53 protein-coding genes (2 of these 53 cut by a window edge) are annotated in these 57,671 nt (G+C 35.4%); 38 read left to right on the top strand and 15 right to left on the bottom strand.

The features are described from left to right. On the top strand, positions 1-72 hold the 3' portion of the coding sequence (locus tag CER22_RS13370; RefSeq protein ID WP_088064194.1) for an acetyl-CoA C-acyltransferase. It extends 1,020 nt beyond the left edge of the window; the window shows 72 of its 1,092 coding nt (coding positions 1,021-1,092); the start codon falls outside the window, past its left edge; its stop codon occupies positions 70-72. 7 nt (positions 73-79) lie between these two features. Here the strand turns inward: CER22_RS13370 and CER22_RS13365 are convergent, their stop codons facing one another. Further along, positions 80-661, bottom strand: a complete 582-nt coding sequence (locus CER22_RS13365; protein ID WP_088608916.1) for a DUF6434 domain-containing protein — start codon at positions 659-661, stop codon at positions 80-82. A gap of 104 nt (positions 662-765) precedes the next feature. Here CER22_RS13365 and CER22_RS13360 point away from each other — a divergent pair, with 104 nt between their 5' ends. Continuing rightward, positions 766-1,209 carry an NUDIX hydrolase gene (locus tag CER22_RS13360; protein WP_088608915.1) on the top strand — a complete coding sequence of 148 codons (444 nt, stop codon included), beginning with the start codon at positions 766-768 and terminating at the stop codon, positions 1,207-1,209. A gap of 44 nt (positions 1,210-1,253) precedes the next feature. On the opposite strand, the gene CER22_RS13355 is transcribed toward CER22_RS13360, so the two are convergent. Next, positions 1,254-2,456: an alanyl-tRNA editing protein gene (locus tag CER22_RS13355; protein WP_179211915.1), complete on the bottom strand. Its 1,203-nt coding sequence runs from the start codon at positions 2,454-2,456 to the stop codon at positions 1,254-1,256. 134 nt (positions 2,457-2,590) lie between these two features. Between CER22_RS13355 and CER22_RS13350 the strand changes: the two genes are divergently transcribed. Together CER22_RS13350 and CER22_RS13345 are read left to right on the top strand one after the other, a co-directional pair. Then, positions 2,591-2,998, top strand: a complete 408-nt coding sequence (locus CER22_RS13350) for a hypothetical protein (protein ID WP_000965140.1) — start codon at positions 2,591-2,593, stop codon at positions 2,996-2,998. Positions 2,999-3,065: 67 nt separating this feature from the next. Then, positions 3,066-4,304 carry an MDR family MFS transporter gene (locus tag CER22_RS13345; protein WP_088608913.1) on the top strand — a complete coding sequence of 413 codons (1,239 nt, stop codon included), beginning with the start codon at positions 3,066-3,068 and terminating at the stop codon, positions 4,302-4,304. 92 nt (positions 4,305-4,396) lie between these two features. Here CER22_RS13345 and CER22_RS13340 read toward each other — a convergent pair whose 3' ends face one another. Continuing rightward, complete coding sequence (locus CER22_RS13340; protein WP_142293477.1) at positions 4,397-4,783, bottom strand: Hsp20/alpha crystallin family protein; 387 nt, start codon at positions 4,781-4,783, stop codon at positions 4,397-4,399. 124 nt (positions 4,784-4,907) lie between these two features. After that, positions 4,908-5,030 carry a small acid-soluble spore protein P gene (locus tag CER22_RS13335; protein WP_000517650.1) on the bottom strand — a complete coding sequence of 41 codons (123 nt, stop codon included), beginning with the start codon at positions 5,028-5,030 and terminating at the stop codon, positions 4,908-4,910. A gap of 121 nt (positions 5,031-5,151) precedes the next feature. On the opposite strand from CER22_RS13335, the gene CER22_RS13330 reads away from it, so the two are divergent. Together CER22_RS13330 and pdaB are read left to right on the top strand one after the other, a co-directional pair. Further along, positions 5,152-5,415, top strand: a complete 264-nt coding sequence (locus CER22_RS13330; RefSeq protein ID WP_001146295.1) for a hypothetical protein — start codon at positions 5,152-5,154, stop codon at positions 5,413-5,415. A gap of 46 nt (positions 5,416-5,461) precedes the next feature. Beyond that, positions 5,462-6,187, top strand: coding sequence for a polysaccharide deacetylase family sporulation protein PdaB (gene pdaB, locus CER22_RS13325; protein WP_097889942.1), 726 nt, complete (start codon positions 5,462-5,464; stop codon positions 6,185-6,187). Between the two features lie 40 nt (positions 6,188-6,227). On the opposite strand, the gene sspO is transcribed toward pdaB, so the two are convergent. Next, the gene (gene sspO, locus CER22_RS13320) at positions 6,228-6,377 is read right to left on the bottom strand and encodes an acid-soluble spore protein SspO (RefSeq protein ID WP_000518053.1); all 150 of its coding nucleotides are present in this window, start codon (positions 6,375-6,377) and stop codon (positions 6,228-6,230) included. Between the two features lie 291 nt (positions 6,378-6,668). On the opposite strand from sspO, the gene acnA reads away from it, so the two are divergent. Further along, a complete protein-coding gene (acnA, locus tag CER22_RS13315) occupies positions 6,669-9,392 on the top strand; it encodes an aconitate hydratase AcnA (RefSeq protein WP_048544062.1) in 2,724 nt (907 codons plus the stop codon). A 116-nt stretch (positions 9,393-9,508) separates the two neighbouring features. Continuing rightward, positions 9,509-11,158, top strand: coding sequence for an ABC transporter ATP-binding protein (locus CER22_RS13310; protein WP_142293476.1), 1,650 nt, complete (start codon positions 9,509-9,511; stop codon positions 11,156-11,158). Positions 11,159-11,181: 23 nt separating this feature from the next. Here the strand turns inward: CER22_RS13310 and CER22_RS13305 are convergent, their stop codons facing one another. Continuing rightward, entirely contained in the window at positions 11,182-11,439 is a 258-nt protein-coding gene (locus CER22_RS13305) for a hypothetical protein (protein ID WP_046954569.1), read from the bottom strand. A 251-nt stretch (positions 11,440-11,690) separates the two neighbouring features. On the opposite strand from CER22_RS13305, the gene CER22_RS13300 reads away from it, so the two are divergent. The 4 genes from CER22_RS13300 to sspN all read left to right on the top strand — a co-directional run bounded on the left by CER22_RS13300 (position 11,691) and on the right by sspN (position 13,792). Then, the gene (locus CER22_RS13300; protein WP_000269060.1) at positions 11,691-12,266 is read left to right on the top strand and encodes a TlpA family protein disulfide reductase; all 576 of its coding nucleotides are present in this window, start codon (positions 11,691-11,693) and stop codon (positions 12,264-12,266) included. A 115-nt stretch (positions 12,267-12,381) separates the two neighbouring features. Continuing rightward, positions 12,382-13,329: a 3'-5' exonuclease gene (locus tag CER22_RS13295; RefSeq protein WP_088122827.1), complete on the top strand. Its 948-nt coding sequence runs from the start codon at positions 12,382-12,384 to the stop codon at positions 13,327-13,329. A 141-nt stretch (positions 13,330-13,470) separates the two neighbouring features. Then, positions 13,471-13,614, top strand: a complete 144-nt coding sequence (locus CER22_RS13290; RefSeq protein ID WP_001254698.1) for an FbpB family small basic protein — start codon at positions 13,471-13,473, stop codon at positions 13,612-13,614. A 43-nt stretch (positions 13,615-13,657) separates the two neighbouring features. Further along, positions 13,658-13,792: an acid-soluble spore protein SspN gene (gene sspN, locus CER22_RS13285; protein ID WP_000527987.1), complete on the top strand. Its 135-nt coding sequence runs from the start codon at positions 13,658-13,660 to the stop codon at positions 13,790-13,792. Positions 13,793-13,860: 68 nt separating this feature from the next. On the opposite strand, the gene CER22_RS13280 is transcribed toward sspN, so the two are convergent. Continuing rightward, positions 13,861-15,153: a glycosyl hydrolase family 18 protein gene (locus CER22_RS13280; RefSeq protein WP_088608910.1), complete on the bottom strand. Its 1,293-nt coding sequence runs from the start codon at positions 15,151-15,153 to the stop codon at positions 13,861-13,863. A gap of 109 nt (positions 15,154-15,262) precedes the next feature. Here CER22_RS13280 and CER22_RS13275 point away from each other — a divergent pair, with 109 nt between their 5' ends. Next, positions 15,263-15,682: an acyl-CoA thioesterase gene (locus tag CER22_RS13275; RefSeq protein ID WP_000495804.1), complete on the top strand. Its 420-nt coding sequence runs from the start codon at positions 15,263-15,265 to the stop codon at positions 15,680-15,682. A 26-nt stretch (positions 15,683-15,708) separates the two neighbouring features. Here CER22_RS13275 and CER22_RS13270 read toward each other — a convergent pair whose 3' ends face one another. Both CER22_RS13270 and plsY read right to left on the bottom strand, forming a co-directional pair. Then, positions 15,709-15,999, bottom strand: coding sequence for a HesB/YadR/YfhF family protein (locus CER22_RS13270; RefSeq protein WP_001054448.1), 291 nt, complete (start codon positions 15,997-15,999; stop codon positions 15,709-15,711). Positions 16,000-16,107: 108 nt separating this feature from the next. Continuing rightward, positions 16,108-16,704 carry a glycerol-3-phosphate 1-O-acyltransferase PlsY gene (gene plsY, locus CER22_RS13265; RefSeq protein WP_000237189.1) on the bottom strand — a complete coding sequence of 199 codons (597 nt, stop codon included), beginning with the start codon at positions 16,702-16,704 and terminating at the stop codon, positions 16,108-16,110. Between the two features lie 225 nt (positions 16,705-16,929). On the opposite strand from plsY, the gene CER22_RS13260 reads away from it, so the two are divergent. The 8 genes from CER22_RS13260 to CER22_RS13220 all read left to right on the top strand — a co-directional run bounded on the left by CER22_RS13260 (position 16,930) and on the right by CER22_RS13220 (position 27,892). After that, entirely contained in the window at positions 16,930-18,786 is a 1,857-nt protein-coding gene (locus CER22_RS13260) for an anaerobic ribonucleoside triphosphate reductase (protein ID WP_087982126.1), read from the top strand. Beyond that, positions 18,783-19,235 (top strand): anaerobic ribonucleoside-triphosphate reductase activating protein, encoded by a 453-nt coding sequence (gene nrdG / locus CER22_RS13255; RefSeq protein ID WP_000867068.1) that lies wholly within the window; start codon positions 18,783-18,785, stop codon positions 19,233-19,235. The genes CER22_RS13260 and nrdG overlap by 4 nt, the downstream gene beginning before the upstream one ends. Before the next feature lie 18 nt (positions 19,236-19,253). Beyond that, entirely contained in the window at positions 19,254-19,931 is a 678-nt protein-coding gene (locus CER22_RS13250; protein ID WP_001044675.1) for a response regulator transcription factor, read from the top strand. Positions 19,932-20,133: 202 nt separating this feature from the next. Next, complete coding sequence (locus tag CER22_RS13245) at positions 20,134-21,375, top strand: S1C family serine protease (protein WP_046957742.1); 1,242 nt, start codon at positions 20,134-20,136, stop codon at positions 21,373-21,375. Positions 21,376-21,454: 79 nt separating this feature from the next. After that, positions 21,455-21,868, top strand: coding sequence for a CoA-binding protein (locus CER22_RS13240; RefSeq protein WP_048565897.1), 414 nt, complete (start codon positions 21,455-21,457; stop codon positions 21,866-21,868). 374 nt (positions 21,869-22,242) lie between these two features. Beyond that, entirely contained in the window at positions 22,243-24,207 is a 1,965-nt protein-coding gene (parE, locus tag CER22_RS13230) for a DNA topoisomerase IV subunit B (protein ID WP_001062189.1), read from the top strand. A 1-nt stretch (position 24,208) separates the two neighbouring features. Continuing rightward, positions 24,209-26,632, top strand: a complete 2,424-nt coding sequence (parC, locus tag CER22_RS13225; RefSeq protein ID WP_001147486.1) for a DNA topoisomerase IV subunit A — start codon at positions 24,209-24,211, stop codon at positions 26,630-26,632. Positions 26,633-26,860: 228 nt separating this feature from the next. Further along, positions 26,861-27,892 (top strand): oxidoreductase, encoded by a 1,032-nt coding sequence (locus tag CER22_RS13220; RefSeq protein ID WP_088608909.1) that lies wholly within the window; start codon positions 26,861-26,863, stop codon positions 27,890-27,892. A 56-nt stretch (positions 27,893-27,948) separates the two neighbouring features. Here the strand turns inward: CER22_RS13220 and CER22_RS13215 are convergent, their stop codons facing one another. Next, positions 27,949-28,392, bottom strand: coding sequence for a VOC family protein (locus CER22_RS13215; RefSeq protein ID WP_060487384.1), 444 nt, complete (start codon positions 28,390-28,392; stop codon positions 27,949-27,951). A gap of 59 nt (positions 28,393-28,451) precedes the next feature. Between CER22_RS13215 and CER22_RS13210 the strand changes: the two genes are divergently transcribed. Beyond that, the gene (locus CER22_RS13210) at positions 28,452-29,420 is read left to right on the top strand and encodes a helix-turn-helix transcriptional regulator (protein WP_088122823.1); all 969 of its coding nucleotides are present in this window, start codon (positions 28,452-28,454) and stop codon (positions 29,418-29,420) included. 94 nt (positions 29,421-29,514) lie between these two features. Here the strand turns inward: CER22_RS13210 and CER22_RS13205 are convergent, their stop codons facing one another. After that, on the bottom strand, positions 29,515-30,117 hold the full coding sequence (locus CER22_RS13205) for a TetR/AcrR family transcriptional regulator (protein WP_256943717.1): 603 nt from the start codon (positions 30,115-30,117) through the stop codon (positions 29,515-29,517). A 155-nt stretch (positions 30,118-30,272) separates the two neighbouring features. On the opposite strand from CER22_RS13205, the gene CER22_RS13200 reads away from it, so the two are divergent. The 10 genes from CER22_RS13200 (at position 30,273) to CER22_RS13150 (ending at position 43,274) form a co-directional block, all read left to right on the top strand. Next, on the top strand, positions 30,273-31,166 hold the full coding sequence (locus CER22_RS13200) for an ABC transporter ATP-binding protein (protein WP_088608907.1): 894 nt from the start codon (positions 30,273-30,275) through the stop codon (positions 31,164-31,166). Then, positions 31,159-31,965: an ABC transporter permease subunit gene (locus CER22_RS13195; protein ID WP_088608906.1), complete on the top strand. Its 807-nt coding sequence runs from the start codon at positions 31,159-31,161 to the stop codon at positions 31,963-31,965. The genes CER22_RS13200 and CER22_RS13195 overlap by 8 nt, the downstream gene beginning before the upstream one ends. Positions 31,966-32,254: 289 nt before the next feature. Then, positions 32,255-32,788, top strand: coding sequence for a sigma-70 family RNA polymerase sigma factor (locus tag CER22_RS13185; RefSeq protein ID WP_088608905.1), 534 nt, complete (start codon positions 32,255-32,257; stop codon positions 32,786-32,788). A gap of 12 nt (positions 32,789-32,800) precedes the next feature. Then, entirely contained in the window at positions 32,801-33,799 is a 999-nt protein-coding gene (locus CER22_RS13180) for an anti-sigma factor (protein ID WP_088064178.1), read from the top strand. Between the two features lie 17 nt (positions 33,800-33,816). After that, complete coding sequence (locus CER22_RS13175; RefSeq protein ID WP_088608904.1) at positions 33,817-34,854, top strand: LCP family protein; 1,038 nt, start codon at positions 33,817-33,819, stop codon at positions 34,852-34,854. A 205-nt stretch (positions 34,855-35,059) separates the two neighbouring features. Continuing rightward, positions 35,060-36,322 carry a dicarboxylate/amino acid:cation symporter gene (locus CER22_RS13170; RefSeq protein ID WP_088608903.1) on the top strand — a complete coding sequence of 421 codons (1,263 nt, stop codon included), beginning with the start codon at positions 35,060-35,062 and terminating at the stop codon, positions 36,320-36,322. Between the two features lie 348 nt (positions 36,323-36,670). Beyond that, a complete protein-coding gene (locus CER22_RS13165; RefSeq protein WP_142293474.1) occupies positions 36,671-38,383 on the top strand; it encodes a peptide ABC transporter substrate-binding protein in 1,713 nt (570 codons plus the stop codon). A gap of 339 nt (positions 38,384-38,722) precedes the next feature. Continuing rightward, a complete protein-coding gene (locus CER22_RS13160) occupies positions 38,723-40,429 on the top strand; it encodes a peptide ABC transporter substrate-binding protein (protein ID WP_088608902.1) in 1,707 nt (568 codons plus the stop codon). Between the two features lie 305 nt (positions 40,430-40,734). Next, positions 40,735-42,441, top strand: coding sequence for a peptide ABC transporter substrate-binding protein (locus tag CER22_RS13155; RefSeq protein ID WP_088608901.1), 1,707 nt, complete (start codon positions 40,735-40,737; stop codon positions 42,439-42,441). 113 nt (positions 42,442-42,554) lie between these two features. After that, on the top strand, positions 42,555-43,274 hold the full coding sequence (locus CER22_RS13150; RefSeq protein WP_088608900.1) for a class I SAM-dependent methyltransferase: 720 nt from the start codon (positions 42,555-42,557) through the stop codon (positions 43,272-43,274). A 40-nt stretch (positions 43,275-43,314) separates the two neighbouring features. Here CER22_RS13150 and CER22_RS13145 read toward each other — a convergent pair whose 3' ends face one another. Further along, on the bottom strand, positions 43,315-43,698 hold the full coding sequence (locus tag CER22_RS13145) for a hypothetical protein (RefSeq protein ID WP_048544012.1): 384 nt from the start codon (positions 43,696-43,698) through the stop codon (positions 43,315-43,317). A gap of 135 nt (positions 43,699-43,833) precedes the next feature. On the opposite strand from CER22_RS13145, the gene CER22_RS13140 reads away from it, so the two are divergent. From CER22_RS13140 to CER22_RS13115, 5 genes are all read left to right on the top strand, one after another. Continuing rightward, complete coding sequence (locus tag CER22_RS13140; protein ID WP_088608943.1) at positions 43,834-44,169, top strand: hypothetical protein; 336 nt, start codon at positions 43,834-43,836, stop codon at positions 44,167-44,169. Positions 44,170-44,393: 224 nt separating this feature from the next. Next, positions 44,394-44,732: a VOC family protein gene (locus CER22_RS13130; protein WP_088608899.1), complete on the top strand. Its 339-nt coding sequence runs from the start codon at positions 44,394-44,396 to the stop codon at positions 44,730-44,732. 256 nt (positions 44,733-44,988) lie between these two features. After that, positions 44,989-47,088 carry a vWA domain-containing protein gene (locus CER22_RS13125; RefSeq protein ID WP_088608898.1) on the top strand — a complete coding sequence of 700 codons (2,100 nt, stop codon included), beginning with the start codon at positions 44,989-44,991 and terminating at the stop codon, positions 47,086-47,088. A 73-nt stretch (positions 47,089-47,161) separates the two neighbouring features. Then, the gene (locus tag CER22_RS13120) at positions 47,162-50,524 is read left to right on the top strand and encodes a tubulin-like doman-containing protein (protein WP_046957761.1); all 3,363 of its coding nucleotides are present in this window, start codon (positions 47,162-47,164) and stop codon (positions 50,522-50,524) included. Between the two features lie 57 nt (positions 50,525-50,581). Continuing rightward, positions 50,582-50,716, top strand: coding sequence for a hypothetical protein (locus CER22_RS13115; protein ID WP_001116178.1), 135 nt, complete (start codon positions 50,582-50,584; stop codon positions 50,714-50,716). An 86-nt stretch (positions 50,717-50,802) separates the two neighbouring features. Here CER22_RS13115 and CER22_RS13110 read toward each other — a convergent pair whose 3' ends face one another. From CER22_RS13110 to CER22_RS13100, 3 genes are read right to left on the bottom strand one after another with little or no spacing between them, the layout of a single operon-like run. After that, positions 50,803-51,939, bottom strand: a complete 1,137-nt coding sequence (locus CER22_RS13110) for a Ger(x)C family spore germination protein (RefSeq protein ID WP_088608897.1) — start codon at positions 51,937-51,939, stop codon at positions 50,803-50,805. Next, a complete protein-coding gene (locus CER22_RS13105; protein WP_088608896.1) occupies positions 51,940-53,037 on the bottom strand; it encodes an endospore germination permease in 1,098 nt (365 codons plus the stop codon). Then, on the bottom strand, positions 53,034-54,572 hold the full coding sequence (locus CER22_RS13100; RefSeq protein ID WP_088608895.1) for a spore germination protein: 1,539 nt from the start codon (positions 54,570-54,572) through the stop codon (positions 53,034-53,036). The genes CER22_RS13105 and CER22_RS13100 overlap by 4 nt, the downstream gene beginning before the upstream one ends. Before the next feature lie 296 nt (positions 54,573-54,868). Here CER22_RS13100 and fdhF point away from each other — a divergent pair, with 296 nt between their 5' ends. Beyond that, positions 54,869-57,671, top strand: partial view of a formate dehydrogenase subunit alpha gene (gene fdhF, locus CER22_RS13090; RefSeq protein WP_088608894.1) — the 5' portion only. Its footprint extends 137 nt past the window's final position; the window shows 2,803 of its 2,940 coding nt (coding positions 1-2,803); the start codon lies at positions 54,869-54,871; its stop codon lies off the right edge, out of view.

The following is a 57,671-nucleotide window of genomic DNA, read 5'->3' as shown; positions in this document are numbered from 1 at the left end:
TATGGAATTGCGACGTTAGGAATTGGTGGTGGAATAGGGTTAGCGCTATTATTTGAAAAAGTAGAAGACTAGAAAAGAACTAGTTTTCTACTTTTTGAGGAACATAAGCATTGCTACCAGGTTGTGCTTTTATTTCATTCCAAGCAGCGATAGCATCAGCTTTTGATTTCCCTTTGTTATTTGGATCTTCGAAAAAGTCGCGAGTGAAACGATTGTATTCAAACTGCGCGCTAATAGTTGTTTTGTATGTAGGATCTTTTTTTCGTTCGTTTTCTTCATACCAAAACGTTAGCGCGTCTTCATATGTTTTTCCGACATTCTCTTTAAAAAACTTTTGAAGAGCTACTGTAAAGCGGAAGTTTGCTCCGATTTTTTCTTTGAAAAAAGCACGAACTTCTTCGCTGCAGCGGTGATTGTTAGTAATAATCGTTTGAAGAGAAAGTTCTTTATAAGAGAGGGAAGCTTTACTCACCTTTTGACGAGAGCTGTTTTTTAATATTTTACCAGTATGTAAATAATGTGAGATACGCTCGGTTATTTCAATCTTAGAGCCACTAGCTGGCAAACCATGCTCACGACAAAATGTTTGGAGTTCTGCTTTTAACCAATAAAAGTTTTGGAAATCTTCAAGTGATATAGACTTTGTTAAAGGTGGACGCATAGATGTAACAACTTCTTTCTTCCATAATTTTCTTTAATTATAAAACGTATGTTCTTTTTGTGGAAGGATTAATTTGTAAATATAACGGGAAGAGGGGATTACATATGGAAAGTGTAATGCAAGTTCGTGTTACGGGAATTTTAATTGAAGATGAAAAAGTATTGCTAGTAAAGCAAAAAGTTGCTAATCGCAATTGGTCTTTACCTGGGGGAAGGGTAGAGAATGGTGAAACGTTAGAAGAAGCGATGATTCGAGAAATGAGAGAAGAAACAGGATTAGAAGTTAAAATTAAGAAGCTACTCTATGTTTGTGATAAACCAGATACTAGTCCATCTTTATTACATATTACGTTTCTGCTTGAAAGGATTGAAGGTGAAATTACGCTACCTTCTAATGAGTTTGATCATAATCCAATTCAAGATGTGCAAATGGTACCGATTAAAGATTTAAGTCAATATGGTTTTTCGGAAACTTTTATAACTCTTATAAGTGAAGGTTTTGCAAGTGCAGGGAGTTATCAAGGCTTGAAACAAAATATAGGCTTGTAAATATAGTTGAAGGATAGCAGTTAGCTATCCTTCATAAACATGTTTTACACTTCTGACTGTAAAGAAGAAACAAGTTGTTTTAAAAATTCGTCCCCGGTCATAACCGCTTTTCCGCCGCCGCGAGCACTCTTTTTATTTCCGCCACCTTTTCCTTCAATTGTAGGAAGTGCCTCTTTTAAAAGAGCATTCATATCGAGCGTGACTGTTTTTCCGCAAGCAAGGATACATTGTAATTTGTCTTCATTTTCAATAACGAAATATGTAATGGCATACTCTTGTTGTTCTGTAATAATAGCAGAAAGTTTTGCGATTTCTTGCATAGAGCGATTTGTAAATACTTTAGAAATAAGTATGCCAGCATGTATTTCCGTAGGCTGTTGAAGTAGTTCATTTGCCTCTACAAATAATAATTTTTCATTCATTGTTTGTATTGCTTTTTCGTTTTCTTTTTGAGAAGTAAGCAGTTGTGCTACTTTTGCTGGGATATCACTCTCGCTACTGTTTAATTGTTTAGAAACATCTTTCATAATTTGTAGTTGTTGGCTCATTAAATTTAGTGTGCGCCAACCAGTGATAAACGTTAATCGTATGCCACCTTTATTGCGCTCCCAGCCTAGTACTTGAATAGGACCTACTTCACCTGTACGTTTCGGATGCGTTCCGCCACAGCCGTTGTAGTCGAAGTTCTCAATTATAACAACACGTATATTTTCTGTTATAGTCGGTTCTTTACGAAGAGGTAACGTTTTCGCTTCTTCTAAATTCATCCACAGGGTACGGATTGGATGGTTTTCAAAAACGATTTTGTTTGCAATTTGTATTGCCTTTTCAACTATTTCTGCATGAAGATTTTCTGTTTCTAAATCAATTGTTACCGTTTCTTTACCAAGGTGGAATCCAATCGTAGGTATGTTAAAATGGTCCCAAAAAGCAGCAGATAAAATGTGTTGAGCCGCATGTTGCTGCATATGATCAAAACGGCGCTCCCAATTAATTTTACCTTCTACTTCTTCTGTATGTAATTGTTCGGTAATGAAGTGGCGGATTTCGTCATTGACTTCTTCAACATCGAGTACAGCAATTCCATTTAAAGTTCCAGTATCATGGGGCTGCCCGCCACCTGTCGGATAAAATGCTGTTTCATTTAAAACAACGTATAAGTTACCGTCTTTATCATAATCTTGCTTTATGACTTTCGTAGTAAAGTCTTTTTTATAAGCGTCAGTGTAATATAATTTTTGCTCCAATTTTCTTTCCCCTTTCGTGTTCACTAGTTTCATTGTAAAGCAATCGAAATTAGTTTCCTAATATTTCAGAAGAAAGAAACTATTTTTAGAATTTTCTTGCTATAATAAGAAGAAAATGCGGGGGTGGAATGAATATGTTATATGAAAACGGCGTAGATAAACTGCTTAGTTTAAGTAAAAATATTTCTGAATTGTATCGAGAATTAAATGAAATGACCCGGATTTTAACGGATTGTAATCGAGAAAGTGTGAAGTTTGATCGGTTATATGTAAAAGAGGTACTGTGGAAGAAAGAAGATGTAATAGAGAAATATGATCAGCTGCTTGTGCAACTTTGTATAAATGAATGCTTTGATTTAAAAAGTGTCATTACAGGGGAGTATAAGTATACATATGAAGAAGTAGAAAATATCGTTTTACAATTTAATGAGAAGTATAATGTTGCAATTTTAATTAAAGATGTTTGTAAAGAATTACAGTTTACATATGGCATAGATATGGATATAACGAGAACAGCTCGGGTATCAACAGCTCAAGTATAAAAAGGGAAAAGAAAGCAGATCCTTTGCTTTCTTTTTTTTTGTAAGAACAGGGAGAGTAGGTTTAACGATGAAAGGGAAGTTACAAAATATTCATCCGTTAGGAATGACAATTATAATAGGGACTTTATTTGCGAGGTTCGCCACGTCAATGAGTATTCCTTTTTTAGCAATTTATTTAACGACTGTTAAAGGTGTATCAGCTGGAATGACGGGTGCTATTATCGGAACGAGTGCACTTGTTGGAGTGTTTGCTAGTTTTATTGGAGGGAATTTATCGGATCGATTCGGCCGAAACATGATTATAATATGGTCCATGATCGTTTGGGTGTTTGTATTTATAGGTTTTTCATTTGCAAATCATGTTTTAAGTTTCTTTTTATTAAATGCTTTGAATGGATTATGTCGGTCTTTTTTTGAGCCGACGTCAAGAGCATTATTATCAGATTTAACGAAACCAGAGTATCGTTTACTCGTATATAATTTGCGTTACGGTGCAATAAATGTTGGAGTAGCGATTGGCCCACTTGTCGGATTGCAGATTGGAAGTGCAAAATCTACAATTCCTTTTTTAGTAGCAGCTGGAGTATATATTCTATATACAGCTATATTAGCATTCCAATTTAAGAAGTATCCAATTGAAAAAAAGAAAGTAAATACAGAAAAGCCTGTCACAATGTTAAATGCAGTTCGTATATTGCGAAAGGATGTCGTATTTTTAGTTGCTTTAGTCGGTATTATTTTGAGTAATTGTGGCTTTTCACACTTAACGACAACAGTATCTCAATATTTTGCGAATTCACATATATTTCAGGATGGAGTGACATTGTTTTCGTATATGTTAGCTTTAAATGCGATTGTTGTAGTCGTAATTCAATACCCTGTTATTCAAATATGTAAAAAGTATACACCGTTAACATCAATTATGGTTGGAACTTTATTTGTGAGCGGGGGGTTGTTTGGATTTGGAATAGCAGAATCTATGCTAGGTGCTGCTATTTGTACAATTATTTTTACAGTTGGAGAAGTTTTAATGTTTTCCATGACGGATGTATTTATTGATGATATAGCTGTTTCACATTTAAAAGGAACATATTTTGGAGCAATGGGATTTTCAGGGATTGGAGCAGTAATTGGTCCATGGTTTGGAGGAGTGCTTCTCGATTACTACGGGTATCAAAATGGGTTTGTAGTATTTTCAGCACTAGCTATATTTTCAACTGTAGCATTTCCTGTACTTGTAGCTACAAAAGGTTTATTGAAAAAAAGATATGATAGAAATTGTAATTTAGAATTAGATGCGAAATAAAATAAGCCCCAGCAGATGACTGGGGCTTATTTTTGTATTTATCCCGCTATTTGCGGGCAGTAAGAACCCATTGATTAAAGCTTTACTTTATTTTAATTCTCAATTTGAAAAAGAACTTTTTCTTCATGTTTATTAGCAAATTCATTTTTGGAAATATGAATGGCTAAATATCCATTCTCTAAGCAGGCTAGCATCTTTTTATAAATAATAGTAGTGGGTAAAGGGATGATCCGCTGCAAAGAAATATTTTTATGAAGTATGCAAATATTTAGGCCTGTCTCCATCTTTTTAATAACTACATTTTGTTCGGATACATTTGGTACATCTGTTTCCAAAATGTATTCTTGTTCAGTTTCACAAAGGTCAATATGAATTTGATTTGGGAAACTAAAGTTACTACAAGAATCAGAACAAAATTGATCCATCCATTCTTCGAAACCATCAACATGAAAAAGACAATCCTTCTTTTTCTTGCCCATGTAAGACACCCTCCGTAAAATCTCAATTCATACTATGTTATGCATGAATGAAGTAGGGGTGAAGAATAAATGGAAAAATATAAACATTGTATGTGGCAAAGGTAGCTAGTGTGAGCCTTTTGTTTTACATATCATGATGTGCATGATTTTTTTGGCGTGAATGGTTACGGTTTTTTACTTTATGAGATCCGCTTAATGGTTCAGGTTGTCCCTTTTTTTCTTTCGCTTCACGATTGTTTTTTCCCATTGTATGTGACACCTCCTCTTTCTCTTTAGAATGAGAGAAGTTTGCAAATTTATACGAGAATGTTTTTAGAAAAAAAGGTAAAGATAAATGGGACTAACTATTATGGAAAGGGGATTATATAATGCCATATCATAAAGATAAACAACAAGCTTTTCAAGCAGCGCAGCAAGGAGTTACACAAGCAGAAAACGCATTTAATAACATTGTAAAAAATGATCCAAACTACGGTCATGATTTAAAAGAGTTACGCCAAGAGGTTCAGGAAGCGTATGAACAAATTCAAAATGCGTTAGAGGTAGCTTCAGAAACACAACGCCCACAACTTGAGCAATACGAAAATAATCTCCAAAACATTATGCGAAATGTAGATCAATTAGAAAAGTAAATGAGATTGTTGTGTATTCGACAACCTTATTACTTTGACGAACGTTATGCTAAAACAGAAGATTTTTCTATTCGTTTTTTGTTTATTATGCGCAGTACATATATTTCAAGTTGAAAAAGTGGAAGCGAAAATGTTGCTCAGAAAAGAGCTAGAACCAACTGGCTATGTAACGTGGGAAGTACCTAATAATGAAAAGATTATTGCCATTACATTTGATGATGGCCCAGATCCAACTTATACACCGCAAGTTTTACATTTATTACGTCAATATAAAGCAGAAGCAACATTTTTTATGATTGGATTTCGAGTTCAGCGTAATCCATATTTAGTGAAACAAGTGTTAAAAGAGGGACATGAAATTGGAAATCATACGATGAATCATTTATATGCGAGTAATTCATCGGATGAAAAATTAGAAAATGATATTTTAGATGGAAAGAAATTTTTCGAAAAATGGGTGAAAGAACCTTTACTATTCCGTCCACCTGGCGGATATATTAACGATGCTGTATTTAAAACAGCGAAAGAAGCAGGTTATCAAACTGTTCTATGGTCGTGGCATCAAGACCCGCGTGATTGGGCAAATCCAGGGGTTGAATCCATTGTAAATCATGTAGTAAAAAATGCTAAAAGTGGAGATATCGTATTGTTACATGATGGAGGAAATGATCGTAGTCAAACAGTAGCAGCATTAGCAAAAATTTTACCTGAGCTGAAAAAACAAGGATATCGATTTGTAACGGTTTCAGAATTACTACGTTATAAACATTAGAAAAAATCCCAAAAGGAAATGGACCTTTTGGGATTTTTCGTTACTGGTTCTTTTTACGTTTTTTATTATTTTGTCGCTCTGCTGGAGTTAAAGGCTCGTTTGCAAATTCTTCATTATAACCAGCACCTTGTCCTTGTGCAGATGCCGCATTCATTCCTGAAATAGTATGATTTGCTTTTCTTTTACCCATTTTATTTCACCTCTATAACTTTTTTTGTATGTTGAATGATGAGCAGTTCATAGTATGTATGAACTGTAAGTAAAGCACTAATAGAGCACTTTACTTTATGGTAATAGTATTCATAAGGAGCGTGAACACTATTCAAATTTAGAAACATAAAGAAAACTTATGATAATCTATAAGTTTCTTATTATTTACTTATTTAGAAAGTTGTAATAAGATATTATCGTAAGGTATTGAAAAGTTTGTCTACATTTTATATTCAGACAACTTAGTCACGTTTAACAGGGGGGAAACATAATGGTCAAACATAATCCATTTCAATCACGTGCAACTTTTGAATTAGATGGAAAAACGTATCATTATTATGATTTGAAAGCGCTTGAAAACGCAGGGGTTGGCAACGTATCTCAATTACCATATTCCGTGAAAGTTTTACTTGAATCAGTACTTCGTCAAGTAGACGGACGTGTAATTACAGAAGAGCATGTTACAAATTTAGCGAAATGGGGAACGAAAGATGTGCAAGATATCGATGTTCCATTTAAACCATCTCGTGTAATTTTACAAGATTTCACTGGTGTACCAGCTGTTGTAGATTTGGCTTCGCTTCGTAAAGCAATGGCAGATATGGGCGGGGATCCTGATAAAATTAATCCAGAAATTACTGTAGACCTTGTAATTGACCACTCTGTACAGGTTGATAGAGCGGGTACGGCAGACGCGCTTGCATTCAACATGGACTTAGAGTTTAAACGTAATGAAGAACGTTATAAATTTTTAAGCTGGGCACAAAAATCATTTGATAACTATCGCGCAGTGCCACCAGCTACAGGTATTGTACACCAAGTAAACCTTGAATATTTAGCACCAGTTGTTCATGCTGTGAAAAATGCTGAAGGTGACTTAGTTGCATACCCAGATTCATTAGTTGGAACAGACTCACATACAACAATGATTAACGGTATCGGCGTTCTTGGATGGGGCGTTGGTGGTATAGAAGCGGAAGCAGGAATGCTTGGACAGCCTTCATACTTCCCAGTACCTGAAGTAATCGGTGTGAAATTAACTGGTACACTTCCAAGTGGTACTACAGCAACTGACGTTGCATTAAAAGTAACACAAGTATTACGTCAAAAAGGTGTAGTTGGTAAATTCGTTGAGTTCTTCGGTAATGGACTAAAGAGCATGCCTTTAGCTGACCGTGCAACAATTTCAAACATGGCACCAGAATACGGTGCAACTTGTGGATTCTTCCCAATTGACGATATTTCATTAGAATACTTACGTTTAACAGGTAGAGATGAAGAGCAAATTCGCATTGTTGAAGAATACTGTAAAGCAAATGGTTTATTCTATACAGCAGACAGCAAAGATCCAATTTACACTGATCTTGTTGAAATTGATTTAAATACAATCGAATCTAACCTTTCTGGACCGAAACGCCCACAAGATTTAATTCCACTTTCAGATATGAAAGATGCGTTCCATAAAGCTGTTGTAGCACCAGTTGGAACACAAGGACTTGGATTTAATGAGCAAGAGTTCGATAAAGAAGTGAAGGTTACATTAGAAGATAAAGAAGTAACGATGAAAACAGGTGCAATTGCAATCGCTGCAATTACAAGCTGTACAAATACATCAAACCCATACGTATTAATTGGGGCAGGTCTAGTTGCGAAGAAAGCAATTGAAAAAGGGCTTGTAGTACCTGAGTACGTAAAAACATCATTAGCACCAGGATCTAAAGTTGTTACTGAATACTTAGATAAATCAGGTTTAACAACATATTTAGATCAATTAGGTTTCCAAACAGTTGGTTACGGTTGTACGACTTGTATCGGTAACTCTGGTCCGTTAGCAGAGGAATTAGAAGAAGCAATCGCAGCAAACGATTTATTAGTAACATCTGTTTTATCTGGTAACCGTAACTTTGAAGGACGTATTCATCCACTTGTAAAAGCAAACTACTTAGCATCACCACCACTTGTTGTGGCATATGCACTTGCAGGTACTGTTGATATTGACCTGAAAAATGATGCAATCGGTAAAGATGCAAATGGCAATGCTGTTTACTTCAACGACATTTGGCCATCAGCTAAAGAAATTGAAGATGTAGTTCAAAACGTTGTTACATCTGAACTGTTCAAGAAAGAATATGCACAAGTATTTAACAGCAATGAGCGCTGGAATGAAATCCAAACTTCAAATGAAGCTTTATATACTTGGGATAATGATTCAACTTATATTCAAAACCCACCGTTCTTTGAAGGATTATCTAAAGAGCCAGGTGAAGTTGAAACGTTATCAGATTTACGCATAGTTGGTAAATTTGGAGACTCTGTAACGACAGACCATATTTCACCAGCAGGTTCAATTGGTAAGCATACACCAGCAGGACGCTACTTATTAGAAAACGGCGTACAACCTGTTGACTTTAACTCTTACGGTTCTCGTCGTGGTAACCACGAAGTTATGATGCGTGGTACATTCGCGAACATCCGTATTAAAAACCAAATCGCACCAGGAACAGAAGGCGGATACACAACATATTGGCCAACTGGTGAAGTAACATCAATCTATGATGCTGCTATGAAATATAAAGAAGATGGCACAGGCCTTCTAGTTATTGCTGGTAAAGATTACGGTATGGGAAGTTCTCGTGACTGGGCTGCGAAAGGTACAAACTTATTAGGTATTAAAGCGGTAATCGCAGAAAGCTTCGAACGTATTCACCGTAGTAACTTAGTATTAATGGGTGTATTACCACTTCAATTTAAAGATGGCGAAAGCGCTGAAACGTTAGGTCTTGTTGGTAACGAGTCATTTGAAATTCAAATTGACAAAACAGTTAGACCACGCGATCTTGTAAAAGTAGTTGCAACTGATGCAGATGGCAACGAAAAACAATTTGAAGTAGTAGCTCGTTTCGATAGTGAAGTAGAAATTGACTACTACCGTCACGGTGGTATTCTGCAAATGGTTCTTCGTGAGAAAATTGAAGAGTCTAAAGTGTCGAACTAAATAATTGAAATGAACGATAAGGAAGCTAACAACTGTTAGCTTCCTTATTTTATGGAAAGGGATGAAACCATTTGGTTTCATCCCTTTCTTTTTACTATAAAAATGGAGGGAACATCATGAAAGAATATAAAAGAATATTGTTACCGTTACAGAAAGAAAAATTATTAGTAATAGCAGCTGTATGTAGTGGATGCTTTGCTGCTATTTTAAATTTATCTCGTCCACTATTCATGGGATTAATTGTAGATAACCTTATTCAACGAGAGTTAAAGGAGGTGTATCTTTACATTACTTTGTTTGCAGCTAGCCGCTTGTTGATGTGGGTGAACAATCTTTCATTTGATTATGTAAGTTCAAAAGCGAGTCAGCGAATATTACGAGAGAAGCGTATAGATGTATTGCGTCATTTCTTCTCATTACCGTTTGAAGAGAGTGAGAAGATTAAGGGAGGAGAGTTAGAGACATTAGTTGTGTCTGATATTCCGAACTGGGTCAGATTATATGGATCTATATTAATAGAATATATACATGCTATTGCCCAATTTATTGGCGCAATCATAGCACTACAACATATAGATATAAAGTTCATATTGTGGGTAGCTCCGTTTTTATTTTTAAGTGCAACGGTTCCGATGTTGATGGGGAAAAAGGTAAGAAATATCGCCAGCATTGCTCAAAGAAATCAATCAAGTGTTGTAGAGATGGTGTCACAGTTTGTAAAAGGAGCACAAGATTTACGTAGTTTGCAAAAAGAAAAATGGGCCATTCGCTTATTTAAGGGAGTAACGGCACAATCTTATAAAACAGAAGTAAAGAAGACGATGATGCAACATTGCATTGGAGTAGTTGGAACCGTGATTGAAACAGGGGCATATATCGTTGTTCTCATTATAGGCGCGCAGAAAATAATGAAGGGGGAAATGGAAGTTGGTTCAATTGTTGCCGTGTTAGCCACAATTGAAATGCTCTTTTTTCCAGTCCGCTACGTTGGCGATTTATTAATGATGACACAAGTTGCAGTCGCTTCGGCAAATAGAGTTTTTTCCTTTTTAGATAAACGAGTGGCAAATAGTAAGGTAGAAAGAGCGATGGGGATGACGGTAACAAATGTTTCATTTCAGGAGAGTAATGAAGAGAAATGCAGAATTCATAATATTGATTTGCAAATTAATCCTGGTGAACTCGTTATGATTGTAGGAGAAAGTGGTGCAGGAAAGACGACACTTTTAAAATTAATGATAGGGTTGTATAAACCATCTAACGGTAACATTGTTTATTATGGTAATGAGGCTCGTATGACGACAGTGTGGCAAGAACCTCGTTTCTTTCGGACGACAGTAAAAGAGAATATGTATTTCGGGGGAAAGTATCTAGAAAATCAGTTAGAAAAAAATATGGAACTTGTAAATGTGAAACCGATTATTAGTGATTTACCTAGGGGGATTGAAACTGTACTACATAAAAGCGGGGAAGAGTTTTCTGGAGGGGAAAGAAAACGTCTTGCATTATTACGCGCTATTGGTTCAAATCCGAATCTTATTATTTTAGATGAACCGACTGCGGGATTAGATCCGGGCAATCAAGAAACTGTTTGGAATATGATAGAAGGATTAGGAAGAGGGGTCACGAGAATTGTGGCAACACATGATGTAGAGAAAGCGATACTAGCAGATCGTGTTGTTATAATGAGAGAAGGAAGTATTGTTGCATGTGGAAGTCCTGAAAAATTAATAAATAGTCATTCGTTTTTACAGAGATATGAATAAAGATAAGAGCACTGCTCTTATCTTTATTCAGCATCATTTATTTGATACTCGATAGATTCGGAGTGATTCAGATCAACGTTAAAAGTAGCAGTCATAAGGAAAGTTGCAATTCCGAGAATTAAGAAAAGGACGAATGAGACTAGAGAGACGTAGAGACAAATACGCCCTACTTTCTTTTTTTCAAGATCTTTACTAAAGAGTGAAATGATCCATGTAATAATGCCGATTGGGTATAAAAGAAAACTAAGAATATATAATGTTGTTTTTTCGAATGAATTCATAAACAATCCCCCTTTTGTTGAAGGTTATATAACTACGAGAGTAAATAGGTAAGTGGGTCAATAAGAAGATAAAACACCTCATCTGTTTTTCTAATTATATGATAAAAAGGAAAAAACTTCACTTTAAATGAGAATATTCTAATTATTTTGACTGTGAATATTTCCAAGCTTGTCCGTATAAGCTAAAATAAGGTATATAGTATTTGGGTAATTAGGTTAATAAGAAGATAAATACGTTAGGGTGATATAAAATGTGGCGGAAGCTTACGATTATTGTAGTGTTACTTTGTTTAGCGGGATATGCAGCTTATGAACAGTTTGGTAAAAAAGACCAGGCGGTACAAGGGGAGCAAGAAAAAAGTGAAGCTGCTATGAAAGAGATGATTGCAAGTAATGGTATCGAAATAGGGAAGAGTGCGCCAAACTTTGAATTAACGAAGTTAGATGGAACGAATGTAAAGTTATCAGATTTGAAAGGAAAGAAAGTGATTTTAAACTTTTGGGCAACGTGGTGTGGACCTTGCCAGCAAGAAATGCCGGATATGGAGGCTTTCTATAAAGAGCATAAAGAAAATGTAGAAATTTTAGCAATAAATTATACGCCTTCAGAAAAGGGCGGGGGAGTAGAAAAGGTAAGCAATTTTGCAAAAGAAAAAGGAATTACTTTTCCTATTTTATTGGACAAGAACATTGATGTGACAACAGCGTATAAAGTAATTACGATTCCAACTTCGTATTTTATAGATACGAAAGGTGTCATTCAAGATAAGTTTATTGGACCGATGACGCAAAAAGAGATGGAGAAACGGATTGCTAAATTAAAATAATGGTGAAAAGGTAGAGGTGGAAAGTTACCATTTCTGCCTTTTCTTTTTCACGTAGTGATAGCAGCATGTTATGATAAAAGAAATATAAACGTTTAGAGGTAAAGGAGTGTTTGGAGTGGGGAATATATCCTTACCGTTAGATTATGTTGTAATTGATTTTGAAACAACAGGATTTAACCCTTATAATGATAAAATTATTCAAGTAGCAGCAGTGAAATATCGTAATCATGAACTAGTAGATCAATTTGTTTCCTATGTGAATCCAGAGCGTTCAATTCCGGACCGAATAACGAGTTTAACAGGTATTACAAATTATCGTGTTTCAGATGCACCGACGATTGAAGAAGTATTACCTTTATTTTTAGCATTTTTACATACAAATGTTATTGTCGCTCATAATGCATCTTTTGATATGCGTTTTTTAAAAAGTAATGTAAATATGCTTGGGCTGCCTGAACCTCAAAATAAAGTGATTGATACTGTGTTTTTAGCGAAGAAATATATGAAGCACGCACCTAATCATAAACTTGAAACGTTAAAGCGAATGCTTGGCATTCGTTTAAGTTCTCATAATGCATTTGATGATTGTATTACTTGTGCAGCTGTTTATCAAAAATGTGCATCTATTGAAGAAGAAACAAACAGGAAATCGAATACAGAAGTACTTGATGAAACAGTAGTATATGAAGCAGTAAAAAAGATACTTGTACGAAATAAACGTGATATCGAATGGATTCGCTGTATGAATGTAGGAAGCTATTTAGATATAAAAGCTTTTTATCCAGTTATGAGAGTAAAAGTAAAAGGGCGAAAGAAATACGTATTAACAGAGATATTAGAAGATGATGTGAAAGAAATATGTACGAGTTTAAATTGTGAACCCGCGTTAAAAAGTGAAGTTGGTAATACGAGAATTATGCTTAATAGCTTAGAGGATGTCCTGAAATTAGAAAGTTATATTTTAGGACAGTATGATTTCGTACTGCAAGCGCTAAGTGAGTATAAACAAAGTGAAATGAATGCAGATGAAAAGCTAAAAGAATATTTAAATATAATGGTATAAAAAACTCCGTGTACAAGAAGTTGTGCACGGAGTTTTTTTAGGAGTACTAAAACATAAAATTTTCTTACAAATCTGATTAAAGAGTCTTTCATTTGCTCATACTATGTATAGTAAGAATGCGAAGGAGAGAGGGTGAACAGCATGAGAAGAAGTCGCCGTAAATCATTTGACGAACTTGTGAAAGAAAATAAACAACAATTATTAAGTGATCGTGATGCAATCGATCGCATTGAAGAGCGTATTGAAAAACGTTATGAAATGCAACTTTTTAAGCAAGCTGAATAATTCTTAACACTAGTACGATACTAGTGTTAAGGAGGCGATAGTAATGGGTAATCCGAAAAAGAATTCAAAAGACTTTGCACCGAATCATATTGGAACACAATCAAAAAAAGCTGGTGGCAATAAAGGAAAGCAAATGCAAGACCAAACAGGCAAACAACCGATTGTTGATAACGGTTAAAAAAGAGAGAATGTTGTCATTCTTCTTTTTGTGACGGATTTTTAATAATCAAAAAGGGCTGACTTATGTCAGCCCTTTTTCGTAATCGTAAAATTTTCAACGAGTAAACGCCAATTTTGCGGGAATGGTAAGCCAATCTTCCAGTAACTAATACCGCCTATACCTTGTTCTTTCATTAAATTGAATTTGCTTTGAATAGACCGTGAATCTTCAAACCAAACTTCGTGTTGAACACCATTTTCATCAAAATAATTAAAATGAGGAGCTTGAGCTGTGAAATCATAGCGGATGGGGACATTGTATTTACGAGCTAGTGCGACAGCTGCGACAGAGCTAATTGCTTTTGCAGGCGGATTGCCTTGTTTGAACGGAAGTTTCCAATCGAATCCGTATAAGTTTTGCCCCATCATAATTTTTTGGGGAGGCATTTGAGATTTTGCATATTGAAGTACTTCTTTTACAGGACCGATAGGAGAAATAGCCATCGGTGGCCCGCCTTGCCAACCCCAGTCATATGTCATAATGACGACGAAATCAACAATTTGCCCTTGTGCTTTATAATCGTGAGCTTCGAAAAATTTTCCCTTTTGATTTGAACTTGTTTTCGGTACAAGCGTTGTACTCAATGTGTATCCGTTAGGTAAGCGTGTTTTTACATTTCGTAAAAAACGATTATACGCTTCGCGATCTTCAGGTGCTATACTCTCGAAATCAAAATGAATGTCTCGCATACCGTACTTCTCAGCTGTTTGTAAAATGTTAGTAATAAATTTGTTTTGAATCGATGCATCGCGTAAAATAACCGATGTCAGATCGGCACTGAAATTTCCATTTTCAATATTTGTAATAACGAGCATCGGGATGGTTTTGCCTTGCGTTGCAATATTAGCGATTTTAGCTGTTTCAGTTGGTTCTTTTAACGTACCATCTCTTTTTGCCTCGAAACTGAAGTAAGCCAAATATGTTAAAAATGGATTAATGGCACGCGTAGCGTTAACCAAACTTTCTTTTATTGGTATTGTTGAAGGTTGTAAATAAGCGATGGATTCTACTGCGCGTTTTGTCCCTTTTGGTATATATAATTGCTGTCCAACATGGAGAATGGATTTTAAAGATAAGTTATTAACCTTAGCTAAACTAGCGAGAGGTACGTTATATGTTTGAGAGATTCGATATAGGCTATCGCCAGGCTGTACATAATAATTATTCCCTTTCGTATTAACGATCAGTGCCTGACCTACAACGAGTGTTTCAGCTGGATTTAGTCCATTGTCCTTTACTATTTCGTCAGGTGTTGATCCGTACTTTGATGCCAAGCTATATACGCTATCACCGCTACGAACAGTTACAATTTGAATCATATGCTTGCTCCTTTCAGTAAAAGATTCACTGTTTTTATTTTATTTTTGATGTCACTGTATTATGATTAAATGTATGCAAGGTAGCAGAAGTGAAAGAAGGCGAATACATATGTTTGTAGCAGAACATGAAGTTGAAATCCGTTATGCGGAAACAGATCAAATGGGTGTTGTTTACCATTCAAACTATTTGGTGTGGCTTGAACTAGGTCGCACGAAACTTATACAAGATTTAGGATTTTCATATGTTGAAATGGAGAAAGAGGGAATTATTTCTCCTGTGTTAGATTTGCAAATTTCATATCGTAAAGCGATGCGTTACGGAGAAAAAGCAATTGTGAAAACGTGGATTGATACTGTTAGTCCGCTTCGCGTTGTATATGGTTATGAAATATATAACGGTGAAGGTGAACTTTGTATTACTGCAAGTACGACGAATATTTGCGCGAAAAAAGAAGGGTTCAGGCCTGTATCATTTAAAAAGTTATATCCAGAGTGGTATGCGAAATATGAGGAAATTAAGAAAAAATAAAAAAGCGTGGCAGAAGCCACGCTTTTTTATTTTTCATAATTAAATTGCGGGAAATCATCACCGTCGTTAAATGTAACAGCTAAATTATGTCCATCGAAGAACCACTCATCATCGCCTTCAATAAAGAAGTTAATACCTTCTTCTTGAGTTTGAACAGCAGGATGTGCAGGATCATCTTTACGAATACCTAAAGAAAGTCCTTTTTGCACAGTACTGCAACCGCCGTATTGTACGAAAAGGCGGAGTGTTTCACCCGATTGTAAGTTTAATTCGTTTTTATACCATTGTGCTGCTTCTTTTGTTACGGAAAGATTCATGTATAGTTCCTCCAAATTATGTTGCTTTTTCTTTAGTATAAAAAATAACGCAAAAAGACGCTATTAATATGCTTCACGTTTTCTTTTTGCGTTATGTGGGTTACGATCTTATTTTTGCTTTTTTGAAAAGTTTGCTTTCGGTTCAGTTTTATTTATAATTCGTCCGATATTTGCACGGTGTTTATAAATAACCATACCTGCTAATAAACACATCGCAATAATGAAGATTTTATCCCCGCTAACAATGGATGCAATAACAGCAACGACGGCTGTTACCATAGAAGAAAGTGATACGTATCTTGTTGTAAATAAAAGGCTGAAAAAGACAACAGCTAATATTGCAAAAACAACTGGAGAGTAGCATAATAGCACGCCAGCAGAAGTTGCAACAGCTTTACCACCACGGAATTTCGCGAAAATCGGATACACATGTCCAAGAACAGCTGCTAATCCGAACCATAGTGGGTGAACATCTAAACCGAAAATAATCGGTAGACTTGTTGCTAATGTACCTTTTAAAATGTCAGCAATTGTAACGATAAAACCTGCTTTTTTCCCTAGTGTGCGGAATGTATTTGTTCCGCCTAGATTACCGCTTCCGTGCTCGCGAATATCGATTCCGTAGCCGATTTTTCCAACGACTAGTGCGAATGGAATCGAGCCAAGTAAGTAGGCAACGATAAATAAAAGATATGTAATAACCATAAGTTCAGTCTCCTTTATTCAAATGTGTTGATAAAGGGTAAAAAGAGTTTTTCCCGTATATTGTACCATACATTTGTAAAGAGCACATTTCTTTTTTGTAAATGAAAAATTCATTATTTCGTGAAAAAAATTTCACAGGAATGTTACATTTCTCACAGAAACACCAAGACTATATGTAGTAACATTTTAATCAAAAGACAACAACATATTGGTGGAGGGTTATAAATGTTACAACGAAATGTACGTGGAGAAGAATTAATGAGAGTGTTTGAGACGATTGTCCACGGTAGTGAGCAAGATTTAATGCAAGAAAATGCAAATGTAGATGGTCGCTCTCCAATGGGAGTAATGGGAACGTTCGCATCAGAGAGTGCGAAATATTATGCAGTTGAAAATTTATTGTCAGATCAAGTGAAAAAAGCGATAAATCAAAATATATTATATCCACATGACTTAGATTTTTATGCGACAGGAACGACGACTTGTTCGCAAATTCCGTTAGCGCAAATGCTTGCGGACGGTTTTCATACCGGACATGGGCATATGAGACAACCGCAGGATATTAAAAGTGCATTGGCTCTTTCGTCTATTATTTTTCAGGCGAATCAAAATATGCAGCACGGTGGTCAATCATTTGCACTCTTTGATATTGATTTAGCTCCATATGTGAGAAAAACAGTAGCGAGACATAAGAAACGATTACAGTCATATCCGCTTACGAAAGAACAAATAGAAGAATTTGCATGGAAAGAAACAGAAAATGATACGTATCAGGCGTGTGAAGCTTTCGTTCATAATTCAAATAGTATGCACAGTAGGGGCGGGGGACAAGTACCGTTTATTTCTATTAATTATGGAACAGACACATCAAAAGAGGGACGGTTATTAGTTAGACAACTTTTAAAAGCGACACAAGCTGGTCTTGGTAAAGGAGAAACACCAATTTTTCCGATTCAAATTTTTAAAATGAAAAAAGGTGTGAACTTTGAAGAATGTGATCCGAACTATGATTTATTTGAATTAGCGTTAGAGACAACGGCTGAACGATTATTCCCTAACTTTTCATTTTTAGATGCGCCATTTAATGCAGTGCATTATGACGGACGACCGGAAAGTGAAGTATGTTATATGGGATGTCGTACCCGTGTCATGTCTAACATACATGGAGAAGAAACAGCGATTGGAAGAGGCAATTTATCATTTACGTCTATCAACTTAGTGAAATTAGCGTTAATTAGTGGTTCAAAAGAAGCATTTTTTGAAGCGTTAAATTATTACTTAGATTTAGGGATTAAGCAATTATTAGAGAGATTTGAGTATCAATGTACGAAGCGAGCAAGAGATTTTCGATTTTTATATTCACAAGGTGTATGGCGTGGTGGAGAGAAGTTACAGCCTGAAGATTCTGTAGCATCCATTTTAAAGCAAGGGACGTTAAGTCTTGGTTTTATCGGTCTTGCGGAGTGTTTAGTAGCTTTAACAGGAAAGCATCATGGAGAAGATGAAGAATCATGGAAACTCGGATATGAAATCATTTCCTTTATGAGAGATAGAATGGATAAAGCAACGGAAGAACATGAACTGAATTTCTCAGTAATTGCAACTCCTGCAGAAGGGTTATCAGGGAAGTTTGTGAAAAAAGATAGAGAAGAATTTGGTGTGATTAGCGGTATAACGAACCATAATTATTATACGAATTCATTCCATATCCCAGTTTACTATAGCATTCAAGCGATAAATAAAATTCGTTTAGAAGGACCTTTCCATGCTCTATGTAACGGGGGACATATTACGTATATTGAGCTAGACGGAGCAGCTATGCATAACAAACAGGCGTTAAAACAAATTGTACGAGCGATGGCAAATCATGGCGTTGGATACGGTTCAATTAATCATCCTGTTGACCGTTGTAAGTGCTGCAGTTATCACGGAGTTATTGGAAATGAATGCCCAAGTTGCGGAAATGAAGACGAAGCTAATATAGAAAGAATTCGCCGTATAACAGGTTATCTTGTAGGAGATATGTCGAAGTGGAATAGTGCGAAACGTAGTGAAGAGATGGATCGGGTGAAGCATAAATGAAAGTGATGAACATCATTCATGATAGTGTAGTAGATGGGGAAGGGTTGCGGACAGTCGTGTTTTTTGCGGGCTGTCCGCATCGTTGTTTCGGTTGCCATAATCCAAAATCGTGGAATATTTGTAATGGAACTGAAATGACAGTAGAAGAAATTGTGAACGAGATTGCAAGTAATTCATTAACTGATGTAACATTTTCAGGTGGAGATCCATTCTTCCAAGCTGCTGAAGTGAAAAAAGTAGCAAAAGCTGTGAAAGACTTGAAAAAAAATCTATGGATGTATACAGGTTATACGTTAGAAGAGATACAGAGTTCTCAAAATAATGATATGATAGAGTTGTTACATTATGGGGATGTTTTAGTCGATGGAAGGTTTGAAATCGAGAAAAAAGATTTAACACTTCCATTTCGCGGAAGCTCCAATCAACGTATTATTCGATTGAAAGAGTAAAAAGGCGGGATAGATTATATGAATAAAACAGTATTACTTGTTGAAGATGAAAGAAGATTACGTGAAATCGTTAGTGATTATTTTCGTAATGAAGGCTTTGAAGTAATCGAAGCAGAAGACGGAAAAATAGCGTTAGAATTATTTGCAGAGCATGAAATTGATTTAATTATGTTAGATATTATGTTACCAGAAATAGATGGATGGTCTGTTTGTAGACGAATTAGAAAAGAATCAGCAGTACCGATCATTATGTTGACAGCACGTTCAGATGAGGATGATACACTACTAGGGTTCGAATTAGGTGCAGATGAGTATGTAACGAAACCTTTCAGCCCGAAAGTGTTAGTAGCTCGTGCGAAGACGTTATTGAAACGCGCGGATGGTGTGGTAGGAGTAGCGGAAGAAAATGCTATGTCTTTAGCTGGAATAGAAGTGAATCGTCTATCTAGAACCGTTTTAGTAGATGGAGAAGAAATTATATTGACACATAAGGAATTTGAACTTCTTGTTTATTTAATGGAGAACAAAGGAATTGTGTTGTCACGTCAACATTTATTAGATCAGTTATGGGGATATGATTACTACGGTGATGACCGAACGGTTGATACTCATATTAAAAAACTACGAAATAAGCTAGGAGATAAAGCGAAGCATATCGGTACTGTTATTCGAGTGGGTTACAAATTTGAAGAATAACCCTTAAATTACTATGCGCTTTGGCTTTGGGATATAGCAAATTTATACTCTCTTTTGTAGGTGGAATGTACAAAAAATACTTTTCTTGTCTACAATGTTAGATAAGAGTATTTTTTTAATTGGATTTCACGATGAGTTCACAAGAAGGACACAAAACGTGACTATACTGAAAATACGAATTCACCAGAGAGGGGAAGTAAACATGGGATATTACGACGGACCAAATTTAAATGAAGAGCATAGTGAAACGAGAGAAGTGAGAAAATCAGGTAGTAAAAAAGGTTATTTTTTCACAGGTTTAGTCGGAGCTGTAGTTGGGGCTGTCACAATTAGTTTTGCGGCACCATATATGCCATGGGCTCAAAATAATGGAGCGGCTGTATCATCATTCAGTTCGGACTCAAAAGTTGAAGGTACTGTAGTTCCTGTTGTCAATAAAGCAAAAAATGAAACTGATTTACCTGGTATGATTGAAGGCGCGAAAGATGTTGTTGTAGGTGTTATTAATATGCAACAAAGTGTTGATCCATTTGCAATGCAACCGACAGGCCAAGAGCAACAAGCTGGCTCAGGATCAGGTGTTATTTATAAAAAAGCAGGAAATAAAGCGTATATTGTAACGAACAACCATGTAGTAGATGGAGCGAATAAACTTGCTGTAAAACTAAGTGATGGTAAAAAGGTAGATGCAAAACTTGTAGGGAAAGACCCTTGGTTAGATTTAGCGGTTGTAGAAATTGATGGATCTAATGTAAATAAAGTTGCCACTTTAGGTGATTCAAGTAAACTTCGTGCGGGTGAAAAAGCGATTGCAATTGGTAACCCACTAGGGTTTGATGGAAGTGTAACGGAAGGTATTATTAGTAGCAAAGAACGTGAAATTCCAGTAGATATCGATGGCGATAAGCGTGCAGATTGGAATGCTCAAGTTATTCAAACAGATGCAGCAATTAACCCAGGTAATAGTGGTGGTGCGTTGTTTAACCAAAATGGTGAAATAATTGGGATTAATTCAAGTAAAATTGCACAACAAGAAGTTGAAGGAATTGGATTTGCTATTCCAATTAATATTGCAAAGCCAGTTATTGAATCACTTGAAAAAGACGGAGTAGTGAAACGTCCAGCTCTTGGAGTAGGTGTCGTTTCATTAGAAGATGTGCAAGCTTATGCAGTAAATCAATTGAAAGTACCGAAAGAAGTAACAAACGGCGTTGTATTAGGTAAAATTTACCCAATATCACCTGCAGAAAAAGCTGGTTTAGAGCAATATGATATTGTAGTATCATTAGATGATCAAAAAGTAGAAAATTCACTTCAATTCCGTAAATATTTATATGAAAAGAAAAAAGTAGGCGAGAAAGTAGAAGTTACATTCTATCGTAACGGTCAAAAAATGACGAAAACAGCTACTTTAGCAGATAATTCAGCTACAAAGAATCAATAATTGAAATAAAAGAAAGTCTCTTTCATATTGAAAGAGACTTTCTTTATCGGCTATACTAAAGGAATAGGAGGGATAAATTATGACAATTGAAAACCCAACTCGTACGGAAATTGGTGAAGTATTAAAGAAAAGCAAAACGATTGCAGTTGTTGGATTATCGGATAAGCCAGAACGTACATCGTATATGGTTTCAAAAGCAATGCAAGATGCTGGGTATCGCATTATTCCAGTAAACCCAACAGTAGATGAGGTGCTTGGAGAAAAAGCAGTTTCTTCACTAAAGGATATTAAGGAACATGTTGATATTGTAAATGTATTCCGTCGTTCAGAATTTTTAATGGATGTTGCGAAAGAGTTTGTAGAGATTGATGCAGATGTTTTTTGGGCACAATTAGGAGTACAAGATGAAGATACATATAAACTTTTGCAAGAAAAAGGCTATACTGTAATAATGGATCGTTGCATTAAAGTAGAACATGCGATGACAAAATAGTATAGGTTTTAAAGAGAGAAAGATTGATTCAGCCCTCTTTATAAATAAGTAGGGCCGATGAACGAGGTGTTCATCATGAGATTTTTTAAAGGCTGTTTTTGGGGATTGTTACTTGTTATCCCATTTTGGATATTGATCATTTGGATCATGATAAAGGTTTGGAATGTATAATCTTGGCATACATATCCATTTCTCGTTGACAAACGATTATTTTTCTGAAATAGTAGCCTAGAGGAATCCTTGTGAAAAAACAAGGATTTTTCTATTGAAAATGGTATATAAAAGAGATAAGATAACTTGCCAAAACTATAGTCGAGGCGTTATTCTATAATAGAAACATATGTTCTGATTTGATTAGGAAAGGGGCAAGGAGTTTGGCAAAGCATCAGTTCCAATATAATGAAGATGCAATTCAAGTGCTAGAAGGACTTGAAGCCGTTCGAAAACGCCCGGGTATGTACATCGGGAGTACGGATAGCCGTGGATTGCATCATTTAGTATATGAAATAGTAGATAACTCCGTTGATGAAGCGTTAGCGGGATTTGGCGACGAAATTTCTGTCGTAATACATAAAGATAATAGTATTAGCGTTATTGATAAAGGGCGAGGAATGCCTACGGGAATGCATAAACTTGGGAAACCTACACCTGAAGTTATTTTAACTGTACTTCATGCCGGTGGTAAGTTTGGTCAAGGTGGCTATAAAACAAGTGGTGGTTTACACGGTGTTGGGGCATCAGTTGTAAATGCCTTGTCAGAATGGTTAGTAGTGACGATTAAACGTGACGGAAATATTTATGAACAACGCTTTGAAAATGGTGGTATTCCTGCAACGACACTGGAAAAGATCGGGAAGACGAAAGAGTCTGGTACGACAATACATTTTAAACCAGATACAACGATTTTCAGCACAACAAATTACAATTACGAAACATTATGTGAAAGATTACGTGAATCTGCATTCTTATTAAAAGGGATGAAAATCTCAATAAAAGATGAGCGAAATGATTTAGAAGATGTCTTTCATTATGAAACAGGAATCGAAGCTTTCGTTTCATACTTAAATGAAGAAAAAGATTCAATCCATCCGGTTGTATATTTTACTGGTGAACAAAATGGAATTGAGGCAGAGCTAGCTTTTCAATTTAACGATGGCTACTCAGAAAATATTCTTTCGTTTGTAAATAATGTACGTACAAAAGATGGTGGAACACACGAAGCTGGGTTTAAGACAGCAATGACTCGTGTGTTCAATGAGTATGCTCGTAAAGTATCGTTATTAAAAGAAAAAGATAAAAACTTAGAAGGTACAGATATTCGTGAAGGTGTAGCGGCTATCGTTTCTGTACGTGTACCAGAAGAAGTACTTCAGTTTGAAGGGCAAACGAAAGGGAAACTTGGTACAAGTGAAGCTCGTTCTTCAATTGATGCAATTGTATCTGAGCATTTAGCTTACTTTTTAGAAGAAAACCCGGATGTTGCTACACTTCTTGTGAGAAAGGCAGTTAAAGCAGCGCAGGCACGTGAGGCTGCTCGTAAAGCGAGAGAAGAAGCGCGTACTGGTAAAAAGAAAAAGAAATCAGAAGGTACATTAAGTGGTAAGTTAACACCAGCACAATCACGTAACCCGCAAAAAAATGAACTGTACCTAGTAGAGGGTGACTCTGCGGGTGGTTCCGCGAAACAAGGTCGAGACCGACGTTTCCAAGCGGTATTACCGTTACGTGGTAAAGTAATCAATACAGAAAAAGCAAAACTTGCTGATATCTTTAAAAATGAAGAGATTAATACAATTATTTATGCTATTGGCGGTGGTGTAGGCAATGAATTCGCTGTTGAAGATATTAACTACGATAAAATTGTAATTATGACCGATGCTGATACAGATGGTGCGCACATTCAAGTATTGTTACTAACGTTCTTCTACAGATATATGAAACCACTTATCGAAGCTGGCAAAGTATTTATTGCACTTCCTCCTTTATACAAAGTAAGTAAAGGAAAAGGTAAGAGTGAAGTGATTGAGTATGCATGGTCTGATGAAGAATTAGATGGTGTAACAAAAAAGGTCGGTAAAGGCTACATGCTGCAGCGCTATAAAGGACTTGGCGAAATGAATGCAGACCAATTATGGGAAACGACGATGAATCCTGAAACACGTACGTTGATTCGTGTGAAAATTGACGATGCATCAAGAGCGGAGCGCCGAGTTACGACATTGATGGGTGATAAAGTAGAACCTCGCCGTAAATGGATCGAACGAAATGTACAATTTGGTATGCAAGAAGAAGGAAACATTTTAGAAAATGAAATGATTATGGAGACGGAGGTGGAATAACATGCAGGCAGAGAAGTTTCATGACCTCCCGCTTGAAGACGTGTTAGGTGACCGCTTTGCACGTTATAGTAAATATATTATTCAAGATCGCGCGCTTCCAGATGCGCGTGACGGTTTAAAACCGGTGCAAAGACGTATTTTATATTCTATGTATGTAGAAGGAAATGTACATGATAAAGCATTTCGTAAATCAGCTAAAACAGTTGGTAATGTTATTGGTAACTACCATCCACACGGTGATTCCTCTGTATATGAGGCGATGGTACGTTTAAGTCAAACTTGGAAAGTACGTAATGTTTTAGTTGAAATGCATGGTAATAATGGTAGTGTGGATGGCGATCCAGCAGCGGCAATGCGTTATACGGAAGCACGATTATCACCAATCGCATCTGAGTTATTGCGTGATCTCGATAAAGAAACAGTAGAATTCGTGTCAAATTTCGATGATACGAGTGAAGAACCTGTTGTACTTCCAGCGATGTTCCCGAACTTACTAGTGAACGGATCGACAGGAATTTCAGCTGGTTATGCAACAGAAATTCCTCCGCATCACCTTGGGGAAGTAATTGATGCGACGATGATGCGTATTGATAAGCCGAATAGTACTGTTGATGATTTATTAACAGTTATGAAAGGACCAGATTTCCCGACAGGTGGTATTATTCAGGGGATTGATGGTATCAAAAAAGCGTATGAAACAGGAAAAGGTAAAATTATTATTCGCGGAAAAGCTGAAGTTGAAACAATCCGTGGTGGGAAGCAACAAATCGTTATTACAGAAATTCCGTATGAAGTAAATAAAGCGAACCTTGTTAAAAAAATGGATGAATTACGTCTAGATAAAAAACTAGATGGAATTGCTGAAGTACGTGATGAGACAGATCGTACAGGTCTTCGCATCGTTGTAGAGTTAAAAAAAGAAGTAAATGCTGAAGGTATTTTAAATTATTTATATAAGAACACAGATTTACAAATTCCATATAACTTTAATATGGTAGCGATAAATAATCGTCGTCCGACACTTATGACATTACCTAAGATTTTGGATGCATATATTGGGCATCAAAAAGAAGTTGTTACGAGACGCTCACAATATGAATTAAGAAAAGCAGAAAACCGTCAACATATTGTAGAAGGTTTAAAGAAAGCATTATCGATTTTAGATGAAGTGATTGAAACAATCCGTGCTTCTAAGGATAAACGTAATGCAAAAGATAATTTAAGTACGAAATTTGGATTTACAGAAGCGCAATCAGAAGCAATTGTTTCGCTGCAACTATATCGTTTAACGAATACAGATATTACGGCGCTAGAACAAGAAGCAGACGAGCTTAATAAGAAGATTATAGAGTTACAGTCAATTTTACAAAGTGAAAAAAGACTTCTTCAAGTTATTAAAACAGATTTGAAGAGAGTCAAGAAAACATATAGTGATGATCGCCGTGCTATTATTGAAGAACAAATTGAGGAAATTAAAATCGATGTGGAAGTTATGATTCCGCAGGAAGATGTCATCGTTACTGTAACGAAAGAAGGATATGTGAAACGAACAGGTTGGCGTTCACATAATGCATCGAACGGAAAAGACTTCGGTATGAAAGAGGGTGACATCTTACTGGAGCGATTCGATACGAATACGACAGAGACAGTCCTCTTATTTACGAATAAAGGAAACTATATATATCTGCCAGTATATGAAATGCCAGAAATTCGTTGGAAAGATTTAGGTCAACACGTTGCGAATCTCGTTTCACTCGAGCGGGATGAAATGATTATTTGGGCGACCGTCGTACCGAATTTTGAAGAAGAAAAACGATTTATCGTATTTGTTACACGAAATGGTATGATTAAGAAAACAGAATTAAACCAATATAAAGTTCAGCGTTATTCAAGAGCGTTCGTCGCTGTGAATTTGAAAAAAGATGATTATGTTGTAGATATATTTGCAACAGATGGAACGAGTGATATTGTTCTTGCAACCTATGGTGCATATGCACTTATTTTCCATGAAGATGAAGTAAGTCCAGTCGGTGTAAGGGCCGCTGGTGTAAAAGCAATTAACTTAAAAGAAGATGATTATGTCGCTTCTGGTAAACCGTTAAATGGTGACAAAGATCAACTTATTCTTGTTACGCAGCGAGGTGCTGTAAAACGTCTAAAAGCATCAGAAATTGAGAAATCAACGAGGGCGAAGCGAGGCCTTGTTATTTTTAAAGAGTTAAAACGTAATCCATACCGTATTGTCGGTATTGAAATTGTTCGAGATGATGAACTAGTATATATGAAGACTGAGAAACATATTGTAGAAGAAATTGATCCGAAAGCGTATCGAAATAAAGACCGGTATAGTAACGGTAGTTTAGTACTAGATGTTAATGATACTGGTGAAGTTATTGAAACGTGGACAAAAAAACGACCGGAGTAAAAAAGCATCTTGCTATGAATAATGGCAAGATGCTTTTTTCTAGGCAAATTATTATGTAAATAATAATAATCTTGTTATAATAACTGAATGAAATCGTTCTCATAAAGTGGAACTTTAATCAATCGGACTTTTACGAGCAGTTGATTCCTCAACTAATTTCTTTGCTTTCGCTGAATTTTGAGGTAGGAATCTTACTGTCCGTTAAAGCGGGACAGATGGAGGGGCAACATGGAAAAAATAGGTGTAGGCATTGTAGGATTTGGATTTTCTAGTACAACATTTCACATCCCATTATTACAAACGATAGAAGAATATGATATTCGTGCTATTTTATCTTCAAAAGAAGAACTAGTGAAGCAAGCATTACCAAATGCTGAAGTTGTTGGCACAATTGAGGAATTAGTAAATCGTGCTGATATTGACTTAGTGGTCATTACTTCACCGAATACAACTCATTTTCCATATGTAAAAGAAGCAATTTTACATGGTAAGCATGTAGTTGTGGAGAAGCCATTCGTTGTTTCAATTGAAGAAGGCGAAGAACTAATTTCATTAGCAAAACAGCATAATGTGGTGTTAAGCGTGTATCATAATCGCCGTTTTGATAATGATTTCTTAACGATAAAGAAATTGTTAGAAGAAAATAGAGTAGGGAATCTATACGCATATGAAGCACATTTCGATCGTTTTCGCCCGAATGTACGTGATCGCTGGAGAGAAAAGAATTTACCAGGATCAGGTATACTGTATGATTTAGGATCGCATTTAATTGACCAAGCATTATCATTATTTGGGAAACCAGATGCGATAAGTGCAGATGTAATCAAACAACGACCAGGTGCAGAAATTGATGATTACTTCCATGTTATACTTCACTACGGTGTTAAACGTGTCACTTTACATAGTAGCAGTTACGTAAAGCAAGAAGGTCCACACTTTACACTGCATGGAGATAAAGGTTCTATCGTGAAATACGGTATGGATTCACAGGAAGAACAATTAAAAAATGGAATGAAGCCAGGCGATAACGGTTATGGAGTAGATGCTGAAGAGAAATTTGCTACTTTACATACGGAAGAAAAGCTAGAGCGTATTCCAACAGAAGTTGGCTGTTATGACATGTATTATAAAGGTGTAAGAGATAGTATAGTAAATGGTGAGAAAGCACCTGTAACAGCACAAGAAGGCTTAGAAGTTATTCGACTTATTCAATTAGCGATTGAAAGTAGTGAAACCGGTAGAGTCATCACTGTAAAGTAAAAAAGACACGAATTTCGTGTCTTTTTTATTAGGAATATGTGAATATGGATAATTATTTAGTTTAATCGTTTGTCATACATTAACTGGATTTGTATGCCGTAAGGATCTTCAATAATCCCATATGCTTCACTAAATATATTTTTTTCTAGCGGAGAGATTATCTTCACATGCTTATCGGAAATTAAATTATTATAAAACCTTTGTATTTCTTCTAAATTAGCGCTTTGAATGCAAAGTGACATATTATTTCCAACGTTATAACGTTCATTAGGCTTCATTGTATCTTCTGCTATCATTAGCTTTGTATTCCCAATTTGTAAAACAGAGTGAGCAATATAATCTTTATTTTCACTTGTAATTTTAAAAGAACTATCTCTTTTGGCCAGTTCTCCATACGTAACAATCATTAACTGCGTAGCTTCTAAATTACGTGTGTAAAAATTAATTGCCTCCTTTGCTTGCCCATTCATTGAAAGAAAAATAGCTATTTCTAATGTCATAAATATATAACTCCTTTATTAGTTAATAATTATAATATAGACTAAAAAGGTTCCAATACATGACACCTTTTTGGGAGGGAAATATGAAAAAAACGGAACGAATAAATGATATGCTTATTTTCTTAAATAATAAAAGATATTTTAATTTAAAAGATTTAATGGCTAGATATGATATTTCTAAAAGTACCGCGTTGCGAGATATTCAATCATTGGAAGAAATAGGTGTACCAATATATTCTGAACTGGGTAGAAATGGAAGTTATAAAATTATAGAAAATAGTGTGTTATCGCCAATTTATTTTAGTGTGGATGAAATGTATGCGTTATACTTTTCGATTCTTACGCTAAATGGATACAAGACAAAACCATTTAATGTAGAAAGTATTGCGCTTGAAAATAAATTTAAACATGTATTACCTGATAATGTGAGTGAAAATATTTCAATCATGGAAAGAACGCTTTCTTTTGAAGTAACAAATCATAGTAATTTTAGTCCGTTCTTAAAAGAAATTTTACAGGGGATTTTTGCTGAGCGAGTTTATCATTTAACATATTTAAAAAAAGATGAGGAAAAAGTATTGGTCGCCCAATTTATTCGAATAGAATCTAAATTTGGCCAGTGGTATGCTAAAATCTTTAATTTTGAGACAAATAATGTTCAAATAATTAGATGTGATAAAATTCTTTCTATTGAGGAAACAAGCAATACGAATCCAAAAAATCTTGAAGAGTTGTTAAGTTATCTTACAACTTTTCACAGAAAGCCGGATGCAATTGATTTTCGTGTCATTGTTAATCAAAAAGGAAAAGATATTTTTGATAAAGAGAATTATCCTTCCATGAGGATACAAAAAGAAAATGAAAATTATAGTATAACAGGCTATTTTAACAAACAAGAAGTTGAGTTTATTTCAAGTTACTTTCTGAATTTCGGTGAAACAATTATCTCAATTCAGCCAGTTATGCTAAAAGAGTTAATCTATAATAAGGTATTATCTATAAAGCAGCATTTAACTGCTTTAAGATAAAGTTAGTTTTAATCATTTTATTGACATGAAAAAGCCCTTGAGATTTAAATATCCAAAGGGCTTTTTTTGTGATGGTATTTGTTCTTTAGAAACATTATTTTTCTGGGACGGACAGTCCATAAAAGAACATCGTAACGATATCTTGTATATGTTTTTCGCGATCTCCTTCAAGAAGCTGAGCCCCGAAATCATCACCTAGTTTAGTGAACATTTGAATGTATAGTAACATCATTTCTTTAGTAAGGTGAGGGTTAATTTCATTTTTTTGCTGTGCTTGTTCTAGTATTTCTAAATACCAAGGCAGGATTTTTTCGTTTTGATAACTATAAATAAACTCTCGGAGCTCTTCATCTCTTTGCATCATTTGTAGTAACATATCCGGCTGAAATAACCCACCAGTATTCATTTTTCTTACAATCATTTTTTGCATCATCTCATGAAAAGGTAATTTTTCCTCTGCAAGATCTTTATAATATTGAAATTCAGATATGATAAATTCTTGTATAAGCTCTCTAAATAATGCATCTTTACTTCCGAAATGATTATAAATTGTAACTTGAGAAACGTTTGCTTCTTTTGCAATATGTTCTATTTTTACTTCATTAAATCCACGTTCTGAAAATAATACGAAGGCCGCCTCTTTAATGGCGCGTTTTTTCTTTTCTTTCACTTTTTCAAAGCCGTTCAATGTAATCACCTCACTTAAAATATACAAGAAAAAATAATGGAAAACAATATTTTTGAAATATGGACTAATAAATATTTCAAAAAGTTGTTGCGAATATGAAAGATGAGGAGTACAATAATTTTGAAATATCACATATTAAATATTTCAAAAAATGAGGTGGACTTATGATTTCAGTTCAAGATGTTACAAAACAGTTTTCAAATGGAAAAGGTTTGTTTCATATTACATTTGATGTAAAAGAAGGGGAAGTATTTGGTTACTTAGGACCAAATGGTGCTGGGAAATCCACAACAATTCGTAATTTAATGGGATTTATAAAACCGACAGCTGGTAAAGCGACAATTTTTGGATTAGATTGTTGGAATAAAGCGGCGAAAATCCAAAGGAAAGTTGGGTATCTGCCAGGTGAAATTTCTTTTATTGAAGGAATGAACGGATTAGATTTTTTAAAGTTAATGCAAGGAATGCGCGGGTTAAAGGATACGAAAAGACGAGATGAATTAATAGAACGTCTACAATTTGATGTGAAAACACCGATTCGAAAAATGTCTAAAGGAATGAAGCAAAAAGTAGGAATTGTTGCTGCTTTTATGCATGATCCGGAAGTGTTAATTTTAGATGAACCAACATCAGGACTCGATCCACTTATGCAGCAAGTGTTTATCGATTTAATATTAGAAGAAAAGCAAAGAGGGAAAACAATCCTTATGTCATCGCACATTTTTACTGAGATTGAGAGAACTTGTGACAGAGTGGCTATAATTAAAGATGGTCGCCTTGTAACGGTTGAAAATATTCATGATTTACAAAGCTTGAGACGACAGGTAATAGATGTAACCGTATCATCGCAAGAAGAGATTGAATCTCTTACACAATGTAATTTGCAATTTGAAGCGGTGAAAGGTAGAGAAGCATCGATTATTGTGCAAGGAAACTATCAAACTGTTTTACAAACACTTTCAAACTATAATGTAACGGCGCTTCAAACGAGAGCAATGGATTTAGAACATTTATTTATGCATTATTACGATAAGAAAGAAGGGGTAAAGCATGAATAAGCAATTGTTTTTAGCTAGTTTGAAAGAAACACAAAAAAGTATTTTGAGTTATGCAACTGGTGCAGCTCTATATTTATGGTTATTAATTTGGATCTTCCCTTCAATGGTATCAGCGAAAGGGTTAAATGAATTAATAAGTGCTATGCCTGATAGTGTGAAAAAAATTGTTGGAATGGAAAGTCCGATTCAAAACGTAATGGATTTTTTAGCTGGCGAATATTATAGTCTATTGTTTATTATCATATTAACAATTTTTTGTGTAACAGTTGCAACGCATTTAATTGCTCGTCATGTAGATAAAGGAGCGATGGCATACTTGCTAACAACACCTGTATCTAGAGTGCAAATTGCAATCACGCAAGCGGCTATTCTCGTATTAGGGCTACTAATCATAGTAACTGTTACGTATGTAGCGGGTATAGTAGGTGCAGAGTGGTTTCTACAAGATAATAACTTAAATAAAGAATTATTCCTGAAGATAAATATAGTCGGTGGGTTAATATTTTTAGTCGTTAGTGCGTATTCTTTTTTCTTTTCTTGTATATGTAATGACGAAAGAAAGGCACTTAGCTACTCAGCAAGTTTAACTATTTTATTTTTCGTAACGGACATGGTAGGTAAATTAAGCGATAAGTTAGAGTGGATGAGAAATATATCATTATTTACGCTATTTCGTCCGAAAGAAATTGCTGAGGGAACATATAATATATGGCCAGTGAGTATAGGTTTAACTACTGGAGCACTTTGTATTTTCATAGTAGCAATTGTAGTGTTTAGAAAGAGGGATTTACCGTTGTAAAGTAGAAAGTCCACGGATAGAGTGGGCTTTTTTTGATGAGGAGGAAACGAATGGGGTGCAGCTATATATATGATGTAGAAAAGTCATTATTGTTTTATGAGAAAATAATTGTTTTAAAGTTGTCGATCCAAATGGATATGTCCTCAGAGTTACGTATAAAAAAGGTAAACATGAAGAATGTTTACCTTTTTTTATGGAAATATTCAAAAAAATGAACCTTTTTCTAGGCTCATCCGTCTAATACATGTAAAGTTAAATTTGAAGTGAGGATGAAACAGGAGGAGCAATTGTGAAAGTAATCCCTTTATATAAAATGATTGTAAAAGAAGAAACCGATGTTTCCTTAGCGAAAAAAGGTGATCATGAAGCGTTTATGGCGCTTATACATACAGAAAAAATGAAGATGTATCGTATTGCAAAGGCTCTGTTACGTGATGAGACAAATATAGAGGATGCGATACAGGCAACAATTTTAAAAGCCTATGAAAATATAAAAAAATTAAAGAAAGAAGAGTTTTTTCAAACTTGGTTAATTCGAATTTTGATAAATGAGTGTAACAACATTATTAGATCATACAAAAAGATAATGGTAATAGAAGAAAATGATTACAATATGAGTGCTTGTGATCAGTATGAAGATATAGATTTGTGTAATGCGATTCAATCATTACATGAAGAGTTAAGAGCGGTTACGGTGCTTTTTTATTATGAAGATATGAATCAAGAAAGTATAGCGAAGCTTTTAGAAGTGCCAAAAGGAACAGTGAAATCGAGATTGTCACGCGCGAGGGAACAATTGCAAAAGCGATTAAAGATGGAATAGGAGGTGTATAGGGTGGATAACGAAAAATTATTTGATGAGAAAATAAAAAAGAGAATAAAAGAAGAGAATGTTATAGTACCACCAGAGTTAAATGAAAAGATTAATCGTACACTACATAATCTTCCGGTAAAAAAGAAAGGTTACAGAGTTTATATGATGGCTATAAGTGCTGCGGTTCTAACACTGTCCATTGTGTCTATGTCGGAGTTTTCTGATCAAATTTTTGCTCAAAATGGTGGGGTATTTGAATATGTAAAGAAAAAGGCGTTTTCTGATTATGAAAATGAAGAAGAAATAAAATCGAACGTAAACTATCCAGATAAAGAAAAGATTCATGAAAAGATGCTGGATTCCATTGATCATTTTAAAAATATTTCAGGACAATTTGAGGAATATTCTAGTTCGTCAAGAATCGCTACAACATACAAATATGCGATTGATACGGAGCAACAAAGAGGTATCTCTTCGAAAGAAGATAAGCTAACGAAAAAACGAACAATTATATATAACGAGGGCAAGAAAAAAGAATTTGATGATGAGAAGTATACATATAGAGAGACAAAATGGAGCCCGAAGGAAAGAAACTATGAACTATTAAAATTAAATCCTACGGAAAGATTATTGAGAAAATCAGGTGAAAAGAAACGATATGATGACGAATATGTGGGATTTGCGAAGTATAGTATGCAATCAGAATTTGCTGAGCTATTAATCCGATATAAAGATTGGAATTATAAAGAAACGAAGTATCTTGGACTTGATTGCTACAAAATAGAAGGGACAATAAACATAGAAATGCCTGTAAGTACATCTGAAGATTTAAGAGGGAAATTTGAAATGGTTGTAGAGAAAAATACGGGGATTATGCTAAAGTTCCTTAGTTTCCACGAAGGTATGATTCAATATTCGATTACAACTGAATGGATACAAATAAACAAAGGGTTGAAAGAGAATGTATTTCAAAAGGATAGTACTAATTATGAAAAATTGAAAAATATATTAGATGAATAGAAAACGGAGGGAACGATATGGAGAATACCTCTTCTTCAAGAGAAAAGAAAAATAAAAGAAAATATAAAAAGACAACGATAATAAGTGTCTTGTTAGCAGTATTACTATTTGGCGGAGTTGGATATGGTACTTATGTATATATGAAAACTTCTAATCTCGTACAAAAGTCTAGTTTAAATTTAGCGCGTGGTGAAAAATCACATTTACGTGAGGAAACTGTAAAGCCAATTGCAAACAATGTTTCACTTTTAATTATGGGAATTGATGAAAATCAAGAACGACAAAAGGAGTATAATGGTGCTTTCCATACAGATGCACTACTGTTAGCTACTTTTAATAAAGATGATAAGACAGTGAAATTAACGAGCATACCACGTGATACATATACATATGTTCCAGTTGAAAAGAAAAAAGATAAAATAACGCATGCATATGGAAGTGGTTTCGTTAAAAATGGTAAAGATGGAGGACCGCAAGCTTCAGTGGAAGCAGTAGAAAAGTTGTTACAAGTGCCTGTTGATTATTTTGTGAAGTTTAATTTTAATTCATTTACTAAAATTGTTGATGGATTAGATGGAATTGAAGTAAATGTCCCAGTTGAATTTACGGAGCAAAATAGTAAAGATGAGCCTGACGCAATCCATTTGAAAAAAGGACTACAAAAATTAACAGGGGAAGAAGCACTTGCACTGGCAAGAACGCGTCATATTGATAGTGATGCAATGAGAGGTCAGCGCCAACAACTTGTTATTGAAGCGATGTTAAGTAAATTAAAAAGTGTAGGCTCGATTACGAAGCTAGAAAAAATAGTTGAGGCGATTGACGGCGATTTTAAAACAAATTTAGTAATGGATGATATTTTATCTTTTTATAAATACGGTTTAAATGGTTCAGTTGAAAAGATTCAATTAGGCGGAGATGATTTATATTTACCTAACGGTCCAAATGGGCAACGTGTATATTATTATAACCCTAATAAAAAAAATCTACAGAGTTTGAGTAATACGCTTAGAACACATCTAGGATTAAGTGAAAAGCAGATTGAGGAGAATTAAAGCAGGCATAATGTCTGCTTTTTTATTACGTTTAATAGTATGGCATTTAAATTCAAATATTATATACTATTTTCAAATTATTGATAATAGTGTAACATAATTATATGGTTTAAGTTAAATAGCAGGGGGGCTATTACATAAAATACATCATTAGCAATTATTGAAATCGTATGGGAGAAATGAACGAAACAGGGGAGTATTAAAAATGAGAATTGTAAAGAATTTAACATTCCAAGTTATTGTGGCAATTATTTGTGGTATTGCAGTAGGGGCAATTTGGCCTAGTGTTGGACAAGAGATGAAGCCAATTGGTGAAACATTCATCAATATGATTAAAATGGTTATTGCACCGATAATCTTTTTAACGATTGTGCTTGGTATTGCAAGTATGGGAAGTATGAAAAAGGTAGGTCGTGTTGGTGGTAAGGCACTATTATATTTTGAAATTGTTACAACAGCGGCTTTAATTATTGGTATCATCATAGCGAATGTTGTACGTCCCGGAGATGGATTAGATCCTTCGAAACTAAAGGGCGGAGATGTTTCACAATATGTACAAAGCGGGCAAGAAATGAAGTGGATGGATTTCTTTTTACATATTGTACCGTCTAACATGTTTGAAGCATTTGCAAAAGGTGATATTTTACAAGTTCTGTTTTTCTCCATTTTATTCGGTGCAGGGTTAACAATGCTCGGGAAAAATGGACAACCGGTTATTGACTTTTTTGAAAGATTATCAAAAGTATTTTTTAATATTTTATCTATTGTTATGAAGTTAGCGCCGGTTGGAGCATTCGGCGGGATGGCGTTTACAATTGGTAAATATGGTTTAAGCACGCTCATACCACTTGGTAAATTAATGATTTGTGTATATGCAACAATGGCATTATTTGTTTTTATTGTTTTAAATTTTATTTGTAAACTGTACAAATTTAGTTTGTGGAAATATTTAGCTCACATTAAAGAAGAATTACTCATTGTTCTCGGGACATCATCATCAGAATCAGTATTGCCGCGAATGATGACAAAGATGGAAGACTTCGGATGTTCGAAGCCGGTAGTAGGTTTAGTCATTCCGACTGGGTACTCTTTTAATTTAGATGGAACGACAATTTACTTATCTATGGCTACTATATTTTTAGCTCAAGTCTTTCACGTCGATCTTTCACTAGGTCAACAATTAACTATAATAGCTATTTTATTAGTTACATCTAAAGGAGCAGCGGCAGTAACAGGCGGGGGATTTATTGTATTAGCCTCTACTTTGTCAGCAATGAATGTTATTCCATTAGAAGGGTTAGCACTATTACTTGGTGTAGATCGTTTCATGTCAGAGGCACGTGCTATCGTCAATTTAATTGGTAACGGTATTGCGACTGTAGTTGTTGCAAAAAGTGAAAATGAATTTGATGAAGAGAAGTATACGAGAGTAATAGAGGAAATGAAAAAAAAGAAAATGGCCGGATAAAAAAGTCAGCAAAGCTGACTTTTTTATTTTTGTAGAAAAGAGGTTTGTTACGATATACATTATTTATTAACAATAATTTACAAGTGTTTTATAGCGAAGGGATATAAAGACTATTAAATCAATACATAGAATTCAATGAGGTATAGTGTTTTAAAAGATTATGGAATTTTTATGAATATTACTGTAAAAAAATAATTTTTTAAAAATTTTCAATAATAACACTTTACAAAACTCAAAAAATTAGTAGAATAATAGTTAATAAGAATCTTCTGATAAATATATAAAGAAAAACAGAATTATCAGAAGATTCTTAAATGAGAGCGTTAAGAATTAGGGAGGGTACAGAAAGTGAAAAAGAAAAAAATGAAAAAACTAACAGCGGTTGTAGCACCAGTTTTAGCAATGAGTATGGCATTAACAGCATGTTCTACATCAGGTGGAGATAAGAAGACAAGCACAAACTCTAGCTCTGGCGGAGATAGCAAATCAGAAGAAAAATTAGCAGCGAAACAAGTATTAAATCGTACTGAAACAAATGAAATTCCAACGATGGATACTTCTAAAAATACAGATACATTAGGTTCTCAAATTTTGGGGAACACAATGGAAGGTTTATACCGTTTAGATAAAGATAATAAACCAATCCCAGCTGCGGCAGAATCAAGCACGAAGAGTGAGGATGGTAAAAAATATACATTCAAATTACGTAAAGATGCAAAATGGTCAAATGGTGATCCAGTAACAGCAAAAGATTTCGTATTTGCATGGCAACGTTTATTAGATCCAAAAACAGCTGCTGAGTATGCATTTATTGCATTCCCAGTCAAAAATGCAGAAGCGGTTAATAAAGGTGAAAAACCTGTAACGGAACTAGGAGTAAAAGCAGTAGATGACCTTACTTTAGAAGTTGAATTAGAACAAGCAGTACCATACTTCTTAAACTTAGTAGCATTTCCATCGTACTATCCATTAAATGAGAAGTTCGTGAAGGAAAAAGGAGATAAATACGGTTTAGAGTCTGATACAACAGTCTATAATGGACCGTTCGTTCTTACTGATTGGAAGCATGAGCAAGGATGGAAACTAAAGAAAAATGATCAATATTGGGATAAAAAGACTGTAAAACTAGATGAAATCAACTATAGTGTAGTAAAAGAAGTAGCTACAAAAGTAAATTTATATGATACAAATGCAATTGATTTTGCACTTCTATCAGGTGAATTCGTTGATAAGTATAGAAACAATAAAGAAGAGTTTGGGACTTATTCACAAGTAAGTACTTACTTTATTCGTATGAACCAAAAACGTGGTGGACAAGATACACCATTAAAGAGTCAAAAATTACGTGAAGCAATTGCCTACTCTATTGATAAGAAAAATTTAGCAAATGTTATTTTAAATGATGGATCTAAACCTGCGGACTTCTTAGTGCCGAAAGGATTAGCAACTGGACCAGACGGTAAAGATTTCCAAGAAACATTTAAAAACGGTATTAAACCAGATGCGAAAAAAGCAGCTGCTGCATGGGAAGCAGCGAAAAAAGAACTTGGAAAAGATCAAGTTACAATTGAGCTATTAAACTATGATACTGGTAATGCGAAAAAAGTTGGAGAATATGTTAAAGATCAAATCGAGAAGAATTTAAAAGGTGTAACAGTTAATATTAAACTTCAGCCGTTCAAGCAAAAACTAAAATTAGAAACAGAGCAAGATTATGATATTTCATATGGCGGTTGGAATCCAGATTATGCGGATCCAATGACATTCTTAGATATGTTTGAGTCTAAGCATTCTCATAACCAAATGAGCTTCTCTAATCAGAAGTATGATGAAATGATTAAAAAAGCTGGCGGAGAATTAATGGGCGATGCGAAGAAACGTTGGGAAGAGCTAGGACAAGCTGAGAAATTGCTTCTTGAGAAAGATGTAGCAATTGTACCTTTATACCAACGTGGTGATGCATACGTTCAAAAACCAAATACAAAAGGCATCGTTCACCATAACATTAGCCCAGAGTATAGCTTCAAGTGGGCATATATGACTGAAAAAGATGGAAAATAATTTTTAAATAGTGGTTTTATCTTTAAGTGGATATATGCAAGTTCCTTATCTTATTCTTGCATTGAGAATCTCGCTGTCCACAATAGAAGGATAAAATAATAGAGCATTCCAAAGGTAGATTCTTTACTTTTGGAATGCTTTTTATTATGAGATTAAATGTAAAAAATAATGGATATAAGGTTTCTATTGTGAAAGGAATAATTTTTAGAATATTTTAAAAATAACTTTACAAAACCAGAAAAAATAGTAGAATATTAATTAATAAGAATTTTCTGATAACTAATTATTAGGAAATTACTCAAATCTAGTTTCGTACATATAATTGGGGAGGGTACAAAAATGAAGAAAAAGATGAAAAAGTTCACGGCGCTTGTAGCGCCAGTTTTAGCGATGAGTATGGCGTTGACAGCGTGTTCTGGATCAGGTGGGGAGAAGAAAACAACTACGACGTCTAATGGTGGTGGGGAAGAGAACAAATCCGAAATTAAATACGCAGCAAAACAAGTATTAAATCGTACAGAGAATCAAGAAATTCCGACGATGGATACTTCTAAATCTACTGATACGTTAGGGTCACAAATTTTAGGGAACACGATGGAAGGATTATATCGTTTGGATAAAGATAATAAGCCAATCCCAGCTGCTGCAGAATCTAGTACGAAAAGCGAGGATGGCAAAAAATATACATTTAAATTACGGAAAGATGCAAAATGGTCGAATGGTGATCCTGTAACAGCGAAAGATTTCGTATTTGCATGGCAGCGCTTACTCGATAAAAATACAGCGTCAGAATACGCATTTATTGCTTACTATATTAAAAACGCAGAAGCAATTAATAAGGGTGAAAAACCTCTAACAGATTTGGGGGCAAAAGCGGTAGATGATTATACACTAGAAGTAGAATTAGAAAAGCCAGTACCATATTTCTTGAATTTACTAGCATTCCCGTCATACTATCCGTTAAATGAAAAATTCGTAAAAGAAAAAGGCGATAAGTACGGTTTAGAAGCAGATACAACTGTGTATAACGGGCCGTTCGTGATGTCTTCATGGAAACATGAACAAGGATGGCAGCTAAAGAAAAATGATAAGTATTGGGATAAGAAGACTGTGAAATTAGAAGAAATTAACTATAGTGTAGTAAAAGAAGTTGCGACGAAAGTAAACTTATATGATACAGGATCAATTGATTTTACATTACTATCAGGAGAATTTGTAGATAAATATAAATCGAACAAAGATGAGTACGGTGAGTATTCAGAAGCAAGTACATTCTTCTTACGTTTAAATCAAAAGCGTAACGGACAAGATACACCGTTAAAGAGCAAAAAGCTTCGTGAAGCAATCGCATTATCGGTTGATAAAAAAGGGCTGGCAAACGTTATTTTAAATAATGGTTCAAAAGCAACGGATCAATTGGTTCCAAAAGGGCTGGCGACAGGACCAGACGGTAAAGATTTCCAAGATACATTTAAAAATGGTCTGAAATATGATCCGAAAAAAGGTGCAGCAGCATGGGAAGCAGCGAAAAAAGAACTTGGAAAAGATCAAGTTACAATTGAATTACTAAGTTATGATGATGGAACTGCGAAAAAGATTGCTGATTATGTAAAAGATCAAATTGAGAAAAATTTAAAAGGTGTAACGATTAATACAAAAATTCAGCCGTTCAAACAAAAACTAAAATTAGAGACTGCACAAGATTATGAAATTTCTTATGCAGGTTGGAGTCCAGACTATGCGGATCCAATGACATTTATTGATATGTTTGAATCGAAGAGCCCATATAACCAAATGAGTTATTCAAATGCAAAATACGACGAAATGGTACAAAAATCAGGGAATGAATTAATGAGTGATGCGAAGAAACGTTGGGAGACGTTAGGGAAAGCAGAAAAATTATTCCTTGAAGAAGATGCAGGGTTAGTTCCTTTATATCAAACAGGAAGAGCGTATGTAATGAAACCGAATGTAAAAGGAATTGTGAAACATAACATTAGTCCAGAATATAGCTTTAAGTGGGCTTATGTAACGGAAGGGAAATAGGAAAAAAGAGCGTTAAAAAAATATATTATTTATTTTTTTAACGCTCTTTTACTATTCAATTAAATTTAAATAAATAGAGAAGAATAAGAAAAGTGGTACTTACATATAGTAGATGGGGGAGAATTCGTATAGTAGTAATAGATTGTTATTGATTTAAATAAATTAATCATTATGAATATTCTTTAAAAATACTTTACAAATCGCGAAAAATTAGTAGAATGATAATTAGTAATAATTTTCTGATAATTTAAATTTGAAATCTCTCAAAGTTAGTTTCGTACATATAAATTGGGGAGGGTACAAGAATGAAGAAAAAGATGAAAAAGTTTACGGCGGTTGTAGTGCCAGTTTTAGCGATGAGTATGGCGTTAACAGCGTGTTCTGGATCTTCTGGTGGGGAGAAGAAAACGACAACGACATCTAATAATGGTGGAGAAGAGAAGAAATCTGATATTAAATATGCGGCAAAGCAAGTGTTAAATCGTACAGAAACGAATGAAATTCCGACGATGGACACTTCAAAAAGTACGGATACACTTGGGGCACAAATTTTAGGGAATACAATGGAAGGTTTATATCGCCTTGATAAAGATAATAAGCCAATCCCTGCTGTGGCAGAATCAAGCACAAAAAGCGAGGATGGTAAAAAATATACATTTAAATTACGGAAAGATGCAAAATGGTCGAACGGTGATCCTGTAACAGCGAAAGATTTCGTATTTGCATGGCAACGTCTAGTAGATCCAAAAACAGCTGCTGAGTATGCATTTATTGCTTACTATCTTAAAAATGCAGAAACAATTAATCAAGGAAAAGCAGAAGTAGCTACATTAGGTGTAAAAGCGGTAGATGATCATACGCTTGAAGTTGAACTAGAAAGACCAGTACCATATTTCTTGAATTTAATGGCATTTGCGTCATACTATCCATTAAATGAAAAATTCGTAAAAGAAAAAGGAAATAAATTCGGTTTAGAGTCTGATACAACAGTATATAACGGACCTTTTGTTCTTACTGATTGGAAGCATGAGCAAGGTTGGAAATTGAAGAAGAATGAGCAGTATTGGGATAAAAAGACTGTAAAACTAGATGAAATTAACTATAGTGTAGTAAAAGAACCAGCTACTAGAGTGAATTTATATGATACAGGTGCAATTGATTTCGCAATTTTATCAGGAGAATTTGTTGATAAGTATAGAAATAATAAAGAGGAATTTGGAGCATATTCAGAAACAAGTACGTTTTACTTGCGTCTAAATCAAAAGCGTGGTGGGCAAGATACACCGTTAAAGAGCAAAAAGCTACGTGAAGCAATCGCATTATCCATTGATAAGAAAGCTTTAACGAATGTTATTTTAAATGATGGTTCAAAACCAGTGGATTATTTAGTACCAAAAGGTTTAGCGAGTGGACCAGACGGTAAAGATTTCGCAGAAACGTTCAAGAATGGTTTAAAACAAGATTCTAAAAAGGCAGCAGCAGCATGGGAAGAAGCGAAAAAAGAGCTTGGAAAAGATCAAGTAACAATTGAATTGTTAAATTATGATACTGGTAATGCGAAAAAAGTTGGGGAGTATGTAAAAGATCAAGTTGAAAAGAATTTAAAAGGCGTGACAGTAAATATTAAATTGCAACCATTTAAGCAAAAACTAAAATTAGAATCAGACCAAGATTATGATTTTTCATATGGTGGCTGGAATCCAGATTATGCGGATCCAATGACGTACCTTGATATGTTTGAAACGAAAAATTCTCAAAACCAGATGAGCTACTCAAATTCAAAATATGATGATATTATTACTAAAGGTAAGACAGAATGGATGGCTGATGCAAAAAAACGTTGGACAGAGCTAGGGAAGGCAGAGAAATTGTTACTTGAGGAAGATGTAGCACTTGTACCTTTATATCAAAGTGCTAAATCATATGTTATGAAATCGAATGTAAAGGGAATTGTGAAACATAATATTAGTCCGGAATATAGTTTCAAATGGGCGTATGTAGAAGAGAAATAAAAAAGAGAAGAGCATTTTCAAGTTGCGGTATAGCACTTGGAAATGCTTTTTTTATGTGCACGATTTATTGATGGGTGAATATATGTATTATAGAAAATTTAAAGGAGAATTTTATGAAACGAAATACTTACATCGATTTCCTGGCTTATTATGGAATAGGGAGTGCTCATCCTGGTGGTTTTACGTTAACAAAACAATTGTTAGCACAATTACCTTTTAAATATAGAGCGAATGTCCTTGAGATAGGCTGCGGTACGGGGAAAACAGCGGCGTATATGACAAAAGAATGTGGTTATAAAGTAACGGCGGTTGAAAAGAATGAGATTATGATTCAAAAGGCGAAAGATAGATGGTCGTTTGAAGGAATAGATATTCAATTAATTGAAGGAAGTGTAGAGCAATTACCATGTTTGCATGACTCATTTGAGTTCGTACTCGGAGAGTCGATACTCGCTTTTACAGAGAAAGAAAAGGTTATTTCGGAATGCTATCGTGTACTACAGAAAGACGGTAAGCTTGTTGTTATTGAAATGATTATTGATAGGCACATTGATAAGGATGAGGAAGAAAAAATTGCCCAACTATACGGGATGAAAGAACTATTAACTGAGAATGAATGGGTACAATTATTTCAGAAAGCAAATTTTAAAAGAATTACAATTGCTGGCGGTGGTACAATTGCAGAAACAATCTCGGGCTATATAGAAGAGCCAGAATGGAATGTATCCTCGCATATTCCAAATGAATTATATGAGGCATGGGTACAGCATGAAAATGTACGACTTATGTACCAACATATTTTAGGACATCGTATTTTTATATGTGAAAAATAAAGAAAGAGAGTTGACTAAAGCTAGTCAACTCTTTACTATGTTAAATGAAAAATAATGCAGCTAATGTAATTCCGAAGATGAAACCAAATCCGAGTTCAACGCCCCAGCCGCCGCCGCCCCAGCCACCACAACTACCGCAACCACGACCGCCACATCCACAGCCACTGAATCCACCACCACAACCAAATCCGCAACTATCACATCTGCTAAGGCCGCCACAAAGGTCACAGCCACCGTTTGCATATGCGTCATAGTATCCAAATCCTGTATCAAAAGATGAGCGCTGTTGCACTGGTTCAATCCATACAGAGCTGTTTGTCACATCAATTATTTTGCCTAAATGAATGCGACCATCACGATCTTCAATTCGAACGACTTTACCGAAATAACGTTGGCACGTATCGTAACATTTTTGTCTATGCATGTTCTTTCCTCCTTCCCCATTACAGTAATACGATATGTAATGGGGACAAGTGCGGCTTGTACGAATGTCCTATCTATCATAATTGTTATAGGAAAGGGGAAATATAGGAGAAGGATATATAAGGAGGAAAAGGCAATGAAATCTACAGATCAGTTTCAGATATACGAAGTACCGTGGGAAGAGTTTATTGAAGCTTTGCGACAGGAAATGAAGAAGCAAGTTGGGGCAGATATTATTGATACAGTAGTTTGCAATTTAAAAGATGGTTTTGAAGTGTATACATATGTGCAGGGGGATTTGGATTTTGAATATAAGGAAGCACTGGAAAGGAAATATGGGAGCGATGCAAAAACTCCTAATGTGTTAACGATTATGTTATTAGCTAACATTTATAGTACAAGTGAAGAGAATATACGCTTACATGCGGATCATAAAGATAATCCAATTGTTGAAGTGTATGTGAAGCAATAAAACACGCTGTGAAAGGCGTGTTTTTTATTTGTCCCGCATTAACGGGCAGTAAGACCCCCACCTCAAAATTCAGCGGAAGCAAAGAAGTTAGGTAGGGGATCAACTGCCCGTAAAAGCCCGATGGGTGAGGGCTGATAATCAGTGGGGGATGAACAAAACCCCCACTGATTAAAGTTTCACTTTATATGATAAAATGTTAGAAAATTAAGAAAGAAGGTGATGGTTTGAAAATTAAACATCTTAATTTAACAGTTTCAGATGTAGTAGCTGCTAGAGAGTTTTTAGAAAAATATTTTGGTTTAACTTGTAGTGGAACAAGGGGAAATGGCTTTGCAGTTATGCGTGATAATGATGGGTTTATATTAACGTTAATGAAAGGGAAAGACGTACATTATCCAAAAACATTTCATGTAGGATTTCCACAAGAAAATAATGAACAAGTAGATAAGATAAATCAAAGATTGAAGGAAGATGGATTTTCGGTTGAGGCTCCTAAACGTGCACATGCGTATACGTTTTATGTTGAAGCACCTGGCGGATTTACAATTGAAGTGATGTGTTAATTTAAAATCAAACTTTTTGATGCTTGTTTTCAATATGAAAAGTAGGAAAAGTCTGTTTTAAGTGTAGAGCTTAAACAGGCTTTTTTACTTATAGTATCGGATAGAAAACGCTAGAAGGAATCATATTCAGTATATATATCTGTTTACATAATAAAGTTATGCTGCGCTAGTTGTCCTAAAATACAAGTCATATATCTTGTATCCTCTCATAAATTTAAACATAGGAATTTGTCTACAAAGGTGGCGAAGCCTCATCATGAAAATTCGAATTTGTGCCACATTCATGTTGTTTCTATTTATATGGTTACATCCTTTTTGGACTTTTGCAAAAGGAGAGGAGGCAAAGGAAAGGGTCGTTTCACTTGTATATGATGATTCGGGCAGCATGAGAAATAACGATCGCTGGAAATATGCCAATTATGCTTTGCAAAGTTTAGTTGCGCTATTAGATGAAAAAGATAAATTCTCTTATGTTCCAATGAGCAAGCCGAATGATCCATTAAACATTTCGTTAACGAAGGATAAGAGACAAACAGAAATTGAGGGAATTGGAGCATGGAAAACGTATTTAAATACTCCGTTTAGCGCAGTAGAGACGGCGATGCAATCTATAAAAAAGGAAGCAGATATAGATGGAAAACGTGAATTTTGGCTTATTGTCTTAACTGACGGGGCATTTAATGATTTAGAGAAAGATAAGGTTGGCGGAAAAGAACAAATTACACAGAAGCTAGCACAGTTTAAGAAAGAAATGGATGCAAAAAAGATATCGTTACACCCAATTTTAATTACGATGGAAGAGGATTTAGGGCAGCAAGAAAAGGCACAACTAAATACGTTTAAAGAAATATGGAAGAAAGAGATAAATGGCGTTACGATGCCATCTAGTGGAGAGGATGGTATTGTAAAAAGCGTCAATCAAGTGGCAGCATTAGTTGCAAATCGTGATCCGTTCTCCTCGGTTGAATCGATTGTAAAAACGAAAGTAGTAGGAAAGAAAGTAGAGATTACAACACCATTCCCGTTAAAGCGTATGACGCTTGTACGGCAATCGCCTTCTTTGTCTAATTATCAGGTCACACAAATTTCTAAACCATTACAATTACAATCTTCTTATTCCATACATGCACCAGGAGAAGCGAAATTATTCGGAAATATAGTTCATATAAGTACGGAAAATCAGGAAGTTATTAAACCAGGAACGTATACGATAGAAGTGGATCGAGATATTGAGAAAGAAGGATTACAAGTACTAGTTGAACCGGCGCTTAACTATACTGTTTCTACTTATGACAAAGACGATAGTAGTCAAAAAAATGTGGAGAAAATGTACGAAGGTGTTACTGCTGTTATTGGAGCGAAGCCTACGGAATTACCAATTCAGTCTTCATATTTTCAGTCAGAAGTAGAAATAGACGGAAAACAGTACCCGATGAAGTGGGACGATAAAAAACATGTATTTTACTACGAAACGAAGATCGATAAAGGGTTAGTTCGCGGGAAAGTTCATATGAACATAAAGGGGTTTTACAGACAGACGAAGGAATTTAAAATCGAAGTAACTGGAAAACCAAAATTATCATTGCAAACTATTACGAAAGATTATGAGGAAAAAGTAACGAATTTAGAGAATAGTAAACCGTTTATTATACAACCACAGTTAGATGGTAAGCCGATGACAGAAGAAGCTGTAAAGAAACTATTAAAATCTACTGGTGTCACATCTAAACAATCAATCAACTATGAAATAAAACAACAGGATAATCAAATTTATATTTATCCTCGCCCTCATTACTCCGACACATTCAATTTTACAGATACCGGCACCGTAGAAGCTACCATCGTAGTGCAAGATTCAAAATTACAAGAAGTAAAGAAAAATATATCACTTCATATTCAAAATGCACCGTTCTATGAAAAATATGCGCTTATTTTTAAGTTTGTTATTCCTATTACTTTATTATTGTTAGTAGTAGGAATAATTGTTTTAGGATGGATTGTTCGTCCAAGATTTCACCGAAAAGCACTATTGTATTACGAATGGGATCAAGAGGTAGCGAAAGATTGGTTATATCAATCTGAGCCAGAATTACTTAAAAATAAATGGTGGAAGCACTATTTTGGTATTCCATTCCGAGCAGAAAGAAAGACTGTGCAATCCGTTACGTTTATAGCAAAGAAAGGATCGAAATCAATATTTGTAGCGAAAGAGTCACAAGTAGTAGGAATGATTATTGATGGGATGTTTATAACAGAAGATGAGGTTGGAATGGAACATAAGACGTTATATCCAAATGAACTTTTAGTAATTGATAGAGGGTATGGTAAAGAAATTTACAAATATGAGTGTGAATAGTAGATAGGGAAAAGGAGGGAGTCTTATCTTTCTCCCCTCTTTTCAAACAAGCAAGAATAGGAAGGTGGTTCACATGACGTTACAAGTTCCAACGATATTAATTGGTTTAGGTGGAATCGGTAGTACTGTGACACATCAAATATATGAAAGGCTACCTGAGGAGCGCCGAAAAAAGGTAGCAATGCACGTATTTGATACAGATGTGAATACATTGAGTAAATTTGATCATATTCGAAAGTTTAAGACGCAAACGAGTTCTAGTAAAACGCCAAGAGAGTATATTGCAGGAGATCCAACGATTCCAGAGTGGTTTCCGATGGACCCGACTATACTTGATAAACCACTGACAGAAGGGGCAGGACAGTTACGCGTCATTTCCCGTTTAGCGTTACTTGCTGCGATGAAAGAAGATAAATTGACATCCTTTTGGCAAGAAATCGAGAAGATTTTTCCGGTTACAAGCGATCAAACGGAATATGGAGTGCGTGTCATTATCGTAACATCACTAGCGGGCGGAACAGGTTCAGGGATGTTTCTACAAATTGCATTATATTTACGTGAAATGCTTCGGAAAAAACTGCAGCATCACAACATTTTAATACGTGGTGCATTTTTAATGCCGGATGTTTTAGTTAAGACGAGAACGGTTAGTGCGAAAGAGTTTGAAACGGTGCAAGCAAACGGCTATGCCTCGTTAAAAGAATTACATGCCATTACACTCGGTTCCACTGGAGAATTATCAAAACGTGGCGGTGTGACGATTGAATTAGAATATCGACCTGATCAAGTAGATGAAGACGGAAGAACGAATCATACGATTAAACAACATCATTTACCATACAATTATTGTTTCCTATACGATTACGAAAATCTACATGGACACCATCTGCACAATTTATCAGATTATATGGAGCAAATGGCAAATACGATTTATTTACAGTTATTTAGTCCGATGTCTGCAAATCATTTTGCACAGGAAGATAATCAAATTCAGCAATTAGCAGAATCAAGTGGGAAAGGACGATATTGCGGGGCAGGAACGGCAAAGATTATTTATCCGTATGAGCACGTGTTAAAATATTGTGCTTTAAAATGGGCTGTGCAAGGTTTAGATGAGTCTTGGTTGCATTTAGATCAACTGTTTCAAGAGAAGAAGCAAAGATATGACCAAGACGTCAAACGCGGGATGCAACGTGAAAAGCCAGAGCGTGGGAAAAGTTATTTAGAAGACTTAGAACATCTTGCTACCCGTCCAGAACAGGCTCATATTTTTTATAGACAAATGTACAATGAAACGCGTGAAGGAGCAGAGGGCGGTAAGGTCGGTGTTGCGAAATCTAAACTGTTTTTAGAGGCTGTAGAAAGTTATGTACAGCGTACGGTGCAAAAAGATGAGGAATTAAACCGACTGCAGCACGAGTGTAAAATTTCGGCTGCTAAACTGAAAATGATGGAGCAAATGAAAGGTGAAGTAGCAAGGGTGGATCATGCGGTTCGTTTATATGCGTATGCGATTCCGAGCCGCGTACATGAGCATGTAACGACACTATTGTATGACATGATTGAATCAGACCGTTTTGCACCAAGTGGTTCTGAAGGGCAGTCCTATCAATTAAATACATGGTTTTTAAAGAAAACGGATCCTGTTCATCCAGTATCAGCTCGTTTTATGTTGTATGAAATTCGAAAGCAGTTAGTCGAGAAAATGAATCGACTACATGAAAATAATGAACAAAAGCGTAATTTAATTCAAAACTACGATAAGAAATTTAATGTGAGTAATATTGATGGAACGGTAACAGCTGTTCGCCGAGTAGAAATCGCGCAGCAACAAGGCTGGTTTGGAAAAATGATTAATAATCAGCAGCGTTTGTTTAAAAAAGAATTTGAAGATATTGTAACGCAGTATGTACACAAATTAAACGAGTATCGCAAAGAAATGCTATTAGAACTCGTTTATCAATCGCTTTATCAAGCAGTTAATAAAATGATTCAATATTGGGAAAGGTTTTTTGATAATTTACACGAAACGCGTGAAAATTTATTGTTTGAAATTCAAAAACGAAGCAAGGAATTTGAAGGGAAAACAAACCCAACGAATGTATACGTATTAGCTGAAGAGAAGTTGCAAGAAAAGATATGGCAAGATATGCAGCAACATTTAAATTTGGGAGTATTACCGAAAGATATATCTGCGGAAATTTATATGAGTTTATACGGGGAATATTGCCGGGATGCAAAAACAGAAGAGATTCAATCGAAAAAAGTAGAAGATTTTTATCGTGAGCACATACTAAGTTATTGCTACGATGAATTACAAATACGCTATCGTGATAAATTAGAGCTGAATATCGTTGAGGCATTACGAAAAGAGGCGGATTATAAGAAGCGTGATCGTGATGAATACGTCCGTGAAAAAATTGAAGACTTGTTCCATTTAGCAAGTCCATTCGTTCCGAAAGTTTCCCATCATAGGGAATTACAATATTGGGGTATACATCCATCTTTAAAGAAAGAATTGCAAGAGGAATTAATTCAAGAAATGTTTAAAGAAAAAGATACAGTACATGAAGCTTTTTCGCCATTTGAAGTCATTTGTTATCGTGCGCATTACGGTTTATCACTACAAGACTTTCCTAAGCTGTCGTCTGGACATATTGCAAATGGATTTATGAATGATAAAGGTGATTATTTTCAGTCTTACTATCGCCGTGTGAACAAGTTGAATAGTAAAAAATCTAGTTTAACGCCGCATTTAGATAAATATTGGCACTTGCCAGCTTTCATGCCAGACTTAAATGCAACGCAAACGAAGTTGGATTACGATAAATGTAATCGCGCTCTTCTATACGCGTATATGTATCGTTGGATTAGTTTAGTTGCTGTTGATGGCCAGTTCGTGTATCAATATAACGGTGTTGGACGTAGCTTCTTAATTCAGTCGATGGGAAAAAATATTTCAAGTGAAAGTTACAAATTACACAGAGCATTGCTTCATAATCCGTTTATTTATGAAAACATCTTGTCCAGATTTGAAGAAGAACAAGAAAAAGCTATGATACAGGGCGGACATTTATATACACATCCGTTCGTATTAGGTGCTCAAGATATTAGATGGCTTCGTAAAGAGCATGTCCATAATATTTTAGATATGATTTTAATGTATGACCGTGAAGCAAAATATGATCCAACGTTAGAAGAAACTTCTGATGAATTATTAAGATTATTCCTTGACGAAATTGAGTTATATTTCCAAAACTATTACGGTACAGGTGCCGATATGGTTGCAAAAAAAGAGAAAGAAATGTTTATTAAACAATTGTGGGATCGTTCGTACGCGAAAGGTTATGTAGATCCAAATAGTGCTCCTTATAAAAAATGGCAAAATTTATTAAGCGTTCATGATGAAGAAGAAACGCCAAAAACGAATGTATAATGAATGAAAAGGGAATCCTTAAAAGTGGTAATACAACTTTAGAAAAGAGGGATTCCGATGCCGTTTTTAGGAAGTGTATATCAAATATTTGGATTGTATCCAGAAATTTATTATGGAATGATTTCAGCCGAACTTGCGGAGCAGCAAAGATTGGAACAGGCGGAAAACGAGGAACCAGAAACAGAAGCGTAACTGTATAGGAAGCTTCAAAATAAAAATGATAACACGCTACTTACTCTTTACACGTATAAGAGCAAAGAGTAAATAGCGTGTTTTTTTTATTTAATAATCCCGTTCTCTAAAATTTTAATAGTAGGTGCTACTTTCACATTAGACTTTGAAAAGGCACTCGGCCAATCGTCTTCAACCGTTTTCCATTCTTTATATTGAAATGCTCTCGCATAATCACCAAACCCGAATGGATCAAGTTGCTGTTTTTGAATTTTGTGGATTAAATCGTTTAAATCTTTGTTTAGTTGTTTTGTAATAAGTGAAGTTAATTTCTTTCTACCTTTGTCTATATCCATGTTGAATGTAAGCTCAGATACGGAAACTTTAAAATTCATTGCAATATTAAATTTGAAGTGGTTATCGTTATAGCCTGTGTGAATGTCACGATTCATGCTAAGAACATTTATTGTTACGAAGTCGTCGCCGTCTGTATCTTTTAGATGACTATTACTTTCAACTGAATGAGAAGGGATTTTCAGTGTAAGTGAAACGGGTATATTCGCTTTCTTTTGTAATAGAAGAAGAAGGGCACTTTCATATCGATTTAAAGACATTTTATAGATTCCGCGAGAAGTTAATAATGCAGAGCCGGTAACGAGAATATCTTTTTTACCTTTTTTTATTTCTGAGATAGCAGGTGTTATACCTTTATTAAAAGTTTGCCTATGGAATTCATGGAATGTCGTAAACGCGGTTCGATTGTATAGTTTGTTCGTATTAATTAAATCTGTTAAATATTCAGGAAGTGCAGGCTTATCTTTAAAATTATTATATATAACTGAAGAGATTGGACCGTCTACTGCAACCATGCGCATATTTCCAGTATTTTTAGGGTCGCGATACCAAACATCAAGGTAAGGCATAGCTCCTTCTTGTTTTAAAAATTTCGTACTAAATAAAATGAGTTGTAACTTTTCTGTAGATACTAAACCGCTACTTGAACTATTAAATGTTGCTTTTGCTTCTCGAGGGGTATGTACTGTCGCTTCATGAGTTTCGTATTTTTTCTCCACATCTTCATTAAAAATAGGGTTTACGTGGTATACAATTAATTTTCCTTTTGCTTTTGCATCAAACCCGTAAATTAATGAAATGGATTGTTTTTCTAAGTCGAGCCGATCTCCTCCACATCCTGTTAAAAAGGTTATGAGAAAGTAAAATATAGTGAAAATAAAGCGCCTCATTTAAATTTTTCTCCTTTTCCAATGCTGATAAAGTGTCATGTATAAGAGAAATACGACTGGGAATAGAAAAACGATAAAATAACTTGCAGTTCCCCAAAATTCCCGCAATGCACTTATTTGATACGAGGATGGGATATAAAAAAATAAAACGAAAACACACCCGAATAATAAAAACCAAATAGGTAATGAACTCCCTTTTTTGTTAAGTAACTGATTGATTCCATCTGAGGCAGTAAAAATATAAGGAATGCAAGAATCAAAAAAAATGAAGAGATAAAATGACAAAAAGATAATTTCAAACCGTTCCAGAAATGAAAAGTGAAATGGTGTAACAAGAGAAAGAGTGGGCCATAAAAACTTAGTTATACCATCTGGGCTAAAATAAACGAAAGAAACGAACGTAACTTGCAGGTAAACGAATAAAGTAATCATATTTGCAATAACGATTCCTTTTTTTGCAGATGATTTATTACTGAGATAAGGATAAAGGACAAATGCAAACTCAAATCCGAGAAAGGCAATAATAGTTGATTTTACTGTGTTGAAAACTGGTAGCCATCCCTCTTTAAGGAGAGGAAGAAGATAAACCCAATGCCCGTCTTTAAGCGGGATAAATAATAGCAATGGCATCCAGAGTGTAAATAAGACAGTAAAAACAGCATAGCGGCTAATAATAAGAACACCTTTACATGCGAGCATAACCATTGGGATAGATAATAACATCATTATTAAAAACATTGGAGATCTAGGTAAAATCCAAATGTGAATAACGCATAAGAGGGAAAAAATTAAGGATACAGCTGCAAGAACAGCATATAAAATCCAAAAAATCATTCCTACTCTTCCTAGCCACTTCCCAAGATAACGAGTTAGCACATCAAGTAAAGTATACCCGGGGTGTTTTTCCATAATTTTCACAATACATAGACTGACTAAAGTAGTGATAGCGCATCCTATTATAATAGACATCCAGCCATCTGTATTCGCCCCTTGCGCAACTTCACGTGGCAGTGTAAGTACACCGAACCCTACTTGAACACCACTAATCGTTAAAATGTATTGAAATAAACTAATCTCCCTCTTTGCACGCTTTGTCACTTATCTTCCTCCGTTTCTTCTATATCGCGTTGTCGATTCTCTTGTTTTAAGTTAAGGGATAGTGGTCGTTTCTTCATTAGTTTCCATGGTAAACGTACAAGAATGTCTTTTAAATCTGAAGCAAATGACGGAGAAAAAGGACTACCATAAGGAACACCAAGTGATTCCATAGAAAGAATATGGATGATGATAACTGCCATCCCGACCATAATTCCAATGACCCCAAACAAAGAAGCGGTTATCATCATTGGAAAGCGAAGAAGCCGAATTCCTGCTGACATTTCCATGTTAGGGATGATAAAAGAAGCGACTGCAGTAATAGATACGACGATAACCATAACATTACTTACTATTCCTGCTTGGACAGCAGCTTGTCCAATGACAATCCCTCCTACGACTCCAATCGTTTGTCCAACGGGACCAGGAAGCCGAACCGCAGCTTCGCGGAGCATTTCAAGTACTAGTTCCATCAAAAGTGCTTCTAATATAGGGGGGAAAGGAATTTTAGCTCGAGATTCTCCAATTGTTAACAATAATTTAAGTGGAATCACTTCATAATGAAAGGAAATCATAGCAATATAAAGAGCTGGAGCAAATATTGCAATAAATAGTCCGGTAAAACGAAGTAGTCGTATGAAAGATGGAATCATTGGCCGGAAGCTGTAATCATCTATCGTCTGAAAAAAAGATGAAAAGGTCATAGGTCCAATTAATACGCCGGGTGAGCGGTCTACAACAACAGCAATTCGTCCATCCAAAATGTGATGGGCCGTTGTATCAGGGCGTTCGGTTATTGATAATTGCGGAAAGAGAGTATAGGAATTATCTTCAACAAACCCTTCTAATTCTCCAGTAGTAATAATGGCATCCACTTTGATTGATTCGATACGGCATGCCATTTCTTGTACAACGTCTTCGTTTGCAACGTCTGCTAAGTACAGCAAAAAAACCTTTGAAGTAGCTCGTTCACCAACAGTGAATTCCTTCACTTTCAATTCGCGATTTGGAATATATCGACGAATAAGTGCAAGACTGTCGCTCGCTACTTCATTAAATCCTTCGTGGGAGCTTTTTATAGCAGTTTCTGTTGTAGGTTCTTCAATACTTCTTTTTGGCGCCGATTGCGTATCTAGTTCTAATGCTGTAAGTTGTCCATTTATAAATAAAATGCTTTTACCATGTAAAAGGGAATGTTCAATGTCGGACCACTGCTGAACTTTCTTTATATTCCCGACTGTAACTGAGGATTCCCAACAATCAACTTCATTCCACTCTTTAAATAGGAGAGGTCGAAGAATATCAATGTTAATAACGGTTTTGTCTACAAGTCCTTCCATATATATAATTGCAGCTACTTTTCCGTTTTTTAACGGAAAAGTACGTGTAATTAATTCTGGAATACCGCTAAAAAGTTTGGACAAGTGCTTTAGATTAAGGGAAAGAGAGGAAGAGATAGATTTATTTAAAAGTTGATCAGCTTGTTCTTGTGCAGAGAAAGATTTTTCACCACGTATCCATTTATTAAAAGACCCCATTTGTTCGCTTACTCCTTGTTATGTTTTATATGGGTTATTATGGATAGTTCCGTGCTGACATATGCGTAGTTTAAATTTTATATTGTATATTTCCATCTTTAACGCTATAATTATAGTGTTAAAGATGGAATCGTGATATGACCTGTTATGAATCTATCGTTTTATTTATGAATAAATGGATTGGTATTTTAGCAAGATGTGCTAATAAACTACTCCACCATGATAATAACGTGCCGAAATGTGGTGCGTATATTTTCGTGGTGGAGTTTTTTTATTCTCAAAAAGGGGGAAAGACCATGAATAACAACATGGTTCATATTACAATTGACGGAAAAAAGTATACAGCGGAGCCTGGTTCAACGATATTGGGTGTTATTAATGAGAACGTGATTGAACATCCGCAAATTTGTTACGTGCCAGAAGTAGATCCTATTCAAACATGTGACACTTGTATTGTAGAGGTTGACGGAAAGTTAGTGCGCTCTTGTTCGGCAGTAGTGACAGAAGGTATGAACATTGAACGTAATTCTGCTCATGCCAAAGAAGCACAAACAGAGGCAATGGATCGGTTACTAGAAAATCATTTATTATACTGTACAGTATGTGACAACAACAATGGGAACTGTAAACTGCATAATACAGCAGAATTAATGGAGATTGAACATCAAAAATATCCTTATGAACCAAAAGTAGATGCAAGTGAAGTTGATATGACGCATCCGTTTTATCGCTATGATCCTAATCAATGTATTACATGCGGTCAATGTGTTGAGGTTTGTCAAAACTTACAAGTAAATGAAACGTTATCAATAGACTGGGAAGCGGAACGTCCACGAGTTATTTGGGATGAAGGAGTAAATATTAATGATTCTTCATGCGTGAGCTGTGGTCAATGTGTAACCATTTGTCCTTGTAATGCTTTAATGGAGAAAACGATGCTCGGTGAAGCTGGATTTATGACGGGATTAAAACCAGATATTCTTGAACCGATGGTAGATTTAATTAAAGAAGTTGAGCCTGGATATAGCGGCATTTTTGCGGTATCAGAAGTGGAAGCGGCTATGCGTGATACTCGTACGAAGAAAACGAAAACAGTATGTACATTTTGTGGTGTAGGTTGTTCATTTGAAGTGTGGACGAAAGGGCGTAAAATCCTTAAAGTACAACCTTCTTCTGATGCGCCAGTTAACGCAATTTCTACTTGTGTAAAAGGAAAATTCGGTTGGGATTTCGTAAATTCTAAAGAAAGAATTACGAAACCTTTAATTCGTAAAAATGGAACGTTTGTTGAATCTACATGGGAAGAAGCACTAAATGTAGTTGCAAGTAAATTAGGATCTATTAAAGAAGAATACGGTAAAGATGCTGTCGGCTTTATTTCTTCATCTAAAATTACGAATGAAGACAATTATGTAATTCAGAAATTAGCTCGACAAGTATTTGAAACGAATAATATTGATAACTGCTCACGTTATTGTCAATCGCCAGCGACAGACGGATTATTCCGTACAATTGGTATGGGCGGAGATGCTGGAACGATTAAAGATATCGCAAAATCCGGTCTTGTTATTATTGTAGGTTGTAATCCGACAGAAGGTCATCCTGTTTTAGCTACACGTATTAAACGTGCGCATAAATTACACGGACAAAAATTAATTGTGGCTGATCTTCGTAAAACAGAAATGGCAGAGCGTTCAGACGTTTTTATTAGTCCAAAACAAGGAACAGATCAAGTATGGTTAATGGCTGTTACGAAATATATGATTGACCAAGGCTGGCACGATCAACGATTTATTGATGAGAATGTAAACTTCTTTGAAGATTTTAAAGAGAGTCTTACAGAATATACACTTGATTATGCAGAAGAAATGACTGGTATTTCAAAAGAAATACTTATTCAAATGGCTGAAATGATTCGTGATGCAGATGGTACATGTATCCTTTGGGGTATGGGAGTAACGCAAAATACAGGTGGATCGGATACTTCCGCTGCGATTTCAAACTTACTGCTTGCAACAGGTAATTATCGTCGTCCAGGTGCTGGTGCATATCCACTTCGAGGTCATAATAACGTACAAGGTGCTTGTGATATGGGTACTTTACCAGGATGGCTTCCTGGATATCAGCACGTTACTAACGATATGGAACGTGCGAAATTTGAAATGGCTTACGGAGTGAAAATTAATAGTGAACCAGGTCTTAATAATATTGAAATGCTTCACGCAATTGATGAAGGGAAAATGAAAGCTATGTATCTTGTCGGAGAGGATATGGCTCTTGTAGACTCTAATGCGAACCACGTACATGAAGTGTTATCAAGCCTTGATTTCTTCGTTGTACAAGACGTTTTCTTATCTAAAACTGCTCAATATGCAGATGTTGTATTACCGGCAGCACCGTCTCTTGAGAAAGAAGGTACTTTCACAAATACAGAGCGTCGTGTACAAAGATTGTATCAAGTTCTTCCTACGCTTGGAGATGCGAAGCCAGATTGGTGGATTGTGCAGGAGATTGCGAATAAATTAGGTGCAAACTGGAATTATAGCCATCCAAGTGAAATTTTTGCTGAAATGGCAAGTTTATCACCACTATTCTCACAAGCAAACTATGAAGTACTTGAAGGGTGGAATAGTTTCCATTGGGGAAGTTTTGATGGAACGAATACACCACTTCTGTTCCAAGATGGATTTAACTTCCCAGATAAAAGAGCTCGTTTTGCGATTGCTGACTGGGTACGTCCAGCTGAATTCCCAGCGGAGTTCGATCTTCACATTAATAACGGTCGTATGCTTGAGCATTTCCATGAAGGGAATATGACAAATAAATCAACAGGTATTCAAACGAAAGTACCTGGTGTGTTTGTAGAAGTTTCTCCAGCACTTGCAAAAGAACGTGGAGTGAAAACAGGTTCATTAGTTCGTCTTGTTTCTCCTTTTGGAGCATTAAAATTACGTGCACTTGTAACAGACCGTGTAAAAGAAAATGAGTTATATTTACCGATGAACTCTACAGATAATGAAACAGCAATTAATTTCTTAACAGGTCCTGCTGTGGACGTACGTACGAACACACCTGCTTATAAACAGACGAAAGTGCGTA

The organism is Bacillus sp. K2I17 (assembly GCF_002209985.1).
GTDB lineage: Bacteria > Bacillota > Bacilli > Bacillales > Bacillaceae_G > Bacillus_A > Bacillus_A wiedmannii.
Note: the sequence above shows the minus strand (reverse complement) of the source record. Positions and strands in the feature narration are given on the sequence as shown.

Coding starts and splice junctions, on each gene's coding strand:
- pdaB (WP_097889942.1), top strand. CDS start 5,462: ATGCTAAAACAGAAGATTTTTCTATTCGTTTTTTGTTTATTATGCGCA.
- CER22_RS13150 (WP_088608900.1), top strand. CDS start 42,555: ATGAAACGAAATACTTACATCGATTTCCTGGCTTATTATGGAATAGGG.
- nrdG (WP_000867068.1), top strand. CDS start 18,783: ATGAAAGTGATGAACATCATTCATGATAGTGTAGTAGATGGGGAAGGG.
- CER22_RS13115 (WP_001116178.1), top strand. CDS start 50,582: ATGCCGTTTTTAGGAAGTGTATATCAAATATTTGGATTGTATCCAGAA.
- CER22_RS13140 (WP_088608943.1), top strand. CDS start 43,834: ATGAAATCTACAGATCAGTTTCAGATATACGAAGTACCGTGGGAAGAG.
- CER22_RS13155 (WP_088608901.1), top strand. CDS start 40,735: ATGAAGAAAAAGATGAAAAAGTTTACGGCGGTTGTAGTGCCAGTTTTA.
- CER22_RS13250 (WP_001044675.1), top strand. CDS start 19,254: ATGAATAAAACAGTATTACTTGTTGAAGATGAAAGAAGATTACGTGAA.
- CER22_RS13310 (WP_142293476.1), top strand. CDS start 9,509: ATGAAAGAATATAAAAGAATATTGTTACCGTTACAGAAAGAAAAATTA.
- CER22_RS13260 (WP_087982126.1), top strand. CDS start 16,930: ATGTTACAACGAAATGTACGTGGAGAAGAATTAATGAGAGTGTTTGAG.
- CER22_RS13195 (WP_088608906.1), top strand. CDS start 31,159: ATGAATAAGCAATTGTTTTTAGCTAGTTTGAAAGAAACACAAAAAAGT.
- CER22_RS13280 (WP_088608910.1), bottom strand. CDS start 15,153: ATGATTCAAATTGTAACTGTTCGTAGCGGTGATAGCGTATATAGCTTG.
- acnA (WP_048544062.1), top strand. CDS start 6,669: ATGGTCAAACATAATCCATTTCAATCACGTGCAACTTTTGAATTAGAT.
- CER22_RS13145 (WP_048544012.1), bottom strand. CDS start 43,698: ATGCATAGACAAAAATGTTACGATACGTGCCAACGTTATTTCGGTAAA.
- CER22_RS13270 (WP_001054448.1), bottom strand. CDS start 15,999: ATGAATCTTTCCGTAACAAAAGAAGCAGCACAATGGTATAAAAACGAA.
- CER22_RS13220 (WP_088608909.1), top strand. CDS start 26,861: ATGGAAAAAATAGGTGTAGGCATTGTAGGATTTGGATTTTCTAGTACA.
- CER22_RS13210 (WP_088122823.1), top strand. CDS start 28,452: ATGACACCTTTTTGGGAGGGAAATATGAAAAAAACGGAACGAATAAAT.
- CER22_RS13340 (WP_142293477.1), bottom strand. CDS start 4,783: ATGGGCAAGAAAAAGAAGGATTGTCTTTTTCATGTTGATGGTTTCGAA.
- CER22_RS13160 (WP_088608902.1), top strand. CDS start 38,723: ATGAAGAAAAAGATGAAAAAGTTCACGGCGCTTGTAGCGCCAGTTTTA.
- parC (WP_001147486.1), top strand. CDS start 24,209: ATGCAGGCAGAGAAGTTTCATGACCTCCCGCTTGAAGACGTGTTAGGT.
- CER22_RS13345 (WP_088608913.1), top strand. CDS start 3,066: ATGAAAGGGAAGTTACAAAATATTCATCCGTTAGGAATGACAATTATA.
- plsY (WP_000237189.1), bottom strand. CDS start 16,704: ATGGTTATTACATATCTTTTATTTATCGTTGCCTACTTACTTGGCTCG.
- CER22_RS13245 (WP_046957742.1), top strand. CDS start 20,134: ATGGGATATTACGACGGACCAAATTTAAATGAAGAGCATAGTGAAACG.
- CER22_RS13175 (WP_088608904.1), top strand. CDS start 33,817: ATGGAGAATACCTCTTCTTCAAGAGAAAAGAAAAATAAAAGAAAATAT.
- CER22_RS13240 (WP_048565897.1), top strand. CDS start 21,455: ATGACAATTGAAAACCCAACTCGTACGGAAATTGGTGAAGTATTAAAG.
- CER22_RS13200 (WP_088608907.1), top strand. CDS start 30,273: ATGATTTCAGTTCAAGATGTTACAAAACAGTTTTCAAATGGAAAAGGT.
- sspO (WP_000518053.1), bottom strand. CDS start 6,377: ATGGGTAAAAGAAAAGCAAATCATACTATTTCAGGAATGAATGCGGCA.
- CER22_RS13350 (WP_000965140.1), top strand. CDS start 2,591: ATGTTATATGAAAACGGCGTAGATAAACTGCTTAGTTTAAGTAAAAAT.
- CER22_RS13110 (WP_088608897.1), bottom strand. CDS start 51,939: ATGAGGCGCTTTATTTTCACTATATTTTACTTTCTCATAACCTTTTTA.
- CER22_RS13120 (WP_046957761.1), top strand. CDS start 47,162: ATGACGTTACAAGTTCCAACGATATTAATTGGTTTAGGTGGAATCGGT.
- CER22_RS13335 (WP_000517650.1), bottom strand. CDS start 5,030: ATGGGAAAAAACAATCGTGAAGCGAAAGAAAAAAAGGGACAACCTGAA.
- CER22_RS13360 (WP_088608915.1), top strand. CDS start 766: ATGGAAAGTGTAATGCAAGTTCGTGTTACGGGAATTTTAATTGAAGAT.
- CER22_RS13305 (WP_046954569.1), bottom strand. CDS start 11,439: ATGAATTCATTCGAAAAAACAACATTATATATTCTTAGTTTTCTTTTA.
- sspN (WP_000527987.1), top strand. CDS start 13,658: ATGGGTAATCCGAAAAAGAATTCAAAAGACTTTGCACCGAATCATATT.
- CER22_RS13330 (WP_001146295.1), top strand. CDS start 5,152: ATGCCATATCATAAAGATAAACAACAAGCTTTTCAAGCAGCGCAGCAA.
- CER22_RS13290 (WP_001254698.1), top strand. CDS start 13,471: ATGAGAAGAAGTCGCCGTAAATCATTTGACGAACTTGTGAAAGAAAAT.
- CER22_RS13300 (WP_000269060.1), top strand. CDS start 11,691: ATGTGGCGGAAGCTTACGATTATTGTAGTGTTACTTTGTTTAGCGGGA.
- CER22_RS13365 (WP_088608916.1), bottom strand. CDS start 661: ATGCGTCCACCTTTAACAAAGTCTATATCACTTGAAGATTTCCAAAAC.
- CER22_RS13215 (WP_060487384.1), bottom strand. CDS start 28,392: ATGACATTAGAAATAGCTATTTTTCTTTCAATGAATGGGCAAGCAAAG.
- CER22_RS13100 (WP_088608895.1), bottom strand. CDS start 54,572: ATGGGGTCTTTTAATAAATGGATACGTGGTGAAAAATCTTTCTCTGCA.
- CER22_RS13275 (WP_000495804.1), top strand. CDS start 15,263: ATGTTTGTAGCAGAACATGAAGTTGAAATCCGTTATGCGGAAACAGAT.
- CER22_RS13170 (WP_088608903.1), top strand. CDS start 35,060: ATGAGAATTGTAAAGAATTTAACATTCCAAGTTATTGTGGCAATTATT.
- CER22_RS13125 (WP_088608898.1), top strand. CDS start 44,989: ATGAAAATTCGAATTTGTGCCACATTCATGTTGTTTCTATTTATATGG.